The sequence below is a fragment of the Pseudarthrobacter woesei genome, from assembly GCF_055412745.1.
This window is the reverse complement of record NZ_JBVAYU010000003.1, coordinates 229,120-285,938: the sequence shown is the minus strand read 5'-3', so window position 1 is coordinate 285,938 and position 56,819 is coordinate 229,120. Positions and strand designations below refer to the sequence as shown.

The 56,819-nt window shown below is 67.8% G+C and carries 48 protein-coding genes, 2 tRNA genes and 1 pseudogene (2 of these 51 only partly in view); 23 read left to right on the top strand and 28 right to left on the bottom strand.

The window, feature by feature from the left end; translation table 11 throughout:
* The 7 genes from ACZYZE_RS06765 to ACZYZE_RS06735 all read right to left on the bottom strand — a co-directional run.
* Positions 1 to 46, bottom strand: the 5' end (the start) of a protein-coding gene (locus ACZYZE_RS06765; RefSeq protein ID WP_463906965.1) for an ABC transporter permease. The gene continues 2,744 nt to the left of window position 1, outside the view; 46 of the gene's 2,790 nt are visible here — the first part of the coding sequence; it begins with the start codon at positions 44 to 46; the stop codon falls past the left edge of the window.
* Positions 47 to 249: 203 nt separating this feature from the next.
* Positions 250 to 1,845 carry a phosphoglycerate dehydrogenase gene (serA, locus tag ACZYZE_RS06760; RefSeq protein ID WP_463906963.1) on the bottom strand — a complete coding sequence of 532 codons (1,596 nt, stop codon included), beginning with the start codon at positions 1,843 to 1,845 and terminating at the stop codon, positions 250 to 252.
* Positions 1,846 to 1,979: 134 nt separating this feature from the next.
* The gene (gene ilvC, locus ACZYZE_RS06755) at positions 1,980 to 3,005 is read right to left on the bottom strand and encodes a ketol-acid reductoisomerase (protein WP_459317526.1); all 1,026 of its coding nucleotides are present in this window, start codon (positions 3,003 to 3,005) and stop codon (positions 1,980 to 1,982) included.
* Positions 3,006 to 3,091: 86 nt separating this feature from the next.
* Entirely contained in the window at positions 3,092 to 3,607 is a 516-nt protein-coding gene (gene ilvN, locus ACZYZE_RS06750; RefSeq protein ID WP_459317525.1) for an acetolactate synthase small subunit, read from the bottom strand.
* 2 nt (positions 3,608 to 3,609) lie between these two features.
* Entirely contained in the window at positions 3,610 to 5,511 is a 1,902-nt protein-coding gene (locus tag ACZYZE_RS06745) for an acetolactate synthase large subunit (protein WP_459317524.1), read from the bottom strand.
* A gap of 398 nt (positions 5,512 to 5,909) precedes the next feature.
* Entirely contained in the window at positions 5,910 to 7,631 is a 1,722-nt protein-coding gene (gene ilvD, locus ACZYZE_RS06740; RefSeq protein ID WP_463906960.1) for a dihydroxy-acid dehydratase, read from the bottom strand.
* A 129-nt stretch (positions 7,632 to 7,760) separates the two neighbouring features.
* A complete protein-coding gene (locus tag ACZYZE_RS06735; protein WP_463906958.1) occupies positions 7,761 to 8,699 on the bottom strand; it encodes a LysR family transcriptional regulator in 939 nt (312 codons plus the stop codon).
* Positions 8,700 to 8,833: 134 nt separating this feature from the next.
* Between ACZYZE_RS06735 and ACZYZE_RS06730 the strand changes: the two genes are divergently transcribed.
* From ACZYZE_RS06730 to ACZYZE_RS06720, 3 genes are all read left to right on the top strand, one after another.
* Positions 8,834 to 9,805: a sunset domain-containing protein gene (locus tag ACZYZE_RS06730; RefSeq protein WP_463906956.1), complete on the top strand. Its 972-nt coding sequence runs from the start codon at positions 8,834 to 8,836 to the stop codon at positions 9,803 to 9,805.
* A gap of 54 nt (positions 9,806 to 9,859) precedes the next feature.
* A complete protein-coding gene (locus ACZYZE_RS06725) occupies positions 9,860 to 11,035 on the top strand; it encodes a PQQ-dependent sugar dehydrogenase (RefSeq protein ID WP_463906954.1) in 1,176 nt (391 codons plus the stop codon).
* 116 nt (positions 11,036 to 11,151) lie between these two features.
* Positions 11,152 to 11,227, top strand: a tRNA-Lys gene (locus tag ACZYZE_RS06720).
* Positions 11,228 to 11,561: 334 nt separating this feature from the next.
* Here the strand turns inward: ACZYZE_RS06720 and ACZYZE_RS06715 are convergent.
* Both ACZYZE_RS06715 and ACZYZE_RS06710 read right to left on the bottom strand, forming a co-directional pair.
* The gene (locus ACZYZE_RS06715) at positions 11,562 to 11,699 is read right to left on the bottom strand and encodes a hypothetical protein (RefSeq protein WP_463906952.1); all 138 of its coding nucleotides are present in this window, start codon (positions 11,697 to 11,699) and stop codon (positions 11,562 to 11,564) included.
* Between the two features lie 232 nt (positions 11,700 to 11,931).
* Entirely contained in the window at positions 11,932 to 12,414 is a 483-nt protein-coding gene (locus ACZYZE_RS06710) for a MarR family winged helix-turn-helix transcriptional regulator (protein WP_463907160.1), read from the bottom strand.
* Positions 12,415 to 12,571: 157 nt separating this feature from the next.
* Between ACZYZE_RS06710 and ACZYZE_RS06705 the strand changes: the two genes are divergently transcribed.
* The 9 genes from ACZYZE_RS06705 (at position 12,572) to ACZYZE_RS06665 (ending at position 25,317) form a co-directional block, all read left to right on the top strand.
* Positions 12,572 to 14,830, top strand: a complete 2,259-nt coding sequence (locus tag ACZYZE_RS06705) for a putative bifunctional diguanylate cyclase/phosphodiesterase (RefSeq protein ID WP_463906950.1) — start codon at positions 12,572 to 12,574, stop codon at positions 14,828 to 14,830.
* Between the two features lie 289 nt (positions 14,831 to 15,119).
* Positions 15,120 to 15,593 (top strand): thioredoxin-dependent thiol peroxidase, encoded by a 474-nt coding sequence (gene bcp / locus ACZYZE_RS06700; protein WP_463906948.1) that lies wholly within the window; start codon positions 15,120 to 15,122, stop codon positions 15,591 to 15,593.
* Between the two features lie 128 nt (positions 15,594 to 15,721).
* Positions 15,722 to 15,803: transfer RNA gene (locus tag ACZYZE_RS06695), tRNA-Leu, on the top strand.
* Positions 15,804 to 16,111: 308 nt separating this feature from the next.
* On the top strand, positions 16,112 to 16,786 hold the full coding sequence (locus ACZYZE_RS06690) for a fasciclin domain-containing protein (protein WP_459320217.1): 675 nt from the start codon (positions 16,112 to 16,114) through the stop codon (positions 16,784 to 16,786).
* Positions 16,787 to 17,054: 268 nt separating this feature from the next.
* Positions 17,055 to 18,713 carry an ABC transporter substrate-binding protein gene (locus ACZYZE_RS06685; RefSeq protein ID WP_459320218.1) on the top strand — a complete coding sequence of 553 codons (1,659 nt, stop codon included), beginning with the start codon at positions 17,055 to 17,057 and terminating at the stop codon, positions 18,711 to 18,713.
* 79 nt (positions 18,714 to 18,792) lie between these two features.
* A complete protein-coding gene (locus ACZYZE_RS06680) occupies positions 18,793 to 20,298 on the top strand; it encodes a malate:quinone oxidoreductase (RefSeq protein WP_463906946.1) in 1,506 nt (501 codons plus the stop codon).
* 69 nt (positions 20,299 to 20,367) lie between these two features.
* Positions 20,368 to 23,598 (top strand): efflux RND transporter permease subunit, encoded by a 3,231-nt coding sequence (locus ACZYZE_RS06675; RefSeq protein ID WP_463906944.1) that lies wholly within the window; start codon positions 20,368 to 20,370, stop codon positions 23,596 to 23,598.
* 127 nt (positions 23,599 to 23,725) lie between these two features.
* Complete coding sequence (locus tag ACZYZE_RS06670; protein ID WP_463906942.1) at positions 23,726 to 24,856, top strand: LLM class flavin-dependent oxidoreductase; 1,131 nt, start codon at positions 23,726 to 23,728, stop codon at positions 24,854 to 24,856.
* The gene (locus tag ACZYZE_RS06665; protein ID WP_459320228.1) at positions 24,856 to 25,317 is read left to right on the top strand and encodes a MarR family winged helix-turn-helix transcriptional regulator; all 462 of its coding nucleotides are present in this window, start codon (positions 24,856 to 24,858) and stop codon (positions 25,315 to 25,317) included. Before ACZYZE_RS06670 ends, ACZYZE_RS06665 begins: the two co-directional genes overlap by 1 nt.
* An 80-nt stretch (positions 25,318 to 25,397) precedes the next feature.
* On the opposite strand, the gene ACZYZE_RS06660 is transcribed toward ACZYZE_RS06665, so the two are convergent.
* A complete protein-coding gene (locus tag ACZYZE_RS06660; protein ID WP_463906940.1) occupies positions 25,398 to 26,204 on the bottom strand; it encodes a transglutaminase-like domain-containing protein in 807 nt (268 codons plus the stop codon).
* Positions 26,205 to 26,277: 73 nt separating this feature from the next.
* On the bottom strand, positions 26,278 to 27,108 hold the full coding sequence (locus ACZYZE_RS06655) for a hypothetical protein (RefSeq protein ID WP_459320223.1): 831 nt from the start codon (positions 27,106 to 27,108) through the stop codon (positions 26,278 to 26,280).
* Between the two features lie 399 nt (positions 27,109 to 27,507).
* Here ACZYZE_RS06655 and ACZYZE_RS06650 point away from each other — a divergent pair, with 399 nt between their 5' ends.
* From ACZYZE_RS06650 to ACZYZE_RS06640, 3 genes are read left to right on the top strand one after another with little or no spacing between them, the layout of a single operon-like run.
* Positions 27,508 to 28,161: a DUF1684 domain-containing protein gene (locus ACZYZE_RS06650; RefSeq protein ID WP_459320224.1), complete on the top strand. Its 654-nt coding sequence runs from the start codon at positions 27,508 to 27,510 to the stop codon at positions 28,159 to 28,161.
* A 31-nt stretch (positions 28,162 to 28,192) separates the two neighbouring features.
* Entirely contained in the window at positions 28,193 to 28,741 is a 549-nt protein-coding gene (locus tag ACZYZE_RS06645) for a DM13 domain-containing protein (RefSeq protein ID WP_459320225.1), read from the top strand.
* Positions 28,742 to 28,787: 46 nt separating this feature from the next.
* Entirely contained in the window at positions 28,788 to 29,288 is a 501-nt protein-coding gene (locus ACZYZE_RS06640) for a GtrA family protein (protein WP_463906937.1), read from the top strand.
* 66 nt (positions 29,289 to 29,354) lie between these two features.
* On the opposite strand, the gene ACZYZE_RS06635 is transcribed toward ACZYZE_RS06640, so the two are convergent.
* The 6 genes from ACZYZE_RS06635 to ACZYZE_RS06610 all read right to left on the bottom strand — a co-directional run bounded on the left by ACZYZE_RS06635 (position 29,355) and on the right by ACZYZE_RS06610 (position 35,950).
* Complete coding sequence (locus tag ACZYZE_RS06635) at positions 29,355 to 30,521, bottom strand: cysteine desulfurase family protein (protein ID WP_459318745.1); 1,167 nt, start codon at positions 30,519 to 30,521, stop codon at positions 29,355 to 29,357.
* Positions 30,518 to 31,528, bottom strand: coding sequence for a carboxylating nicotinate-nucleotide diphosphorylase (gene nadC, locus ACZYZE_RS06630; RefSeq protein WP_459318746.1), 1,011 nt, complete (start codon positions 31,526 to 31,528; stop codon positions 30,518 to 30,520). The genes ACZYZE_RS06635 and nadC overlap by 4 nt, the downstream gene beginning before the upstream one ends.
* Positions 31,525 to 33,261: an L-aspartate oxidase gene (gene nadB / locus ACZYZE_RS06625; RefSeq protein WP_463906935.1), complete on the bottom strand. Its 1,737-nt coding sequence runs from the start codon at positions 33,259 to 33,261 to the stop codon at positions 31,525 to 31,527. Before nadB ends, nadC begins: the two co-directional genes overlap by 4 nt.
* The gene (nadA, locus tag ACZYZE_RS06620) at positions 33,258 to 34,571 is read right to left on the bottom strand and encodes a quinolinate synthase NadA (protein ID WP_463906933.1); all 1,314 of its coding nucleotides are present in this window, start codon (positions 34,569 to 34,571) and stop codon (positions 33,258 to 33,260) included. Before nadA ends, nadB begins: the two co-directional genes overlap by 4 nt.
* Positions 34,568 to 35,284 (bottom strand): NUDIX hydrolase, encoded by a 717-nt coding sequence (locus ACZYZE_RS06615; protein ID WP_459318830.1) that lies wholly within the window; start codon positions 35,282 to 35,284, stop codon positions 34,568 to 34,570. The genes nadA and ACZYZE_RS06615 overlap by 4 nt, the downstream gene beginning before the upstream one ends.
* 192 nt (positions 35,285 to 35,476) lie before the next feature.
* On the bottom strand, positions 35,477 to 35,950 hold the full coding sequence (locus ACZYZE_RS06610; RefSeq protein WP_463906931.1) for an Lrp/AsnC family transcriptional regulator: 474 nt from the start codon (positions 35,948 to 35,950) through the stop codon (positions 35,477 to 35,479).
* 176 nt (positions 35,951 to 36,126) lie between these two features.
* On the opposite strand from ACZYZE_RS06610, the gene ACZYZE_RS06605 reads away from it, so the two are divergent.
* The 6 genes from ACZYZE_RS06605 (at position 36,127) to ACZYZE_RS06580 (ending at position 41,750) form a co-directional block, all read left to right on the top strand.
* Positions 36,127 to 37,521 carry an amino acid permease gene (locus tag ACZYZE_RS06605; protein ID WP_463906929.1) on the top strand — a complete coding sequence of 465 codons (1,395 nt, stop codon included), beginning with the start codon at positions 36,127 to 36,129 and terminating at the stop codon, positions 37,519 to 37,521.
* 138 nt (positions 37,522 to 37,659) lie between these two features.
* Positions 37,660 to 38,694: a thiamine pyrophosphate-dependent enzyme gene (locus tag ACZYZE_RS06600; RefSeq protein ID WP_459318751.1), complete on the top strand. Its 1,035-nt coding sequence runs from the start codon at positions 37,660 to 37,662 to the stop codon at positions 38,692 to 38,694.
* Positions 38,687 to 39,736, top strand: coding sequence for an alpha-ketoacid dehydrogenase subunit beta (locus tag ACZYZE_RS06595; protein ID WP_459318752.1), 1,050 nt, complete (start codon positions 38,687 to 38,689; stop codon positions 39,734 to 39,736). Before ACZYZE_RS06600 ends, ACZYZE_RS06595 begins: the two co-directional genes overlap by 8 nt.
* Entirely contained in the window at positions 39,729 to 40,058 is a 330-nt protein-coding gene (locus ACZYZE_RS06590) for a biotin/lipoyl-containing protein (protein ID WP_459318753.1), read from the top strand. The genes ACZYZE_RS06595 and ACZYZE_RS06590 overlap by 8 nt, the downstream gene beginning before the upstream one ends.
* 4 nt (positions 40,059 to 40,062) lie before the next feature.
* Complete coding sequence (locus tag ACZYZE_RS06585) at positions 40,063 to 40,890, top strand: alpha/beta fold hydrolase (protein ID WP_459318754.1); 828 nt, start codon at positions 40,063 to 40,065, stop codon at positions 40,888 to 40,890.
* Positions 40,891 to 41,099: 209 nt separating this feature from the next.
* Positions 41,100 to 41,750, top strand: a complete 651-nt coding sequence (locus ACZYZE_RS06580) for a phosphoribosyltransferase (protein WP_463906926.1) — start codon at positions 41,100 to 41,102, stop codon at positions 41,748 to 41,750.
* 125 nt (positions 41,751 to 41,875) lie between these two features.
* On the opposite strand, the gene ACZYZE_RS06575 is transcribed toward ACZYZE_RS06580, so the two are convergent.
* The 3 genes from ACZYZE_RS06575 to ACZYZE_RS06565 all read right to left on the bottom strand — a co-directional run bounded on the left by ACZYZE_RS06575 (position 41,876) and on the right by ACZYZE_RS06565 (position 45,541).
* Positions 41,876 to 43,231: an MFS transporter gene (locus ACZYZE_RS06575; protein WP_463906924.1), complete on the bottom strand. Its 1,356-nt coding sequence runs from the start codon at positions 43,229 to 43,231 to the stop codon at positions 41,876 to 41,878.
* Between the two features lie 256 nt (positions 43,232 to 43,487).
* On the bottom strand, positions 43,488 to 44,942 hold the full coding sequence (gene hpaB / locus ACZYZE_RS06570) for a 4-hydroxyphenylacetate 3-monooxygenase, oxygenase component (RefSeq protein WP_463906922.1): 1,455 nt from the start codon (positions 44,940 to 44,942) through the stop codon (positions 43,488 to 43,490).
* Positions 44,943 to 45,004: 62 nt separating this feature from the next.
* Positions 45,005 to 45,541 (bottom strand): flavin reductase family protein, encoded by a 537-nt coding sequence (locus ACZYZE_RS06565; protein ID WP_459318759.1) that lies wholly within the window; start codon positions 45,539 to 45,541, stop codon positions 45,005 to 45,007.
* Between the two features lie 179 nt (positions 45,542 to 45,720).
* On the opposite strand from ACZYZE_RS06565, the gene ACZYZE_RS06560 reads away from it, so the two are divergent.
* Complete coding sequence (locus tag ACZYZE_RS06560; protein ID WP_459318760.1) at positions 45,721 to 46,437, top strand: IclR family transcriptional regulator; 717 nt, start codon at positions 45,721 to 45,723, stop codon at positions 46,435 to 46,437.
* 99 nt (positions 46,438 to 46,536) lie between these two features.
* Here the strand turns inward: ACZYZE_RS06560 and ACZYZE_RS06555 are convergent, their stop codons facing one another.
* The 6 genes and pseudogenes from ACZYZE_RS06555 to ACZYZE_RS06530 form a co-directional block, all read right to left on the bottom strand.
* A complete protein-coding gene (locus ACZYZE_RS06555) occupies positions 46,537 to 47,907 on the bottom strand; it encodes an MFS transporter (RefSeq protein ID WP_463906920.1) in 1,371 nt (456 codons plus the stop codon).
* Positions 47,908 to 48,019: 112 nt separating this feature from the next.
* Positions 48,020 to 51,130: an AAA family ATPase gene (locus tag ACZYZE_RS06550; RefSeq protein ID WP_463906918.1), complete on the bottom strand. Its 3,111-nt coding sequence runs from the start codon at positions 51,128 to 51,130 to the stop codon at positions 48,020 to 48,022.
* On the bottom strand, positions 51,127 to 52,326 hold the full coding sequence (locus ACZYZE_RS06545; protein ID WP_463906916.1) for an exonuclease SbcCD subunit D: 1,200 nt from the start codon (positions 52,324 to 52,326) through the stop codon (positions 51,127 to 51,129). The genes ACZYZE_RS06550 and ACZYZE_RS06545 overlap by 4 nt, the downstream gene beginning before the upstream one ends.
* A gap of 146 nt (positions 52,327 to 52,472) precedes the next feature.
* A complete protein-coding gene (locus ACZYZE_RS06540; RefSeq protein ID WP_463906914.1) occupies positions 52,473 to 53,429 on the bottom strand; it encodes an MIP/aquaporin family protein in 957 nt (318 codons plus the stop codon).
* A gap of 72 nt (positions 53,430 to 53,501) precedes the next feature.
* Positions 53,502 to 53,951: a DUF202 domain-containing protein gene (locus ACZYZE_RS06535; protein WP_463906912.1), complete on the bottom strand. Its 450-nt coding sequence runs from the start codon at positions 53,949 to 53,951 to the stop codon at positions 53,502 to 53,504.
* Positions 53,952 to 53,957: 6 nt separating this feature from the next.
* Positions 53,958 to 54,017, bottom strand: a pseudogene (locus tag ACZYZE_RS06530) (hypothetical protein); the annotation flags it as partial.
* Positions 54,018 to 54,237: 220 nt separating this feature from the next.
* Here ACZYZE_RS06530 and ACZYZE_RS06525 point away from each other — a divergent pair.
* Positions 54,238 to 55,353 carry an ADP-ribosylglycohydrolase family protein gene (locus ACZYZE_RS06525; RefSeq protein WP_463906910.1) on the top strand — a complete coding sequence of 372 codons (1,116 nt, stop codon included), beginning with the start codon at positions 54,238 to 54,240 and terminating at the stop codon, positions 55,351 to 55,353.
* Positions 55,354 to 55,377: 24 nt separating this feature from the next.
* Here ACZYZE_RS06525 and ACZYZE_RS06520 read toward each other — a convergent pair whose 3' ends face one another.
* Positions 55,378 to 55,926, bottom strand: a complete 549-nt coding sequence (locus ACZYZE_RS06520; protein ID WP_463906909.1) for a DUF4395 domain-containing protein — start codon at positions 55,924 to 55,926, stop codon at positions 55,378 to 55,380.
* A 77-nt stretch (positions 55,927 to 56,003) separates the two neighbouring features.
* On the bottom strand, positions 56,004 to 56,819 hold the 3' portion of the coding sequence (locus ACZYZE_RS06515) for a 3'-5' exonuclease (protein WP_463906908.1). Its footprint extends 204 nt past the window's final position; the window shows 816 of its 1,020 coding nt (coding positions 205–1,020); the start codon falls outside the window, past its right edge; its stop codon occupies positions 56,004 to 56,006.

Genomic DNA, 56,819 nt, shown 5'->3' with positions numbered 1-56,819 from the left:
TCAGCAGCAGCACTCTGCTTCTGATGAACCTCTGGACGGCGTTCATTGGGCTCCTGAAAGCTGGATTGCGTGCGCACACCGCTGTTCATTCCATAGGAAGTGAAGGCGTCCCCTGCCGGGCGTGCAAAAGTAAAGGCCGGACTGCCGGCCAGATCCGAAATTCGGACCTAGCCATTGTACGCAGACCGGCCGCTGGTTCGCGGACGCCGGCGGCGGTCAGGCCGCCCGCCGGCATCCGCGTGGAGGACGCTAGTCCTCGAGATCGACCTCGCGTACCATGTCAGCGCCGATTCCGGCCTTGATGGCGTCGAGGACCTGTTGCGGAACCGAGCTGTCGATTGTCAGCAGGGCGAGCACCTGGCCGCCCTCAGTCTGGCGTGCCACCTGCATGCCGCCGATGTTGATGTTGTTCATGCCCAGGATGTGGCCGATGGTGCCGATCACGCCGGGCCGGTCCGAGTAGGCAACCACAACGAGGTGTTCGCTGATGGGGATCTCCACCTCGAAGCCGTTGATTCCCACGAGCTTCTGGACCTGCTTGGGTCCCGTCAGGGTCCCGGCCACCGAGATCTGGCTGCCGTCGCTGAGGGCACCGCGCAGGGTCAGGACGTTCCGGTAGGACTCCGTGTCCGGCGTCGTGATCAGGCGGACGTTGATGCCGCGCTGTTCGGCGATCACGGGGGCATTGACGTAGGAGACCTGCTCGGTCACGACGTCGGCGAAGATACCCTTGAGCGCCGCCAGCTCCAGCACCTTGACGTCGAGGGAGGAGATTTCGCCGGCCACCTCGACGTCGAACTGGGTGAGCGAGGCGTGGGTCATGGCGGTGAAGATGCGGCCCAGCTTCTCCATCAGCGGGATGCCCGGGCGGACGTCCGGGGCGATGATGCCGCCGGCGACGTTGACGGCGTCGGGGACGAGTTCGCCGGCCAGGGCCAGGCGGACGGACTTGGCGACAGAGACGCCGGCCTTTTCCTGTGCCTCGTCGGTGGAGGCGCCCAGGTGCGGGGTCACCACGACGTTGTCGAGCTTGAAGAACGGCAGGTCGGTGCTGGGTTCCGTGACGAAGACGTCGATTCCGGCGCCGGCGATCTCACCGGACTCCAGCGCCGCGTAGAGGGCTTCCTCGTCCACCAGGCCGCCGCGGGCGACATTGACGACGTACGCGGTGCTCTTCATCTTCTTGAAGGATTCCGCGCCGAGCATACCGACGGTCTCGGGGGTCTTGGGCATGTGGATGGTGATGAAGTCCGACTGCGCGAGCAGCTCGTCGAGGGTCACCAGCTGCACACCGAGCTGCGCGGCACGGGCCGAGGTGATGTAGGGGTCGTAGGCGAGGATCTTGGTGTCGAAGCCCTTCAGACGGGCCGCAACGAGGGCGCCGATCCGGCCGAGGCCGATGATGCCGATCTTCTTCTCGAACAGTTCGATGCCGGTGTACTTAGAGCGCTTCCACTCGCCGTCCTTGAGCGCCGCACTGGCCTGCGGGATGTGGCGGGCGAGGCTCAGGATGTGGCCCACCGTGAGTTCGGCGGCGGAGACGATGTTCGAGGTGGGCGCGTTGACCACCATCACGCCGGCCTGGGTGGCGGCTTTGATATCGACGTTGTCCAGGCCCACGCCGGCGCGGGCGATTACCTTGAGGTTCTTCGCGGCGGCAATTGCCTCGGCGTCCAGCCGGGTGGCGGAGCGGACCAGGATCGCGTCGACATCGGCGATCGCAGAGAGCAGCTGGGAACGGTCGGCGCCGTCGGTCTGCCGGATTTCAAAGTCCGGGCCGAGGGCCTCGATCGTGGCGGGCGAAAGTTCCTCAGCGAGGAGTACTACAGGTTTGGTGCTAGTCACCGGTGACCTCTTTAGCTCTCTTGTATAACAGGCGCGGATATTGGCGAAACGTCTGGTGCGTCAAGACGTCTGGTGCATAAACGCAGGGAAGCCGGACCCCAGGGTTGGTGTCCGGCTTCCCTGCCGGTCAGTGCCTAGCGGGCCACTGAGCCTTCGGTGTAGTCGTCTTCGTTTTTGATCCAGGAGAACAGTTTGCGAAGTTCGCGGCCGGTGGCCTCGATCGGGTGGTCCTCGCCCTTCTTGCGCAGTGCCGTGAACTCGGGGGCTCCGGCGTCCTGGTCGTCGATGAACCGCTTGGCGAAGGTGCCGTCCTGGATGTCCGCCAGGACAGCCTTCATGTTTTCCTTCACGTCCGGGGTGATGACCCGCGGGCCGGAGACGTAGTCGCCGTATTCCGCGGTGTCGGAGACGCTCCAGCGCTGCTTGGCGATGCCGCCTTCAACCATGAGGTCGACGATGAGCTTGAGCTCGTGAAGTACCTCGAAGTAGGCCACCTCGGGCTTGTAGCCGGCTTCGGTGAGGACCTCGAAGCCGTACTGGATCAGCTGCGAGGCGCCGCCGCACAGGACAGCCTGCTCGCCGAAGAGGTCGGTTTCGGTCTCTTCGGTGAAGGTGGTCTCGATGACGCCCGCGCGGGTGCCGCCGATGGCCTTGGCGTAGGACAGGGCCAGTTCCTTGGCTTTGCCGGACGGGTTCTGCTCGACGGCGATCAGGTCAGGCACGCCGCGGCCTGCCTCGAACTCGCGGCGGACGATGTGGCCCGGGCCCTTGGGGGCAACGAGGGCGACGTCGACGTCTGCGGGGGCCTTGATGTAGCCGTAGCGGATGTTGAAGCCGTGTCCGAAGAACAGGGCGTCGCCCGGCTGCAGGTTCGGGGCGATGTCCTCGGCGTAGACGTGGCGCTGGACCTGGTCCGGGGTGAGGACCATGATGAGGTCGGCTTCGGCAACGGCTTCGGCGACGTTCAGGACACGAAGGCCCTCGGCCTCGGCCTTGGCGCGGGACTTGGAGTCTGCCTTGAGGCCGACGCGGACGTCAACACCGGAATCGCGCAGGCTCAGGGCATGGGCGTGGCCCTGGGAGCCGTAACCGATGACGGCGACGGTGCGGCCCTGGATGATCGACAGGTCGGCGTCGTCGTCGTAAAACATTTCAGTCACTGGGGTGTCTCCTTTGAGTGGATTCTTGTGGTGCGTATCGGGAAAAACTGGTGGTGGTACCGGTGCTGCGTGCCTTACGCGGTGCCTTAAGCGCTGCGCAGGGCCCTGTCGCTCATGGAGCGGGATCCCCGCCCAACGGCCAGGGTGCCGGACTGCACGATTTCGCGGACGCCGAAAGGCTCCAGCACGGAGAGCAGCGCCGACAGCTTTTCGGGGTGGCCCGTGGCCTCAATGACCACCGATTCGGTGGAGACATCGACCACTGCAGCGCGGAACAGGTCTGCAGCCTGGGTAACCTGCAGCCGTGTTGCGGCATCCGCACGGACCTTGACCAGGATGTGGTCGCGCTGTACGGAAGATTCGGGGGTGAGCTCAACGATCTTGATCACGTTGACCAGCTTGTTCAGCTGCTTGGTGATCTGTTCGACCAGCTCACCGTCGGCGTCGACGACGACGGTCATCCGGGACATGCCCGGGACTTCCGTCGGGCCGACGGCCAGGGAGTGGATGTTGAAGGCGCGGCGGGCGAAGAGGCTGGCCACGCGGGTCAGCACACCGGGCTTGTCTTCGACCAGAACGGACAGTGTGTGGCGGGTGGTCATGTTCAGTCCTCTTCTTCCCAGTCCGGGGTCATGTTGCGGGCAACCTGGATCTGGTCGTTGCTGACTCCGGCGGGGACCATCGGCCACACCATGGAGTTCGGGCTGACGACGAAATCAATGACCACGGGCCGGTCGTTGATCGCCAGGGCTTTCTGGATGGTGGCGTCGATGTCCTCGTCGCGCTCACAGCGGAAGGCTGCGCAGCCGTAGGCGTCCGCGAGCTTGACGAAGTCCGGGATACGGACGGTGTCGTGCCCGGTGTTGAGGTCGGTGTGGGAGTAGCGGCCCTCGTAGAAGAGGGTCTGCCACTGGCGCACCATGCCGAGGGATGAGTTGTTGATGATGGCCACCTTGATGGGGATCTTGTTGATCGCGCAGGTGGCCAGTTCCTGGTTGGTCATCTGGAAGCAGCCGTCGCCGTCGATCGCCCAGACCACGCGGTCCGGTTCGCCCACCTTGGCGCCCATGGCCGCCGGTACGGCGTAGCCCATGGTGCCGGCCCCGCCGGAGTTCAGCCAGGCGTGCGGGCGTTCGTACTTGATGAACTGCGAGGCCCACATCTGGTGCTGTCCCACGCCGGCCACATACACGCCCTCGGGACCGGTGAGCGCTCCGATGCGCTCAATCACCCGTTGCGGGGCGCTGAGGCCGTCGTCCGGTTCGGTCCAGCCGAGCGGGTAGGTGTCCTTGAGGTTGTTCAGGAAAACCCACCAGTTGGTCAGGTCCGGGGTGCCGGAGGCCGCGAACTGCACACGGAGGGCCTCGCTCAGGTCCGGGATGATCTCCTTGACCGAGCCCACGATCGGGACGTCGGCCGTGCGGTTCTTGGAGATTTCCGCCGGGTCGATGTCCGCGTGGATGACCTTGGCGTTGGGGGCGAAGGACTTCAGGATGCCGGTCACCCGGTCATCGAAGCGCGCGCCGAGGGTGATCAGCAGGTCGGACTGCTGGAGTGCGGTCACGGCGGACACGGTGCCGTGCATGCCGGGCATACCGACGTGCTGCGGGTGCGAGTCCGGGAAAACGCCGCGGGCCATCAGGGTGGTGACCACGGGGGCGCCGGAGAGCTCGGCCAGCTCCAGCAGCTCCGCCGAGGCATGGGCTTTGACCACCCCGCCGCCCACGTAGAGCACGGGCTTGCTGGCAGCCGCGATGAGCCGGGCGGCTTCGCGCAGCTGCTTGTTGTGGCCGCGGAGCACGGGGTGGTAGCCGGGCAGGTCGATCTTGGGCGGCCAGGAGAAGGTCATCTGGCCCTGCTGGGCGTCCTTGGCGACGTCCACGAGCACGGGGCCGGGACGGCCGGTCGAGGCGAGGTGGAAGGCCTCGGCCATCACGTGCGGGATGTCGTTGGGGTCCGTGACCAGGAAGGAGTGCTTCGTGATCGGCATGGTGATGCCGACGATGTCCGCTTCCTGGAAGGCGTCGGTGCCGATGACGGCGCTGGCGACCTGTCCGGTGATGGCCACCATCGGCACGGAGTCCATGTGGGCATCCATGATGGCGGTGACGAGGTTGGTGGCACCGGGACCCGAGGTGGCGATGCAGACGCCAACCCGTCCGGTGACCATGGCGTAGCCTTGCGCGGCGTGGCCGGCTCCCTGTTCGTGACGGACCAGAATGTGGTTCATTCGGGAGGCCATCAAGGGGTCGTAGGTGGGCAGGATCGCGCCACCGGGCAAACCAAAAATATCGTCCACGCCGAGTTCTTCGAGCGAGCGGACGATTGCTTGTGAGCCGGTCATCGCGGTCGGGGGTACGACGTTGTTCGGCCCAAGGACAGGAGAGACAGCGGCAGCAGTGTCGACGCCGGCGTCAGCCGGACGTTCGACGCGTTCCGGAGCCTTGGGGGCACCAGCGGACTTCGTGGCCATCAGCGCTGGGCTGATCGGCGATCCTTTGCTCATCGGACTCTTCCTTTGTGGATCTGGTAATCATGGAACTGCAGGGGCGGATCTACGGTGATCTGGGAACTGCGGTCAATGCGTGGTGCCGGTGCTGCAGGTGGTGCGGGAAACAAAAAAACCCCTCAGCCTGACGGCTCTTCGAGGGGTTGCGCGTGACGGTTCGTTGCCGGTCGGGCTATTGAGCCACGCGCCTGGTAAGAACGACGCCGATGGTAACGAATGCGATCATGCGTTCAGTGTTCCCTCTGAGTGAGACGAGTGTCAACGAGCCCGGCCCTTGTCTCACTATCTGGACTTCATTGTCCACCTACTGGTCCTCTTCCCAACTGGCTCGCACGTGTGGCCGTTCTGACGGTCCTAAACGGCCCTGCTGCGAGTCAGTTGGGAGAGCTCGACCGCTACCCGCAATAAGCGCCCGTGGAGGCGCTGTGGACGAGCTTGGCGTACTTGGCGAGGACACCCTTGGTGAACTTGGCCGGGATCGGCTCCCAGCCGACCTTGCGGGCGTCGAGCTCCGCGTCGTCCACGAGCAGGTCGAAGGTGCGGGCCGCAATATCCACGCGGATCTTGTCGCCGTCCTTGACGAAGGCGATGGGGCCGCCGTCTGCCGCTTCCGGGGCGACGTGGCCGATGCAGAGGCCGGTGGTTCCGCCGGAGAAGCGGCCGTCCGTCAGCAGCAGGACATCCTTGCCGAGACCCGCGCCCTTGATGGCACCGGTGATGGCGAGCATTTCGCGCATGCCCGGTCCGCCCTTGGGTCCTTCATAGCGGATGACGACGACGTCGCCGGCCGTGATCTGGCCCTTGTTGAGTGCGTCCAGGGCGCCCTGTTCACGCTCGAAAACGCGGGCGGATCCTTCAAAAACGTCGGCGTCGAAGCCGGCACTCTTCACAACGGCGCCTTCGGGGGCCATCGAACCGTGCAGGATGGTGATGCCGCCGGTCTTGTGGATCGGGTTGTCCATGGCGCGGAGCACCTTGCCGTCGGGATCCGGCGGGTTGATCGCGGCGAGGTTCTCGGCCACCGTTTTGCCCGTCACGGTGAGGCAGTCGCCGTGGATCAGGCCGGCGTCGAGCAGGGCCTTCATGATGACCGGCACGCCGCCGATCTTGTCGACGTCGGTCATGACGTAGCGGCCGAACGGCTTGAGGTCGCCCAGGTGCGGGATCTTGTCGCCGATGCGGTTGAAGTCCTCGAGGTTCAGATCGACTTCCGCTTCCCGGGCGATAGCGAGCAGGTGCAGCACGGCGTTGGTGGAGCCGCCGAAGGCCATAGTGACGGCGATGGCGTTCTCGAAGGCCTTCTTGGTCAGGATGTCGCGGGCCGTGATGCCGAGCCGGAGCAGGTTGACCACGGCCTCGCCGGACTTGTGCGCAAAGACGTCGCGGCGGCGGTCCGCGGAGGGCGGGGCGGCGGAGCCGGGCAGGGACATGCCCAGCGCCTCGCCGATGCACGCCATGGTGTTGGCGGTGTACATCCCGCCGCAGGCGCCTTCGCCCGGGCAGATGGCCCTTTCAATGCGGTCCAGGTCCCCGCGGCTCATCTTGCCGGCGGCGCAGGCGCCCACGGCTTCGAAAGCGTCGATCAGGGTGACTTCCTTTTCGGAGCCGTCCTCAAGCTTGACCCAGCCCGGCATGATCGAGCCGGCGTAGAGGAAGACCGAAGCCAGGTCCAGCCGGGCGGCTGCCATCAGCATGCCGGGCAGGGACTTGTCGCAGCCGGCCAGCAGCACCGAGCCGTCGATCCGCTCGGCCTGCATCACGGTTTCCACCGAGTCGGCGATGACTTCGCGCGACACCAGGGAGAAGTGCATGCCCTCGTGGCCCATGGAGATGCCGTCGGAGACGGAGATGGTACCGAACTGCATAGGGAAGCCGCCGGCGGCGAAGACGCCTTCCTTGGCGCCCTGGGCGAGCCGGTTCAGGGAAAGGTTGCAGGGAGTGATTTCGTTCCAGGAGCTCGCCACGCCAATCTGCGGTTTGGCGAAGTCGTCGTCGCCCATGCCGACCGCCCGGAGCATCCCGCGCGACGGTGCGGCGTGGATTCCATCGGTGACCACCCGGCTGCGGGGTTTGATGTCCGGTTTGGTGCCTGTTGCTGTTTGGGTGTCCTCACTCATGGCTCAAAGTCTAGGGCGCCGCCGCCAAGGGGAACGACCCGGAACGGACCATTAAGCGTAATAGCAGGAATATTTCGATCAAATAGTGGACTCTCGTCTCACCTCATGGAAGGGGCCGCTTGTACCGGCTCAGTTCAGGTGGGCGGCGTCACGCAGTTCCGGAGCCTCGGACACCGCCTGTGCCTCGGCTTTGAGCAGGCCCAGCACCTGTTGGATGGTGGTCCGGGCCGCGACGTCGGGGCGGGCCAGTGCCACGATGCTGCGGCGGGCTTTAACCCCTGCAAGCGGCCGGAGGACGAAGCCCCTCCCCTGGTTCTTCAGCGCAGTGTAGCGGGGCAGCAGGCTGAGACCGTGACCGGCGCTGACCAGGGCCTCAAGGACCCGGAGATCCGGGTAGAGCTGCGCGCGCACGGCACGGGAATCGGCCTGCACCTCGATCTGGCGGAGCACCGTGTCGAAGGGGAAGCCGTCCGGCACGCCCATCCAGGGGAATCCGATGACGTCTTCCGCGTAGAGGGTGGCCTTGCCGGCGAGCGCATGCCCCTCCGGGATCGCGACGTCGAGGGGCTCGTCCAGCAGCGGAACCACCGTGAGGCCCAGCCGGGCGAAGACTTCGGGACCGTCGACGCTATGCGCCAGGACAATGTCGTAGTCGGCGGTGAGGCCGGCGAATCCGGCAACGTTCGGGTCCTCGAAGTGCGCCTCGAAGCGTAGTCCGTCAATGGCCTTGACGCGGTGCAGAAGCCCCGGCAGGAACATCTCGGCGGCACTGGGGAAGAAAGCCGCCTTGACCTGCGTCTGCCAGCCGAGCCGGTAGGTGTCGATGGTGGCCTCCGCCCTCGCCATGGCGGTGGCCACCTCGGCCGCGGCTCCGGCCATCGCGAGTCCCGCCTCCGTGAGCCGGACTCCCCTGCCGGACTTCTCCACCAGGACCACCCCCAGTTCCTCCTGGAGCGTCTTGAGTTGCTGCGAGACGGCGGAGGGCGTCACGTTCATCGCCTCGGCGGTGGCGCCGACAGTGCCGCGATCGGCCAGTTCCCGGAGAATCCGCAGTCTCTTCAAATCCATGCACCGAGGCTACAGTGTTGACCTCCGGTGCCGGGCAGCCGGTGCTGGACAGCCGGCTCGGCGCGGACGTACCGTCAAGGCAACGGCAACCTTGCCTAGATGGAACCCCGCCTTGTGGACAGAAAGGCTCTGCTATGGACTGGATCATTTGGCTCATCGTCATCGTGGTGATTGTCGCCGTCGTCTGGTGGCTGCTGAACCGCAACAACTCCCGTGGCAAATCAGGATCCGCCGGCACCGGGACCGCTCCGACCCACGATTCCACCCATCCGCACCCGCACGACGCTGTCCACGGCGCCAGCCACCGCGGCGCCCTGTCCGGCGGAGGATCCGCGGCTTCCGCGTCGGCAGCCGGCCTGGCCCGGATGCCAAAGGCTGGGGGCTTCAGCCAGGCCGAACCCGATGTGGAACCGGAACCCGAGCCCGATCCGATTGCCACCGCTGAGGATGCCGCGGCCGCAGAGGCTCACGCGGCGGCACGCGCCGCGGCGCGCGCTCAGTCGGGCGCTCAGCAGGGCGCTCCGTCGGGTACTGCGGCGGGCGCTGCGGCGGGCGCTGAAGCGGCCCCGGCCGCGGAAGGCCCTGAATGGGAAACCCAGTGGTCCGAGACGCCGCCTGCGGCAACGCATACGGTCCCCCTCCAGGAGCCCGGCCTCGGCACCCCCGGCGACCACGGCGACCACGTCATGGAGGCCCCCGCGGCCGGTGCGGCGGCAGGCGGGCCAGCGCCGGCGGCCATCCCGGTGCATCACCCCGAATACACCGCGCCCCACTCCCCCACGCTCCCCGGTGCGGAGTCGGCCGCGGCCGAGGCCGAGACAGCGCAGACGGCGGCGTCCTCCGCAGCCTCCGAAACCGCTGCGAGCCACTCGCCCGAACCGGCAGGCCATCTCGCCGTGGACCAGCCTTACGGCGAGGGATCGGCGTCACCGGCGGCCGACGGCAGCGGCCCCGAAGGGTTCGCCGTCAAAGGCAACGCCTCGTCGATGATCTACCACGATGAAACCAGCACCGCGTTCGAGGAAACAACCGCCGAAGTCTGGTTCCTGTCCCCGGCCCATGCCGAAGCCGCCGGCTTCCGGCCACCCCGCCGGTCACGGCAGTAGTCGACGGCACGGCTGAGGGCCGCAGGGAAGAGCCCCACCGCGGTGGGAGACCGGATGGCGACGAGGACGGGGCGCAGCCATTCAGGCGCGCCCCGAGCTGCGGCGCGGGCCGGAGTCCGGGCCCCACTGATAGCTGCTGTAACGATTCTGCTGGCGGCCTGCACGGGCAGCAGCACTCTGCCGGCAAGCAACAGCGCCCCGGCGGCCAGCAGCCCGGCATCGGATGTCCCGCAGGGTGCAGCCAGGCTGACGGTGGCCGGCCGGATCGACGCGCAATTGCAGGTGCCGTGGTCGACCGTCTTCCTGCCCGACGGCACCGCCGTCATTTCCGAACGCGACAGTGCCCGGCTCAGGTCGATCGGCAGCGGACCGGGCAGTGGGGGTTCGGTAGGCGGCGGGCGGGCCGGCATCGTCGGCCAGGTGCCCGACGTCGTGCCCGGCGGCGAAGGCGGACTGCTGGGGCTGGCTCTCTCGCCCGATTTCGCGTCAGATCGGTACCTGTACGCCTATTTCACGGCGGCCGGTGACAACAGAGTGGCCCGTATGCGCCTCGAGGAAGACGGCGGGCAGCTGCGGCTGGGACCGGCGGAGGTCATCTTTGCTGGAATCCCGAAGGCCTCCACGCACAACGGCGGACGGATCCGGTTCGGGCCGGACGGGTACCTGTATGTCGGCACCGGCGATTCGCAGCGCCGCGAGCAGCCCCAGAACACGAATGCCCTTGGCGGCAAGATCCTCCGCCTCACGCCCGGGGGCCGTCCCGCTCCGGGAAATCCGTTCGGTGACAACCCGGTGTACAGCCTCGGCCACCGCAACGTCCAGGGGCTCGCGTGGGACAGTGCCGGCCGGCTGTGGGCCAGCGAATTCGGTCCCGAGGTCAATGACGAGCTGAACCTGATAGTGCCGGGCGGCAACTACGGCTGGCCGGAGGTGACCGGCGCCCCGCACCGCACCGGTTTCCTTGACGCGAAGCTCGTGTGGCCGTCGACGGCGGAGTCCTCCCCAAGCGGACTCGAAATAGTCGGCGATACGGCATATCTCGGCGCCCTCCGCGGCCAGCGGGTCTGGGCTGTCCCTCTCGGCGGGGAATTTGCCGGTACTGCTATGAGCTATTTCACACAGCAGTACGGCAGGATTCGGAACGTCTCGTTGGCCCCGGATGGCCGTCTCTGGGTGCTCAGCAACAACCAAAACCCTGATTTTGTAATGGTTTTGGACCTCCCCGGATAGGTACCCCAGCCCACACCCGGCCCGATTTCACACGATGTCGAAATTCGTGTAGAGTTTCATGTCGTTGCGGAGAACAAAGAGGGAAACAAAAAGCCCCGGCGAACGAAACAACAGATGCACCTCTAGCTCAATTGGCAGAGCAATTGACTCTTAATCAATGGGTTCCGGGTTCGAGTCCCGGGGGGTGCACCACAAGGGAAAACCCCGTCCTGTTAGGCTGAAAAGCTTGGCAGGGCGGGGTTTTTTGTCGTGACGTGAACCCCGAAACTATTCTGCTGCGGATGCCGCCACCGCTTCGGGTGTGTCCGGGTGTGGGTCGCAGTCGCCACAGAACACATTTTCAACAATGTCACCGCAACACTGACAGCGGTGATCCAAGGCCGCGGATTCGACGATGTAGGTAGTCATAGCCACATGTTCCCCCGACGGCTGCGCGTCCGCACACAGTAGCTGCTACCTGTTTCCAGCGCAGGACTACTTGCCGGTCTGCTGGCCGGGGGCGCAATGCCCGCGACGGGCCAAGGTCTCAGAACGCGCGCCGGACCGCAGCCGGCTGGAAGTGGATCGGCAGCGGCAGCTGGAGCGGGCGGGTGCCGACGGGTTCGTCGAGCAGTTCGTTAATCGAGGTCTGCCCTTTCAGTTCCGCCGGCGGGTTCGCGTCCATTGCTTGAGCCTATGCGCCGCCGGTGGCCGGGCAGGTGAGGGACACGGGAACGCGAAGGACCGCCGGTGCGGAAGGGCTCCGGAACGGCAAGCGCTCCGGGGTCCGGGGTCCGGGGTCCGGGGTCCGCATGATGGTGGCCCCCGCGCGGCAGCCGCCGTCGGACTAACCCCGCCGGAACCACCCCACAAGAGCCGTGGCCGGGGCAGGGAAGCACGATGGGTGTGGTGGTCCGCTAGTTCAGGTTGTTCACCTCGACGGCCAGGCCGGGCTCGGCGGCCGTGACAATGGCCTTGACCTCGGGAGAGGAAATGCGGGTGGCCAGTTCGGTGACAACGGCCTGGAGTTCCTGCCGCAGCACGTCGGGGTCGATTGACGCCGCGGCGAGGACGGAGCGCTCCATGTCGGCCGCTTCGGCCACGGCCTGCCGGCCACGGTCGGTCAGGGACACCACGTGGCTGCGGCGGTCGGAGGTGCTGCGCTGCCGTGAGATGTGGCCATGCGTTTCCAGACGGCTCAGCGTCTTCCCCATGGTCTGCGCCTGAACCCGAACCAACTGGGCCAGCTGGGCCTGCGTCATGGGTCCGTTAACTGAGAGCACTTCCATGGCGATGACCCCGGCATGGGTCAGGCCAATGGCCCCCAGCTTCTCGTTCCAGGAGTGTTCAACAAGGCGGGCTGCCGTGGACAATAGGCGCCCGGTGGGCCAGCGATCCATATCAGGCATACCAACGAGTATAGCGAGCGCAAGATTCGTCGCCCGCACCGTGGCTCATTGGGTCCGGGTATTCCCCACCCGCCGAATTGGGCCCGTGGCCCGCCGGGATGCCGCGGAACGGAGCTGGTACGCTGACCCCCGGACCTCGGAGGCATCTGTGAAACGAAATGTAAACGGGCAGCCTGCCCCGGCGGTTTTCGGCACTATCGGCCTGCCGGTCGTGGCGATGGCGGTGGCACTTTTCACGTATTTCCTGGCCCGGCTGCTGCACGGCGAGGGGTACGTCGCCGTCGTCGACGGCTGGATGGCCATGGTCACGGAGTGGGTCACGGTGGCGGTCTGCTGGCTGGCCCTGCGACGCTCCGCTGCCGTCCCGGGCGAGCTGGTCCTGGCCGCGGTTGCGGTGACGGCGACGGCCTTCGGCGATACCTATTACTCGCTGGCCCAGGATGAGACAGGTACCGTGCCCTCGCCTTCTCCGGCCGACATCGGTTACATGCTCTTTTATGCCTTGATGCTCCTGGCCCTGGTCATCATTGTGGGCAGAAGGCTGCGAAAGGCTGCGCTGCCCGTCTTCCTGGACAGCGCCGTGGCCGTCTGCGGCTCCGCTGCCGTACTGGCAGTCCTCCTCGAACCCGTCCTGGAATCCTCCGCCGATACGCCGTTTTCGGCCGGTACCGTCATCATCGTCGCCTACCCGCTTTTCGACCTGCTGCTCATTGCCGTGATTGCGGCCATCATCGCGTCGCAGCGCGAATCCGACAAGCACTGGGCCTATCTCGTCGCCGGGATGCTTGTTTTCACCGCCGCGGATGTCGTGTTTGCGCTCGGTGAGGAATCGGGCGCCTACTCCGTCGGGTCGAACCTTGACCTGGTGTGGGCCGCAGGGTTGGCGCTGATTGCCGTGTGGCTGGATCGGGCGTCGCGTCCGGGGAGCCCGGGACGGGGCCAGGGCAGTGCACATCAGGCGCTGATTGTGCCGGGCCTCGCGACGGCGGCAGCCCTGGGGGTTCTACTCCTGGGCAGCCAGCAGCATGTGCCGCCGTACGCGCTCGCGCTGGCCAGCATCACCTTGGTCCTTGCCGCCGTTCCGCTGGCATTCCGCCACCGTCTGCTGCGCAGGTTGACCCGCACGGATGATTTGACCGGATTGCTGAACCGGCGGGCGTTCAACGAGGACTGCAGGCAACGCATTGCTGCCGCCGGGAACCGGAGAGGCGCACTGCTGCTCCTCGATCTGGACCGTTTCAAGGAAATTAACGACAGCCTGGGCCACGAGGCCGGCGACCGCTTGCTGATCCAGGTGGGGGCCCGGTTGTCGCATTCGCTCCGCTCCGGGGACCTGCTTGCCCGGCTCGGTGGCGATGAATTCGCGGTACTCCTGGGCGACAGCGACGGTGACGAAGCGACGGCCGTCGCCCACAAGATCCGGGATGCCCTGGCGGAATCGTTCACGGCGGGAGGCATTGCCCTGCGTACCAGCGTCAGCATCGGCGTCGCGCTTTTCCCTGCGCATGGGAACGACGTCAACTCGTTGCTGCGCAAGGCCGACATGGCGATGTACCGTGCCAAGACGGCCCGGAGCGGACACCACATTTATCATCAGGACGACGACCAGCAGGGCGAGTTGCGGCTGCGGACGATTCAGGAGCTGCGGACCGCGCTGGCCGCGGATCAGCTGATTTTGCACTATCAGCCCCAGGTTGACCTTGCCACGGATGAGATCCACGGCGTCGAGGCCCTGGTCCGTTGGGACCACCCCACCCGCGGAGTCCTCGCACCGGAAGATTTCCTTCGCCTGGCCGAGGAATGCGGTCTTATGCATGACCTCACCCTCGTGGTGCTGGAAAAAGCGCTGGACCAGGCAGCCCGGTGGCATTCGAAGCACGGGTCCCTGACCGTCTCGGTGAACATCTCCGCCAGTTCCCTGGTGGACATCGGGCTGCCGCGGAGGATCGGTTCAATGCTGCGCGAGCGCAGGCTGCCGGCAAGTGCCCTGGTCCTGGAAATCACCGAGGACTTCCTCATGGCGGACCGTGACCGGGCGCGGGAAATCCTGATCCAGCTCAGGGAGAACGGTGTGCAGATCGCCGTGGATGATTTCGGGACCGGCTACAGCTCTCTCGCGTACCTTCGTGAGCTGCCGATCGACGAGCTCAAGCTTGACCGGTCCTTTGTGCTGCCGATGGACTCCGATCCCCGGGCCTCGGCGCTTGTTGCCTCCACGATCGCCCTGGCGCACAGTCTCGGATTGCGGATTGTGGCGGAAGGTGTGGAGAGCCGGGAAACGCAGGAAGAGCTGACAAAACTCGGCTGCAACAACGCACAGGGACACTTTGTCTCGCGGCCCGTCAGTGCCGCGGAGCTGGACGGCTGGCTTGCAGCCCGCCAGCTGGAACCCGTCCGGCACGTCTAGGAAACTTCGATGCGGAGCCGGCCGTGGGACCGCGGCCGTCTATCCGGGTGCCACTGGGTGTTATTCGTCGGTCGGTGACGCGTATCGTTGGGACCGCACGGCGCCGACGCGGCGAAGCGGCGAAGCGGCGCAGCGGCGCAGCGGCGCAGCGGCGAAGGATCATCACCGCTGACGGTTCCCCCATGACCAGGCTGCCCGGGCCGGCCGGCTGCAGCATCGGAGTCGACTGCGCCAGCGAAAGCCCACGCTGGCAAGCCGATCCAGCCTCAATCACCGTAAGGATATTATCTTGCCCGAACGACTCATTCCCGGTGCCCCGGCGCCGGACTTCACGCTGAAGAACTCTGACGGGAAGGACGTCTCGCTGACGGATTTCCGCGGCCGCAGCACGGTGGTCTACTTCTATCCGGCAGCCTCCACCCCGGGGTGCACCAAGCAGGCCTGCGACTTCCGCGATTCCCTCGCATCCCTGCAGCAAGCAGGCTACGACGTACTGGGCATCTCCCCCGACCCCGTGGACAAGCTCGCCAGGTTCGCGGCCGCGGAAGGCCTGGCTTTCCCGCTGCTCTCCGACGAGGACCATACCGTCGCCGGGTCCTACGGGGCCTGGGGCGAGAAGAAGAACTACGGCCGGACCTATGAAGGACTCATCCGTTCCACCGTCGTCATCGATCCTGACGGCAAGGTCGCCGTTGCCCAGTACAACGTCCGGGCCACCGGGCATGTCGCGAAGCTCCGCCGCGACCTCAAGCTGGACGCCTAGCCGGAGACCCGGCGCCGCCGTCGGGATGTCCCGGCCGCGACGCCGCCGCCTGGAGGCACTGCGAAATGTACAATGGAGCCTGGCATCCGCCGTCGACGGTCCTTTGACCTGATAGACGGCGACGCCGCGCGCGAGTGGTGAAATTGGCAGACACGCAGGATTTAGGTTCCTGTGCCTTCGGGCGTGGGGGTTCAAATCCCCCCTTGCGCACAAAGAACCCCGGTCTTCGGACCGGGGTTCTTTTCTTATTTAGCCGGGCTCAGCCGGACTGGCCCGGTTTTGCCGGCCTGCGCACCCGGAGCCGTTGCCGCGGCGCCGGATGCGTCCCAAAACCGGGCCAGTCCGGCCGCGGTTGCCCGGCCCAAAAAAATTCTCAAGCCGCACCCATCCGTTTCCCCGCACCCGGCGAATACCCATTGAGACACCAGCCAAGGGCCGGTGCCCCACCAAGTCGGAAATGGGCCAGAGCGGCAACGATCGCCGCAGGCAACGATCGGCACAACTAAGGAGAAACCGAAATGCAGACCATCAAGCGCAACACCCTCGCCGTTGCAGGTATCGCCGCTGCAGCAATGCTCAGCCTCACTGCCTGTGGCGGATCCAGCACAACCGCCTCCAGTTCCTCGGCTCCGGCGTCCACCCCGTCGGCCTCCAGCATGGCGCCGTCGCCGTCCACGAGCTCCTCGGCTGCCATGGATCCGGCAGCCAACCTCGTCGGTGCGGGTTGCGCCGGATACGCCGCGAAGGTGCCCAGCGGTGCCGGTTCCGTCTCCGGAATGGCCCTCGACCCGGTAGCCGTGGCCGCCTCGAACAACCCGATCCTCACCACCCTGACGGCGGCCGTGTCCGGCAAACTCAACCCCAAGGTGAACCTGGTGGACACCCTGAACGGCAGCGAATTCACGGTCTTCGCACCGACCGATGACGCGTTCGCCAAGATCGACGCCGCCACGATCGAAACGCTGAAGACGGACGATGCCCTGCTCAGCAAGATCCTGACCTACCACGTGGTTCCCGGCCAGATCAGCCCGGACAAGATCGTTGGCACGCACAAGACCGTCCAGGGCGGTTCCGTGACGGTCACCGGCACGAAGGAGGCCCTCAAGGTTGACGACGCCGGCGTGGTCTGCGGCGGCGTAAAGACGGCCAACGCCACTGTTTACATGGTGGACTCCGTCCTGATGCCCAAGTAAGCAGCACCAAGCACTCCTGCTCCGGTCTCAGCCTGACTCCCTGGACCGATTAGGAGAGGAGAAGGCCCGCACCCCGGTGCGGGCCTTCTCTTTGCCCGGGCGTTCCCACCGGCGGCGGGCGGGCCAACAGCCGCCGGCCGGGCCGGTCAACTAGACTGGGGCTGTTCCGCAGCCGGCGGTCCGCCCAGTTCCCAGAGGTGATTCCTGAGTGCCCAGCAGTACAGTACCCAGCAGTAGCGTGCGCCCCAGCACACTGCGACGCAGTACCATGCACCGCCTTGCATCCGGCCTCGGTGCCGTCCTCCTGATGCTTCCGCTCGCCTCGTGCACCGGATCACCCGCTCCCGCCCCCAGCTCTGCCACTGCTTCGGCCAGTGCTTCCGACGACGGCCCCAGCGCAGTCTTCACGTTCGGCACCGCCTCGCAGCCCCTCGGCCTCGATCCGGCCCTCGTCTCTGACATCGAGTCCTACCGGATCACCCGGCAGGTCCTCGAGGGGCTTGTCGGTGTGGACCAGACCACCGGACAGCCGACGCCGTTGCTCGCCACGGAGTGGAAATCCAGCGACGACGGCCGCAGCTACGATTTCAAGCTCCGCGAGAAGGTGACGTTCCACGACGGAGCGCCCTTTGATGCCGAGTCCGTCTGCAGCAATTTCAACCGCTGGTTCAACTTCCCGGAAGCGCTGCGGAAACAGGCCGCCGGCACCACCTTCAAGGGCGTCTTCAAAGCCCACGCCGATCAGGCGTCCCTCTCCATCTACAAGGGCTGCACCGCCGTTGCCCCGGACAACGTGAAGATCGAGCTCACCCAGCCCTTCACCGGATTCCTGCAGGCCCTGACACTCCCCGCCTTCGCGCTGTCCTCGCCCCAGGCCCTGGCGGCCCAGAACGCGGACGTACTCAACCAGAGCCGCGACGGGCAGCCCGTGTCGGGCTACGGCCTGCACCCGGTGGGAACCGGCCCCTATGTCTTCAGCTCCTGGGACAAGAGCAACGTCACGCTTGCCAGCAACAAAAACTATTGGGGGGACAAGGGCCGGATCGGGACGATCAACTTCGTCACCTACGACCACACCCAGACCCGGATGCAGGCCCTGCTCGACGGCAAGATCGACGCCTATGACGCCGTCACCGTGGGGAACTTCGACCAGCTGGTCAAACGCGGCAAGCAGATCATTCAGCGGGACCCGTTCTCCGTGATGTACCTCGGCATGAACCAGGAGGTCCCCATCCTGCAAAACCTCAAAGTCCGCCAGGCCATCGAAATGGCACTCGACAAGGACACCCTGATCCGCCGGTTCTTCATCGACAACACGGCCCAGGCCTCCCAGTTTGTCCCGCCGAAGCTCAGCGGCTTCAACAACAACGCCCCGTCCCTGGGCCACAACCCGGCCAAAGCCAAGGAATTGCTCACCGAGGCCGGCTACAAGGGCGAGGAACTGAAGTTCTATTACCCGCTCAACGTCACCCGGCCCTACCTCCCGACGCCGGAGAAGGTATATGCGGAGATCAGCAAGCAGTTGACCGCCGTCGGGCTGAACATCAAGCCGGTACCTGTTGACTGGTCCGAAGGCTACCTGCAGAAGGTCACGTCCTCCGGCGACCATGGCCTTCACCTGCTGGGCTGGAACGGGTCCTATTCGGATCAGGACAACTTCGTCGGCCCGCTCTTCGGGGAGAACACCGGGGAATTCGGGTACCAGGACCCGCAGGTCTTCTCCAAGATCGCCCGGGCCCGCGGGCTGCCGGACGGCAAGGAGCGCACGGAGCAGTACCAGACCATCAACGCCCAGATCGCTGCCACGGTGCCCGCCGTGCCTATCGCGTTCCCGATTTCCGCGCTGGCCCTCTCCGACCGTGTGCTGAAGTACCCGGCGTCGCCCGTCCTGAACGAAGTTTTCACGAAGATTGAACTAAAGCCTTGACGGACTGACCCAATTTCAGTTAGAAGGCACTGCGGGGATATTCTGTGACAGCCAGACCCGCTGCTATCGGAGACTGATTGTGACTTTCATTTCCAAGACCCAACATGCCGACGTCGTCCTGATTGGCGGCGGCATCATGAGCGCCACCCTCGGCGCTTTCCTCAAGCAGCTCGAACCGAACTGGACTATTTCCCTGTTCGAAAAGCTGGATGAGCCCGGTCTGGAAAGCTCCGGCCCCTGGAACAACGCCGGCACCGGACACGCCGCCCTGTGTGAGCTCAACTACTCCCCCGCCGCCAAAGACGGCTCGGTGGATCCTGCCAAGGCACTCATCATCAACGAGCAGTACCAGCTGTCCCGCCAGTTCTGGTCCCACCTGGTCACGAACGGGATGATTGGCTCCCCCAAGGGCTTCATCAACACCGTCCCGCACATGAGCTTCGTCATCGGCGAAGACAATGTCAGGTTCCTGCGCACCCGCTACGAGGCGCTCAAGCCGAACCCGCTGTTCCGTTCCATGGAATATTCCGAGGACCACGCGCAAATCGCCAAGTGGGCCCCGCTGATCGTCGAGGGCCGCGACCCGAACCAGCGCATCGCCGCCACCCGCGCCGCGGAAGGGACCGACGTCGACTTCGGCGCCCTGACCCGCGAGCTGACCACCTACCTCGGCGACAACGGGGTGGAGGTCAACTACGGCCACAACGTCGCCGGCATCAAGCGCGCGTCCGACGGCGGCTGGGACCTCTCGCTCAAGCACCCCAAGTCCGGCGAGCACGGCTCGATCCACGCGAAGTTCGTTTTCGTGGGGGCCGGCGGCGGCGCCCTCCACCTGCTGCAGGCCTCGGGCATTCCGGAAAGCAAAGGCTTCGGCGGCTTCCCGGTCTCCGGCCAGTTCTTCCGCTGCACGGATGAGACGCTCGCGGCCCAGCACAGCGCCAAAGTCTACGGCCAGGCATCCGTCGGCGCCCCGCCCATGTCCGTCCCGCACCTGGACACCCGCTACGTCAACGGCAAGCGTTCCCTGCTGTTCGGCCCGTACGCCGGCTTCTCCACGAACTTCCTGAAGAACGGCTCCTACCTGGACCTGCCGCTGTCCATCCGGCCCTCCAACATCATCCCGATGCTGGCCGTGGGCAAGGACAACATGGACCTCACCGCGTACCTGATCAAGGAAGTCGCGAAGCGGCACGGCGCCAAGGTCGAGGCCCTGCGTGAGTACTACCCGGCCGCAAAAGACGGCGACTGGGAACTCATCACCGCCGGCCAGCGTGTACAGATCATCAAGAAGGATCCGAAGAAAGGCGGCGTGCTGCAGTTCGGCACGGAAGTCATCGCCGTCCGCGACGGTTCCATCGGCGCCCTGCTGGGTGCGTCCCCGGGCGCGTCAACGGCGGTGCCGATTATGATCGAGCTGCTGCAGAAGTCCTTCCCGAAGCAGTTCAAAGGCTGGCAGAGCAGGTTCAAGGAGATGATGCCCGGCTATGGCGTCAAGCTCAACGAGAATCCGGACCTCGCCGCCCAGCTCGAAGCCGACACGGCCAAGGCGCTGCAGCTGGAACAGGTCAGCGCCCCGCGCAGCTGACACCCGCTCCGGGTTGCGGGCGCTTCACCTCTTTGACGTCCGTCCCTCGACCCACCAGGAGACCATGAGATGTTCCGGCTCGCAACGCTTTCGCTGGCAAACCGGGCCCTGATCGCGCTGGTCACCGTGTTCGCGTCCGTCTTCGGCGTGATCACGATGTCCTCGCTGAAGCAGGAGCTCATCCCGTCCATCGAGTTCCCGCAGATCACGGTCATCACCTCGATGCCCGGCGCCTCGCCGGAAGTCGTGGACAAGCAGGTCAGCGCCCCGCTCGAGACGGCGCTCAACGGCGTCGAAGGCCTGGAGTCGACGTCGTCCACCTCGCGCAACGGCGTCTCGCAGATCTCCATGGTGTTCACCTACGGCTCGAACCTGGACCGTGCCCGGAACCAGATCGACCGCGCCATCTCCAACGCCAAGCGGGCCCTGCCGGCCGATGTCCAGCCGCAGGCGATCGCCGGCAGCATCAGCGACTTCCCGATCGTCTTCCTCGCGGTCTCCGCGGACAAGCCGCTCAGCGAGCTGAACGCTGATCTGGCCCGGCTCAGCGTGCCGCGGCTGCAGAAGCTCGACGGCGTCCGCGGCGCCGATGTGACCGGCGGCGCCACCCAGCACATCAGGATCCTGCCGCGCCCCGAGGCGATGGCGGCGTCCGGCGCGAGCATCCAGTCCATCAGCAATGCGCTGAAGAACAACGGCGCCCTGATTCCCGCCGGCACCATCGAGGAACAGGGCAAGACCCTCTCGCTGCAGATCGGCAGCCCGGTGGCTTCCCTCGACGCGATCAGGGCCCTCCCGCTGGGAGGCGCCCGCGACGCCGCCACAATCGGCAGCGTCGCGGAGGTGAGCATCGCCGAGGATGCCCGCACCTCGATCACCCGGACCAACGGCAAGGAAACCCTGGCCCTGTCCGTCACGAAAAAGCCCGAGGGCGACACCGTCGCCATTTCCCACGCGGTGAAGGACTCCATCCCCCAGCTCGAGGCCGAACTCGGCTCCAACGCAAAGTTCACCCCGATCTTTGATCAGGCGCCGTTCATCGAGAAGTCCATCAAGGACCTCACCACCGAGGGTCTGCTGGGCCTGGGCTTCGCCGTCGCTGTGATCCTGGTCTTCCTGATGTCCGTGCGCGCCACGCTGGTGACGGCCGTGTCCATCCCGCTGTCCCTGCTGATCACGTTCATCGGGCTTTCGGCCACCGGCTACTCGCTGAACATCCTGACCCTTGGGGCGCTCACCATCGCGATCGGCCGTGTTGTGGACGACTCGATCGTGGTGATCGAGAACATCAAGCGCCACCTGAGCTACGGCGAGCAGAAGATCACCGCGATCCTGACATCCATCCGCGAGGTCGCCGGCGCCATCACCGCATCGACCCTGACCACCGTGGCCGTGTTCCTGCCGATCGCCTTTGTGGCCGGCCTGGCAGGCGAACTGTTCCGGCCGTTCGCGATGACAGTCACCATCGCGCTGCTGTCCTCGCTGCTGGTATCGCTGACCATCGTGCCGGTGCTGGCGTACTGGTTCCTGCGGAATCCCGCCGACAAGGCCGGCGCATCGGAATCCTCCGCCCGGGAGATCGCGGCGAAGGCCCACGAGGCCGAGCAGCGCACCGTGCTGCAGCGCGGCTACATGCCGATCCTGACCAAGACCCAGAAGCACCCGGTGGTGACCCTGATCGCTGCCGTCCTGGTCCTCGGCGGCACCGCCGCCATGTCCCCGCTGCTGGCCACGGATCTGCTGGGCAGCTCGGGCGAAAACAGCATGACCGTCCGGCAGGGCCTCCCCGCCGGCACCAGCCTGGCCGAGGCCGGCGCCGCCGCCATCAAGGTCGAGGAGGTGCTGCGGGAGATCGACGGCGTCAGGGACGTCCAGGTCACCACCGGCAATGCCCGGACCGGCTTCTCCGCGCTGTTGTCCGCCGGTGCCTCGAACTCGTCCTTCACCGTGGTGACGGAGGAGAAAGCCAACCAGGGCAAACTTAAGGAAACCGTCCGCCAGGAGCTCGCCAGGATTCCTGATTCCGGCAAGATCACCGTGGGCTCTCAGCAGGGCGGCTTCGGCACAACGTCGACGGTGGACATCACCCTTAAGGCGGCCACCACCGCGGACCTCCGGACCGCGAGCGATGCCATGGTCACGGCCATGGACGGCGTCCCCGGCTCCTCCGAGGTGGCCACCAACCTGGCCGCCAGCCAGCCGGTGGTGCAGGTCAAGGTGGACCGGGCCAAGGCCGTCGCCGCAGGCCTGAACGAGGAACAGGTGGCCGGTGTGCTGGCAGCCACGATCAGCCCCATCCCGGCCGGAAGCGTGCGCCTCGACACCAACGACTTCCCGGTCCGGATCGGCGAAGGCACCCGCTTCACCAGCATCGGCGCTGTCAGGGACATACCGCTCCCGACGGCTCGTGGCCCCGTGACGCTGGGCAGCATCGCCTCCGTGGAGCAGGTGGACGTGCCCGTCTCGATCACCGCGAGCAACGGCCAGCGGACCGCGCGCGTCTCCGTCACGCCGTCGGGCGCCAACCTCGGCGCGGTGAGCACGGAAGTACAGGCGCGGCTCAAGACCGTCCAGCTGCCGCCGGGTGTCACGGCTGAGATCGGCGGCGCGACGACGCAGCAGGCCGAATCCTTCGCCCAGCTCGGCCTGGCCCTGCTGGCAGCCATCGCGATCGTGTACGTGATCATGGTCGCGGCGTTCAAGTCGCTCATCCAGCCGCTGATTCTGCTCGTCTCCGTACCGTTCGCGGCCACCGGCGCCATCGGGCTGCTGCTGGTGACCGGTGTGCCGCTGGGACTGCCCTCGCTGATCGGCATGCTGATGCTGGTGGGCATTGTGGTGACCAATGCGATTGTGCTGATCGACCTCATCAACCAGTACCGCCGGCCGGCGAACGGCGAGCCCGGGATGAGCGTGGCGGACGCGATCACACACGGCGCCCGCCAGCGCCTGCGGCCGATCCTCATGACAGCCCTGGCCACCGTGTTCGCGCTGACGCCGATGGCCCTGGGCCTGACCGGCGGAGGAGGCTTCATCTCGCAGCCCCTGGCGATCGTGGTGATCGGCGGCCTGATCTCCTCCACGGCGCTGACCCTGGTCCTGGTGCCGGTGCTGTACCGGCTCGTGGAGGGACGGCGCGAAAGGAAGGCGCTGGCGAAGGCGGACGCCGCGCCGCCGGCACCGGAATCGGCCTCCCGCGGCCGGCGGGCCAAGCCCACCCCGCCCGACGCTGCGGCCGCCTCGGCCGCCGCAGCCGAACACGCCGGCGAGCCGGACGAGGCCCCGGCCCTCCGCAACTAGCCAGCCCCTCCACCACAGGGAATATTCGCCAGTGGGTGGCGTTGTACCGGTCGATAGATGCAAATGCATGTATATCGGTTATACTGGAACCAGCTCCGGGATCCCTCCGGCCACGGAAAGGCACATCATGCAGATCGGCGTATTCAGCGTCAGCGATATCACCACCGACCCCACCACGGGCCGCACTCCCACGGAGCACGAACGCATCAAGGCGTCCGTGGCGATCGCCAAAAAGGTCGAGGAAATAGGCATGGATGTTTATGCCATCGGCGAGCACCACAACCGTCCGTTCTTCTCCTCCTCCCCCACCACCACACTCGCCTACATCGCCGCCCAGACCGAGCGCATCATCCTGTCCACGACGACGACGCTGATCACCACCAATGACCCGGTGAAGATCGCTGAGGACTTCGCGATGCTGCAGCACCTGGCCGACGGCCGCGTTGACCTGGTCCTGGGGCGCGGCAACACCGCCCCGGTCTACCCGTGGTTCGGCAAGAACATCCAGGACGGGATCGAACTCGCGATAGAGAACTACTCCCTGCTGCGCCGCCTCTGGGACGAGGACACCGTGAACTGGTCCGGCAAGTTCCGCACCCCGCTGCAGAATTTCACCTCCACCCCGCGCCCGCTCGACGGCGTCGCACCCTTCGTGTGGCACGGCTCCATCCGCACCCCGCAGATCGCCGAAGTGGCCGCCTACTACGGCGACGGTTTCTTCGCGAACAACATCTTCTGGCCCAAGGAGCACTACCAGCAGCTGATCAGCCTCTACCGCGAACGCTACGAGCACTATGGCCACGGCACGGCGGACCAGGCGATCGTGGGCCTCGGCGGCCAGTTCTTCATGCGGCGGAACTCGCAGGACGCCGTCAAGGAGTTCCGCCCCTACTTCGACAACGCCCCGGTCTACGGCCACGGCCCCTCACTCGAGGACTTCACCTCGCAGACCCCGCTGACCGTTGGCAGCCCGCAGGAAGTCATCGAAAAGACCCTGAGCTTCCGGGAGTACTTCGGCGACTACCAGCGCCAGCTGTTCCTGATCGACCACGCCGGGCTGCCGCTGAAAACGGTCCTCGAGCAGCTGGACCTGTTCGGCGAAGAGGTCCTGCCGGTGCTTCGCAAGGAATACGCCGCACTCACCCCGGCCCATGTTCCGGAGCCGCCGACGCACGCCGGACGGGTGGCCGCCTCACTGGCTGCAGCCGGTCAGTCCGCCGGCACCACCACCAGCCCCGCCGGCACCACGAGCTCATGATGTCCGCCAAAACCACCGGGTCACCCGTACGTCTGGCCGCGGAAACCTGGGAATCCCTGTTCCGCGCCCAGGTGGCGGTGATGCGCAGACTGCAGGCGGCTCCCGCGTTCAAGGCCCTGCCGCTCAATGAATACGACGTGCTCTTTACGCTCTCCCGGTGTCCGTCCGGGTGGCTCCGACAGAACGAGCTCAACGATCACATCCTGCTCAGCCAGTCCAGCCTGAGCCGTCTTGTGGAACGGCTGGAAAAGCGCGGACTCGTGGAGCGGAAGCCCGTTCCCGAGGACGGCCGCGGGGTGCAGATCAAGCTCACCGAGGACGGCTGGGAGCTGCAGAGGCAGATCGGCCGGGAGCACGTCCGCGACATCGCGACCCTGGTTGGCCCGGCCCTTACGGCCGCCGAACAGCAGGAACTGCTGCGCCTGACGGAGAAGCTGCGGGCATCGGTGACAGCACGCTAGGTTTGTCCCGGGCGACGCCGACCCTGGCGAACGCCGACCCCGCGAACTGTGCCCCTGGCGACCGGCGTGCCTGGCGACCGCTAGCGGAGGGCGACGAGCTTCGACGGATCCTCGTCCGGCAGTTCGCCGTTGACGATCGCGGTGACCCTGAGTTCCGTCAGCGACAGGCTCCCGCCCACCGTGGACAGGAACGCGGTATCCGAGGAATCGCGGCCGGCGGTGATCCGCAGCATGCTTTCGCGCGGCGCCAGGCCGGTCGGGTCGATCACATGCCATGCCCCGTTGATGTATGCCTCGGCCACCGCATGGAAGTCCATCGGACTCAGCCCGGGGGCGTACACCGCGGCCAGCCGGGCCGGTACGTTTTTGGAGCGCAGGAGTGAGATCGCCAGATGGGCGAAGTCCCGGCAGACCCCGCGGCGGTGCAGGAGGGTCTCGACCGCGCCGTCGGTCCCCCGCGAGGATCCGCCGATATAGCGCAGTTCGCTGAAGACCCAGTTGCGGACGGCGTGCAGGAGTTCCGCGCCCTGGAGGCCGCCGAATTCCGCGTAGGCGGTGGGCAGGAGCCGGTCGGACTCGGCGTAACGGCTGGGACGCACATAGCGGATGAGTTCCATCAGCCCCGCTTCTTCTTCCAGCGCGAAGCCCGTGACGGTGGCGGTGTACTCCACGAGGACCTCGGCGGGTTCCGCGAACTCCATGTAGTGGAATCGGCCGCCGTGGTGGTCCGATAGCTCTGTCAGCGGGACGGCCCCGCCGCCGGACGTCACGGAGAGCGACTCCTCGAAGCTGTCGTAGCCGGCGTTGCGTGCCACCGAAACCGCCAGGGCGACCTTGGTGTCCGCCACGGTGCTGAAGGCCAGGCGGGCGGCTGCGGTGCGTTCCATGTATCTCCGGGGTGTGAGGTAACGGCGGGTGTCGTCGTCGCTCCCGGCCACGGCGTGTGCGGGCGGGGCGGGACTAGTTTTTGATCTTCAGAGACATTAGCATCCGCTGGACGTTGGCGAATTCCGAGCCCTCGTTGACGTATTTCGCCGCTTGGTCCAGGGTGTCGAAGGACTTCGCCGGGGCCACTTTCTGGTCGGGGGCGAGCGGTTTCAGGACCGTCACGTCACCGAAGGAGTAGTCGCCGGTGCCCCCGGGCCCGCGAACCATGTTCTGCAGCGCACAGGATTTTCCGCCGGCACCGCCCACGATGTTGGTGACGCCGTAGGACCCGAAGTACTTGTAGCCCTGGATCACCCGGAATACGACATGCGGGTCAATAGTCCCGTCGCCGTCCCGGTGCGGCAACTCCACCGGGACGCTGCTCACGACGACGTACGGTTTGGCGGCGTCATCCGGACAGGCCGGGGCGGGCTGCGGCGCCAAACCGGTCTGCAGGGTGGCAAGGTAACCGCCCTTGGCGTCCTTGACCTCGATCTTGAGCGCGCCCGGCATGGTTCCCGGTTCGGGCGTCACGGACTGGGCAATCCACTCCTGCGGGAGCTCGAAGCTGACGTTCTTCGCCGGATCGGCAAAGACTTTCCAGGCCGACGCCGTCGAGCCGGGTGTCGGCGAACCGGAGGCCGTGGCATCGGGCGAGGCGCCCGGCGCGGCGCTGCCCGCGGACGGGTCCGCCGCCGTCGTGCTGCCGCCTGAGGTGCCGCTCGGGCTGGAGCCAGCCGTCCAGGCCGGCGTCCCTTTGCCCTCAGTGCTGCAGCCGGAAAGCGCGGCGGCGGTGACCGCCAGCGCCACGGCGATCCGGACCCCGCGGGCCTTGGTTCCCCGAAATGTCTGCGTCCCAGTCATGGTGCCAGCGTAGCCCTGACCCGGCCCGCTTAGAGTTTCCGGATCAGCGTTTCGTAGAAGCTGACGCCGCCGGGCGTCTCCTCGTTGTTGCCGGCCGTTGTCATCGAGGGTGCCGCGGCCCCACGCGCAGGTCCCGTCGTCGTGGCCGGAGAAAGACGGCCGTGGACAGCCGGGGCAACGCGGCGATGAACGCCTCAAACTCGCCGGTCTCCGCCTCGCCGGGAGCCCGGCTCGACACGGTGCGGTCCCGCACGAGTTCGGCGAGCGAGGCGGCGGCGCGGCTGAGGGTCCCTGCGGCGGTGGTGTTCCGCGTGCGCGAAAGCTTACGTCCGGGCGGGGTGTTCGAGGGGGCAATCGGCGGGAGAAAATGCCGCGGAGAAAGCGGGATACGCTGGGGACATGGCGGATCACGAATTTGGGGAAAGTGTGGCGGACATCTCCGCAGTCGACATCGCGGACTGGCGGCTCCGGACCTTTGCACTCTATGCCACCGTGCGGAAGCTCGCCACGGAGGACCCGGCCGAGGCCCACTCCTATTGGCGCCACGAACGGGACCGGATGTTCGGTACCCACCCCGCCTCGCCGCTCACGGCCGCCGCGAAGTCGCGCTTCGACGGACTCAAGACGGCGGACTACGATCCGATCTACCGCTTCCACATCCCGCTGACCAGCGAGGGTGCCGGACGGGAAATGAATGTGGAGACGGGGACCGACGGCCTGGTCCGCTTCGTCCGGCTCGGCACCCTGGACCTGCCGGAGCTGGGCCAGCTCGCCGTCTGGAAACTCAACGGCTACGGCGGTGGCATCTTCGTGCCCTTCCGTGACGCGACGGCCGGGCAGCCCGGCGGGAGCTATGGCGCCGGCCGCTACCTGCTGGACACCATCAAGGGCGCCTACCACGGAGCCCACGGCACCGGCCCGGAGGCCGAGTTCGTGGTGGACTTCAACTTCGCCTACAACCCCTCCTGTGCCTACAACGAAGCCTGGGCCTGTCCCCTCCCCGGACCGTCCAACCGGCTCGCCGTGGAGATCCCGGTCGGCGAACTGTACTGACCCCGCACCCGGGCGGGCGTAGTCTCGGACTATGGAAACTCGACGACGACGACGCCTCCTGACTGCGTTCGCGGTGCTGGCGGCCGTTGCGGTCGTCGTTGGGGCGGCACTCTTCCAACCCTGGCGGCTCTTCACCAGCAGCACCCTCGACGAGCCGCTGCCGGCTGCGGCTACCGCCCCGGCGTCGCCGGCCGTGTCGGGCACGCCGGCCGCCCCCCACCCGTCGCTTCCTGCCCCGCTGCCCCATGAGCTGGGACGGGGGTCCTTCCAGTCCCAGGAACACCCGACCAGCGGCACGGCGCTGCTGCTGCAACTCCCGGACGGGTCACGGGTACTTCGGCTGGAAGACATGGCCAGCAGCGACGGACCGGACATCAAGATCTGGCTGAGTGATTTGGACGCCGGCGGCGACTGGTTCAAGTACCGCTCCGGCCGATATCTGGATCTTGGCACCATCAAGGCCACCCACGGCAACCAGAACTACCAGATTCCCCCTGAAGTGGACCTGACCGGGTTCAGGACGGTGGTCCTTTGGTGCGACCGGTTCAGCGTGGCATTCGGCTCCGCCGGCCTCACCTGACGGGTCCGCTGCCGGAAAACGGGCCCCGGTGTGACAGGCTTGAGCGATGGAATCCGCTGCGCCCGCCACCGAGCTCGGGCAGCCGTCATCTCCCGCAGAGACCCCCCTCAGAGAGAAGCACCGCCGCCACCCCGGAATCCTCCGGTATCCGGCGGTCCGGCAACTGATCCGGTTCACCGGCGTCGGCATCGTCTGCACGGTAACTTCCCTGGCGCTCTACGCCTTCCTCCGCCCGTACCTCGGCTCGCAGCCGGCCAACGCGGCAGCCCTCATCCTCACCTCGGTGATGAACACGGCGCTGAACCGGCGGCTGACGTTCAAAATCACCGAACGGCACCGGATGAAACGCGACCACCTCAACGGGCTGATCGTGATCCTGGTGGCACTGGTCATTACCGGCGGAAGCCTGGCGGTGCTGCACTGGGTCAACCCCGATGCCACCGTGACCGACGAGCTCTGGACCACAACGCTTGCCGGCTTCGTGGCCACCGCAGTGCGCTTCACCCTGCTGAGGCACTGGATCTTCCGGCGCGCCCGGCACCGCTGACCCCGCCTGCCCATCTGACCCGCAGCAGGGGCCGTTCTGGGCGCTCAGAACGGCCCCTGCTGCGAGCTAGTTGGGGCGAGTCGTTGGGCCGAGGGCCTGGACACTGCCGACGGCGATGCGCACGGCGGCCGCCGCCTCCTGGAGTTCGGCTGCCGTAATCGCTGAATCGAAGCTGAACCGCACCGCCGTCTGCGCGACGTCGGCATCGATCCCCATCGCGCGCAGCACCGGGGACGGCTGGTCCGAACCGGCAGCGCAGGCGGAGCCGCTGGAGCAGATGACGCCCTGGCGTTCGAGTTCCAGCAGCACGGACTCGCCGCTGGTTCCTGGGAAGCAGAACGACGCCACGGAGGGAAGCCGCCCGGACGGGTGGCCGGTGAGAACCGCGCCGGGAACACCGGCCAGCACTGTCCGGATGAAGTCATCGCGCAGTGCGGCAATCCGCGCCGCAGGCTCCTGGGACCCCCTGGCCAGGGTAAGCGCCGTCGCGAGCGCCACGGCGCCGGCAACGTTTTCGGTGCCCGAGCGGCGGCCCCGCTCCTGCCCTCCGCCATGGATCACGGGCTCCAGCCGGGTCCGGCCGCGCACGAAGAGCGCCCCGTTCCCCTTCGGCGCGCCCAGCTTGTGGCCGGAGAGGCTCAGCGCATCCACGCCGAGGGCGGCGGTGTCGAGCGGCAGCCAGCCGGCGGCCTGGACGGCGTCGGTATGGAACGGGATGCCCTGCGCGCGGGCCAGCGCGGCGAGCCGGGCAATCGGCTGCACCGTGCCCACCTCGTTGTTGGCGTACATGATGCTGACCAAGGCAGTCTCGGGCCGGAGGACCGCGGCGAGGGCCGCCTCGGTGACGCGGCCGTAGGGGTCCACCGGCACCACGTCGACGGCGAAGCCGTGCACCCGTTCGAGGTACCGGGCGGATTCCTCCACGGCGGGATGTTCGACGGCGCTGATCACCACCCGTTCCCGCCGCGGGTCAGCGGCGCGGTGGGCCAGGGCAATGCCCTTGACGGCCAGGTTGTCCGCTTCCGTGCCTCCGGAGGTGAAGATGACCTCTCCAGGGCGGCAGCCCAGCGCCTTGGCTGTCGCGGCCCGCGCCCCGGCGAGCGCTGTGGCGGCGGCGTCACCGAGGGAATGGTGGCTCGAGGGGTTGCCGAACTCCCCCGTGAGGTAGGGCCACATGGCCTCAAGCACCTCACGGCGGACCGGCGTCGTGGCCGCGGCATCGAGGAAAATCATGGCGTTCGTCGGCCTGCCGACGGTCCGGTGCCGGGGTCACGGCCGGCGTCGGTGCCGGGTTCAGGGTCGAGCTCAATGTCGAGGCCGAGGTCCAGGGCCGCGACGCTGTGGGTGAGCCCGCCGATCGAGATGACGTCCACCCCGGTCGCGGCGATGCCGGCAACCGTGGCCAGGCTGACGTTGCCGCTGGCCTCGACCCGGGCACGGCCGTCGACCAGTGCCACCCCGGCGGCGAGCTCCGCCAGGGAAAAGTTGTCCAGCATGATGGTGTCCACCCCGGCGGCGAGCACAGGTTCGATCTGCTCCATGCTGTCCACCTCCACCTCGAAGTGCGTGGTGTGCCCCAGCCGCGCCTTGGCTTCCCGCAGCACGGCCGTGAGCTTCGACGCATCTCCCCCGGTGAGGACGGCCAGGTGGTTGTCCTTGGCCAGTACGGCGTCGGACAGGCTGAAGCGGTGGTTTGTGCCGCCGCCGCAGCGGACGGCGTAGCGTTCGAGCACACGCAGCCCCGGCGTCGTCTTCCGGGTATCGGTGATCCGCGCCCCGGTTCCGTCAACCAGCGCGACGAACTCCGCCGTCTTCGTGGCGATGGCGCTCATCCGCTGGACCAGGTTCAGTGCCACGCGTTCGGCCAGCAGCACCGCGCGGGCGTTCCCGGTGACCCTCGCGAGCGGCGTTCCGGCGGCAAAGGCCGTGCCGTCCGCAACGAGGAGAACGACGGCGGCGCCGGGGTCCGTGAGCTTCATTGCGGCAGCGAACACCTCGCCGCCGCTGAGGACGCCAGGCACGCGGGCGGCCAGGACCGCCGTCGCCCGGGCGTCGGCGGGGATGAGCACCTGTGACGTGATATCCCCGTACGGTGCGTCCTCCAGCAGGGCCGCCCGCAGGACGGCGTCGACGGCGGCTGCGGGCAGCGTCCCGGCGAGCGCCGTCGACGTTGACGGCGTGGTTGAACGCTCCGCGATAGCGTGCACCGCGGTGGTTGCAGCGGCAGCGGGTGCTGTCATGAGGAGATCCTTTGCTTGGAACGGGATGCGGCGGTGTGCCGGTGGCCTGATCTGCCTGCCGGCGAGGCCGAGCGGGAAGGGGCAGCGAGAACCGCGGGGCGTGCGTCGTCGGCATCGGCGCGGTAGTGGGCGCCGACGGAACCGGTCCGCTGCCGTGCCGCTGCCACGAGCAACCGGGCGGCAAGCAGCAGGTTCCGCTCCTCGTGGGCGGACTGCTCGAGGGGGGTCGTGGGATGCGCGGCCGGGGTGGCTGCAGCCCACTCGTCGAGCTGGGCCGCGGCGGCGTCGAGTTCGGCGCCGGTGCGCAACACACCGGCGGCGCCGGTCATCAGGCGACGCAGGGCGGCCAGGCTGAAGGGAGTGGTTGCCACCCGAGGGAAGCGGAACTCGGGCAGTTCGGGCCGCGGACCGGCGGCGGACCCCGCAGGGGCCGAATCGGCGGCGTCCTGCCTGGCGAGGGGGGCACGCAGGAAAGCTTCGACCGCACGCCGGCCGAAAACCAGCCCTTCCAGCAGCGAATTGCTGGCCAGCCGGTTGGCTCCCTGCACCCCCGTGCACGCCACTTCGCCGGCGGCGTACAGCCCCGGGACGGAGGTGCGCCCCCAGAGGTCGGTGGACACGCCGCCCATCCAGTAGTGGGCCGCCGGAGACACCGGAAGCGGTTCCGCGGTCCAGTCGTAGCCCGCGGCGCGGGTGGCCGCACTGATGGTGGGGAACCGCCGGACCAGGAACCCCGGACCGCGGGCGGCCTCGATCCCCCGGGCGTCCAGGTACACCGGGCTGTCCGCGGCCGCCCCCGTGACGGCCAGGTGCAGCGCGATGCTGCGGGAGACGACGTCGCGCGGGGCCAGTTCCGCGTCGGGATGGTAGTCCGGCATAAAGCGGTAACCGGCGGCGTCCAGCAGGACTGCCCCCTCGCCGCGGACCGCCTCGGAAATGAGCAGCGCCGGCGGCCCGCCCGAAACCTCGGCCGCGGCCAGCGTGGTGGGGTGGAACTGGAAGAATTCGAGGTCCCGCACCGCCGCCCCGGCGCGCCAGGCCAGGGCGAGGCCGTCGGCTGTGGCAATGGAGGGGTTGCTGGTCCGGGCGAAGAGCCTGCCGGCGCCGCCTGTGGCGAGCAGCACCGCATCGGCGGCCAGCCGCCTGGATTGTCCGTTGGCGAGGTAGGCGACGCCGGTCACGCGGGAGGCGCCCGCCGTCGGGCTCCCGGCGCCGGTCAGGAGTTCGGTCACGAAGGCGCCCGTCTCGACCCGGAGCCTGCCCTGCACGGCGCGCTCGAGGACGGCGGCGACGAGGGCGCGGGTGATCCGGGCGCCGGTCGCGTCGCCGCCGGCGTGCAGGATGCGGGCGGCCGAGTGCGCGGCCTCAAGCCCCAGCGCGGGGCCGCCGTCGGGCTCTGCGTCGAAGTGCACGCCGAACCGGCGGAGCCCGGCGATGTCCCGGACGGCCCCGGCGCACAGGATCCGCACGGCCTCGGGGTCGTTGAGCCCCGCGCCGGCGGCGAGGGTGTCGGCGATGTGGGCCGCGACGGAATCGCCCGGGGCCGCCTCCCCCGGCGCGAGGACGGCCGAGACGCCGCCCTGGGCGTAGAAAGTGTTGCTTTGTTCGAGGGTCCCCTTGCTCAGGAGCACCACCTCGCAGGCCGGCCCGCCGTCCAGGACGGCGTCCGTGGCGAGCAGCGCAGCGTACAGCCCGGCGATCCCGCTGCCCACCACCACCAGTCGCCTGGTCACGGCCGCGCCGCCAGCATACGCTCCAGGGCGATCCGTGCCGGGGCCGCGACGGCGTCCTCCACCGTGATGCGGTTGACCACTTCGCCCCGGACCAGCGCTTCCAGGACCCAGGCGAGGTAGCCGGGGTGGATGCGGTACATCGTGGAGCAGGGGCAGATCACCGGGTCCAGGCAGAAGATGGTGTGCTGCGGGTATTCCGCGGCCAGCCGGTTAACCATGTTGATCTCGGTGCCGATCGCAAACGTGGTGGGTTCGGTGGCGGCGGCGATGGCCTTCCTGATGAAGTCGGTGGACCCGGCGGCATCGGCGGCGTCCACCACCTCCATGGGGCATTCGGGGTGCACAATCACCTGCACGCCCGGGAACCCGGCGCGGGCCTTCTGGATCTGGCCCACATTGAAGCGCTTGTGCACCGAGCAGAAGCCGTGCCAGAGGATCACGCGGGAATCGAGCAGCGCCTGTTCCTCGTTGCCGCCGAGGTCCTTGCGCGGGTTCCACATGGGCATCTGCTCCAGCGGCACGCCCATGGCCTTGGCGGTGTTGCGGCCCAAGTGCTGGTCAGGGAAGAACAGCACACGCTGGCCGCGCTCGAACGCCCACTCCAGCACCGTGGCGGCGTTGGAGGACGTGCAGACGATGCCGCCGTGTTCCCCGCAGAAGCCCTTCAGGGCTGCGGAGGAGTTCATGTAGGTGACCGGGATGACCGGAACCCGGCCGTCGGCGTCGGGCTCGGTGCCGAACAGTTCCTCCAGCTGTTCCCAGCACTCGGTCACGGAGTCGATGTCCGCCATGTCCGCCATGGAGCACCCCGCGGCGAGGTTGGGCAGGATCACGGCCTGGTCCGGCCGGGACAGGATGTCCGCGGTCTCTGCCATGAAGTGCACGCCGCAGAAGATGATGGCCTCGGCGTCGGGCCGGGTCAGCGCGGCATTCGCCAGCTGGAAGGAGTCGCCCACGAAGTCGGCGTATTCGATCACTTCGTCGCGCTGGTAGAAGTGCCCCAGAACGACGGCGCGGTCCCCCAGCGCCGCTTTGGCGGCACGGATCCGGGCGTCGAGTTCGGCGTCGCCGGCGATCTTGTATTCCTCGGGCAGCTGGCCCTGCCGGGGAGTGGACGCCGGGGCTGCGTCGCCCACGGAGGCGCCGGGGCCGTAGGCGGGCACACCCGCGAGGGCCTCGGCGAGGTCGTAGTCCCAGGGCCCGCGGGCGAGCGCCGGGCTGCAGGTGGAGGATGTTGCCCTGCCCTTGGCGCTGTTGCTGGTGGCCTGTTCGCGCGTGATCAGCTGGATGGCCGTGTTAACGCTGCTCATGGTGTGCTCCTGTTGTCTGGGTCAAGGCCTGGGCGGCCGGTAAAGCGGTAGAGCCGGGGCGGGCGGTGTTTGCCGCCCTGCAGGTACTGGCCGGTTTCTTCGATCTCCGGAGTGGCTTTGACCTGCCGGCGGAAGTTGGCCGGGTCCAGTTCGCGGTCCAGGACGGCCTCGTAGACCTCCCGGACCTGGGCCAGGGTGAAGTACTCGCCGAGCAGGTGGTACGCGATGGACCCGTAGGCCATCTTGTTGCGCAGCCGCCAGAGCGCGTAGTCGATGATGGCGTTGTGGTCGAAGGCGAGCTCGCCGAGGCGGTCCGCCCGGAACCAGCGGACGTTCTCCGACTCGTCTGCGAGCGCGGCCTCGGTCGGCTGGACCAGCGCCCAGTACACGATCGACACGACGCGCTGGGTCGGTGAGCGGTGCAGCCCGCCGAAGGCGTAGAGCTGTTCGAGGTAGCTGGGGGCCAGCCCGGTGGTTTCCTGCAGGTTCCGGGAGGCGGCGTCCGGCAGGGATTCGGAGTGGGTCAGCGGGCCGCCGGGTAGTGCCCACAGCCCCTTGAATGGTTCGCGGATCCGGCGCACCAGCGGGATCCACAGGGTGGGGCGCCCCGACCGCTCGCTGGGGCGGAGCGCGAAGATCACGGTGGAGATAGCCAACGACGGCGGCGCCAGCTGGCGTTCGGCGACGTTGGCGGCTGTTGTGTAAACGGTGATCCACCCCGCATTCTCAGGATCCTGACCGGTCCTCTTGGGACTGTCCTGACGCTCCGGTCCAACCACCGGATTAGTTATAGTCAATTTGACTAGAACTAATTCTACGACGTCACCGGCCGGGTGCAAAATGTTTCAGCGCACCCTTCGGGGCTTCCGCCGGGGCGCGGGGGCCGGGCGCGGGGGCCGCCCTGCTCACCTTCCCCCGGCGGCGGCTTCCAGCAGCGGCAGGGTACGGCCCTGGAAGTGCGTGTTGAGCACGATCACGGAGGAGGACCTCAGCACTGTCCTCGTGGCGATCATCGCATCCAGCACCCGCTGCAGGTCCGGGTTGGAGCGGGCCGCAATGCGCGCCATCAGGTCCGAACTGCCGGAGACGGTATGGATCTCGATCAGTTCCGGGATCTCCGCGAGGGCCTCGACCACCGCGTCGTGCCCCAGGTCCTGGTTGATCGTCAGGGAACAGAATGCCACCACCGGAAAGCCGAAGTGGCCAGGATCCGGTTGCGGCACCCACGAGCCTATGACGCCACTGCCCTGCATCCGGTCCAGCCGTGACTGCACGGTGGCGCGGGCAACCTTGAGCACACGGGAGGCTTCCAACACCGAGGCCCGGGGTGAATCCGTGAAGAATCGGACAATCTTCGCGTCCAGGGAATCAACGTCCATCGAATATTCCTCCCACACGAGCATTCGCACGACAAACCGTTGCAGAAACCTCGTTTCTGGCCAACAAACTGTCACCATGCTCTCACGGCTGGCGCACGGAGACCGTGCCCGCTCGCGGTAAATTCAATAGGTCCCATAAGGACCCACAGATCCAAACCACACAAAGGTTCGCCAGCATGACAATGAAGTCCACCGCGGAGCGCCCCGGCCTGAAACTTGGCCACAGCATGAAGCCACGCCAACTCACCATGATGGGACTCGGCAGCGCCATCGGCGCCGGCCTGTTCCTGGGATCGGGAGCCGGAGTCCAGGCCGCCGGACCTGCCGTCCTGATTTCCTACCTGGTCGCGGGAACCCTGATCATCCTCGTGATGTGGGCCCTCGGCGAGATGGCAGCCGCCAACCCCAACAGCGGTGCGTTCTCCGTTTACGCCGCAAAGGCCATGGGCAGGACCGCGGGAGCCACCGTGGGCTGGCTCTGGTGGCTGCAGCTCGTCGTCGTCATCGCCGCAGAAGCCCTTGGCGCGGCCGGACTGCTTTCCACGGTGTGGCCGGTCATCCCGGTCTGGGCCCTGGCCCTGATCTTTATGGTCCTGTTCACGGCCATCAACCTCGCCGGGGTGAAGAACTTCGGTGAGTTCGAGTTCTGGTTCGCCATTCTCAAGGTTGCCGCCATCCTGCTGTTCCTGGGAATCGGCACCGCCCTGCTGCTGGGCTGGCTGCCGGACGTCCCCTCCCCGGGACTGGGCAACATCACCTCCGACTTCGCCCCGGATGGCCTCGGCGGAATCGCCAGCGCGCTCTTCGTCGTGATCTTCGCCTTCGGCGGCACCGAGATTGTCAGCGTGGCCGCCGCCGAGACTGAGAACCCCCAGCACAGCGTGGGCCAGGCGATCCGCACGGTCGTGTGGCGGATCCTTGTCTTCTACATCGGCTCCGTCTTCGTCATCGCCGCGGTCCTGCCGTACACCTCGGAAGCGCTGAAGTCCCCGTTCGCCGGCGTCCTTGACCTGGCCGGCATCCCCGGTGCCGGTGCCGCCATCACCCTGGTGGCCGTCGTCGCTCTCCTCTCGGCCCTGAATGCGAATCTGTACGGCGCCTCCCGGATGGTCTTCTCGCTGTCCGAACGCGGCGAGGCCCCCCGGTTCCTGTCGAAGATCAACAAGGCACGGGTGCCGATGGTCGCCGTCGGCGTCTCGGTGGCGTTCGGCTTCCTGGCCGCCGTGCTGGAACTGCTCTTCCCGGAGCAGATCCTCCCGGCACTGTTCCAGTTGGTCGGTTCGACCTGCCTGATCGTCTGGGGCTCCGCCCTCGTGTCCCAGCTGATCCTCCGCCGCCGGGCAGACCGTGATGGCACCGCCCTGCCACTGCGGATGAGGGGCTTCCCGGGCCTGACGATTTTCGGGCTTGTACTCCTCGCCCTGATCTTCGCCGTCGGCTTCAGCAGCCCGGACAGCAGCAGGCAGCTCTTCAGCACCATCGCCCTGGTCGCCGGGATCGCCGCGGCCTGCTGGATCGGCGCCCGGCTCACCCGCAGCCGCCACACCGAGCCCGCCGACACCGGGAAGTAACCGAACCAAGCCACACGATCTGACCAGACTGCACAAATTGCAAAGCCCGGCGCGAGTCCGGCTGGCACTCTTGTGCAGTCTGGTCAGTGATTTAACGGCGGATTGCACAGATCCGGGCGGGTGACTAGGGTCACAGTCATGGACACACTTCCCGCGGCTTCCGGCGGCGCCGCCGAACCGCTCACCCCCGCCCAGCTCCGCGAGCTCTATTCGCTGATGGTGGCCGTCCGCCATCTCGACACCTCGGCCATTTCGTGGCAGCGGCAGGGCATCATCCCCGGCTACGCCCCCGAGCTCGGCCAGGAAGCGGCCCAGGTGGGCAGCGGCTACGCCGTGGACACCACCCGCGACTTCGTCTTCCCCACCTACCGCGAAATGGGCGTCGCCCGCACCATGGGCGTTGACATGGTGGCCTACATGTCCACCCACAAGGCCACCTGGCACGGCGGCCTCTACGACCCGCAGGTATCCCGGCTCGCCCCGATCCAGGCCGTGGTGGCCGGCTCCGTGCTGCACGCCGTCGGCTGGGCCCACGGCCAGACGCTGGATCGACAGGACGGCGTCGCGATGACGTACTTCGGCGACGGCGCCTCCTCCCAGGGCGACGTCCACGAGGCGCTGAACTTCGCCGCCGTGATGAAAGCCCCCGTGGTGTTCTTCGTCCAGAACAACGGCTGGGCGATCTCCGTCCCCACCGAGCGCCAGGTGGCCGGCGGCTCCGTCGCCGCCCGCGCCGCCGGCTACGGCATGCCCGCACTGCAGATCGACGGCGACGACGTCGTCGCCGTCGTCGAGGCCACCCGGCGCGCCTTTGCGCACGCCCGGGCAGGCAACGGCCCCGTGCTCATCGAGGCCATGACGTACCGCCGCGGACCGCACTCGACCTCCGATGACCCGGGACGCTACCGCTCCCTCGACGAGGAGCGCGACGGCGCCGGCGTAGACCCGCTGGAACGCTTCCGGCAGCGGCTGCTCGCCGACGGCATCGCGGACGAGGCGTTCTTCGCCGAAGCCCTGGCCGCGGCCAAGGCCGAGGAGGAGCAGATCCGCACCGGCATCCAGGCGCTCGGATCCCGCCCCGGCACCGAAATGTTTGACCTGGTCTTCCAGGAAACCACCCCGGCCCTGCAGGCCCAGGCCGCCACCTGGCGCGAGGAGTCAGAACATGTCTAACTCGATTCTCGAAGGCGCAACCGGCACCGCTGGCGCCCCCGCCGCAACCACCACGGTGATGTCCATGCAGCAGGCCCTTAACCGGGCCCTCGACGAGGTGCTGGCGGAGAACCCCAGAGCCGTCATCTTCGGCGAGGACTGCGGCCGGCTCGGCGGGGTCTTCCGCATCACCGACGGACTGCAGGCCAAGCACGGCGAGCAGCGCGTCTTCGACACCCCGCTCGCGGAATCCGGCATCCTCGGCATGTCCGTGGGCCTGGCGATGGCCGGCTTCCACCCGATCCCCGAAGTCCAGTTCGACGGCTTCGCCTACCCGGCCATCAACCAGATCGTCTGCCAGATCGCCCGGATGAACTACCGCAGCCGCGGCACCCTGCCGATGCCGATCACGCTCCGGGTTCCCAGCTTCGGCGGCATCCGCGCGCCCGAACACCACGGCGAAAGCCTCGAGGCGCTCTTCGCGCACGTGCCCGGGCTCAAGGTGGTCTCGCCCTCGAACCCGCATGAGGCCTACCACCTGCTCAAGTACGCCGCCACGCGCCCGGACCCGGTGATCTTTATGGAGCCGAAGTCCCGCTACTGGCAGAAGGGCGAGGTCGACGTCGCCAGGCACGATGCAGGCAGCGGCTCCCCCACCGGCGCCAAGGTCATGCGCGGGGGCCGCCACCTCACGCTCGTCGCCTGGGGCGCCATGGTGGCCCGCTGCCTGCAGGTGGCCGAACTCGCCGCCGAGGACGGGATCGACATCGAAGTCCTGGACCTGCGCTGGCTCAAGCCCATCGATGCCGAGGCGCTGGCCGCCTCCGTGCGCAAGACGCGCCGCGCCGTCGTCGTCCATGAGGCGCCGCTGACTTCCGGGCTGGGCGCCGAAGTGGCCCAGCTGATCACCCAGGCATGCTTCGACACGCTCAAGGCGCCGGTGGAACGCGTCACCGGCTTCGACGTCCCGTACCCTTCGGGGGATCTGGAAGACGAATACATCCCGAACATTGACCGGATTCTCTTTGGCATCCAGCGAGTATTGGAGTACAAACGTGGCTGAAATTTCCTTCCCGCTCCCGGACCTCGGCGAGGGCCTGATCGAGGCCACCGTGCTGGAATGGCTTGTGGCCCCGGGCGACCAGGTGGAGCGGAACCAGCCCCTCGTCGAGGTGGAAACCACCAAATCCGCCGTTGAATTGCCCAGCCCGCAGGCAGGTAAGGTGGTGCGTATCCACGGCGGGCCCGGGGACACGATCAATGTCGGCGAGCCCCTGATTGTGTTTGAGGTGCCGGACAATACCGCCGGCATCGTGGGCACGGTACCGAAGGAAGAGGCACCGAAGCGCCGGGTCCGCCTGAGCGCCGTACTTGACGAGGACTGACACTATGAGCGGCAGACACACCGGCGAACAGCATTCCCACACCGTCGAGGGCACCGACCCGCAGCTGTACGTCGCGGTGCACGAACCGCAGGACGACGCCGGGCTGCGCCCCGTGCTGCTGCTGCACGGCTTCTCCTCCTCTTCCAAGCTGAACTGGGAGGACACCGGCTGGCTCACCGCCCTGCTCGAGGCCGGCCGCCGCGTGATCACGGTGGACCTGCCCGGCCACGGCCGCAGCGGCGCCCCCGAGGACCTGGACTCCTACGCGCCGAGCCGGATCCGCGCGGATCTGCTCCAGATAGCGTTCGACGCCGGTGTCCGGCCCGTGCGCGAAGGGGACCCCGCCAGCGGGCTGGACCTGATCGGCTACTCGCTCGGCTCGCGGCTCGCGTGGGAGTTCGGGGCGACCCAGCATGAGCTGGTCCACCGGCTGGTCCTGGGCGGGCCGAACGTGGCGGATCCGCTGGCCGATTTCGACCTTGTCGCGGCCCAGCGCTACCTCGCCGACGGCACCCCGATTGCGGACGAATCGACGGCCGGGCTGCTGAAGATGGCCCAGCTGCTGCCCACCAATAACATCTTCTCCCTGCTGTCCCTCGTGGAAGCGGTCAAGAGCGAGCCGTTCGACCCCGCCGAGGCTGTGCCGCACATGCCGATGCTCCTGGTGGCCGGCGAGAAGGACGACCGCGCAGCGTCGATGCCGGCACTCGCCGCCCTGGGCGCAAAGGCCGGCGCCATGGTGGAGCAGCTGGTCCTGCCGGGCCGGAACCACACCAACGCCATCACCAGCCGCGCCTTCAAACAGGGGGCCGTCAGCTTCCTCGGCGTCTGACCCGCCGCCGTCTAGTTGCAACGCGGGGTCACTTACGGCCCATCCGACCGACGTAAATGGGCCGTAAATGACCCCGCGTTGGTTCCGGCAGAACGGATAGATGGAACTGCCCGCCGGACAAATCCCGGCACTTCTCTCGCGCGGGTACCGCGCCGGACGTAGGCTGGCCGCAGCAGAGTGGCCGGAACCGGAAGAGGAACGCCGTGGGCATGCGCTTCACAGACCGCGAAGAGGCTGGCCGGCTGTTGGCCGCCGCCCTCCCCCAGTTCCGGGACCGGCCGGACACCCTGGTGGTGGGTCTGGCCCGCGGCGGCGTGCCGGTGGCGGCCGCCGCCGCAAAAGCGCTCCGGCTCCCTTTTGATGCGCTCCCGGTCCGCAAGCTGGGGATTCCAGGCCACGAGGAAACGGCCTTCGGCGCCCTTGCCTGGTCGAACGGCCGGGTGGTGCGTGTGCTCAACCGCACCCTGGTGGCGGGGCTCCTGGAAATTGGCGTCCGGCAGTCCTCGCTGGACCAGGTGGAAGGTACCGAGCGGGCCGAGCTGGAACGCCGCGCGGCCGCGTATCCGGGACCCAGGCCGGCACTCAGGGGCAGAACCGCCATCCTGGTCGACGACGGGCTGGCCACGGGAGCAACTATGCGGGCCGGCGTGGAGGCGGTGCGGGCGGCCGGCGCCGCAACCGTCGTCGTCGGGGTCCCCGTCGCCTCGCTGGAAGCGCTGACGTCGCTGGAGAACCTGGCCGACGCCGTCTTCTTCCTGCACCTCCCCGGCCAGTTCCGCGCCGTCGGCAGCTACTACCGGACCTTCGCGCAGGTGACGGACGACGACGTCGTCCGGCTGCTGGGTGCCCGCCTCGCCTGAGCAGCAACGCGGGGTCAGATACGGCCCGTGCGGCGGCGTCGGATGGGCGCGAAGTGACCCCGCGTTGCCTTAACGACGGAGGGGCACGGACCTTTCGGCCGCGCCCCTCCGTGTGTGCCTGGTTCTTAGTGCTTTGCCGTTACAGCCGGCGCGTGGTGGACGACGCCGAGCGGGCGGCCCTTCGTTTCCCCGGCCAGCAGGACGCCGACCGCGGAGATGACACAAAGGATCATGATGTAGATACCGATGGAACCGGTCCACCCGGTACCCTGCAGCAGGGCCTCCGCGATGGTCGCCGCGAACGCGCCGCCGAGGATGGCACCGAAGGCGTAACCGATCGAGATGCCCGAGTAGCGCACATTCGCCGGGAACATCTCGGCATACATTGCGGACATCGGGCCATAGGACAGGCCCAGGCCGATGGTCAGGACGAAGAGCGCGACGCCGTAGAGCACGATGTTCTTGGTATCAATGAGCGCGAACATCGGGATCATCCATGCGAAGACGATGCCGTAGCCGATCAGGAAGGTCTTGACCCGGCCGATCTTGTCCGACAGCCAGCCGCCCACCAGGGTGAAGATCAGCCACCCGAAGGATGCCAGCGTGGTGGCCAGCAGGATCTGCGGGGTGGGCATCTTCAGGGACTTGGTGGCGTAGGAGATGAAGAACGCGATCAGCAGGTAGCCGGCAGCGTTGTTGCCGATGAAGATCATCGTCGAGAAGAGGACGGCCTTCTTGTGCTTCCGGAAGAGCTCTCCGAGCGGCGCCTTGCTTTCTTCCTTGCGCTCCTGCATTTCCTTGAAGACAGGGCTCTCGGCGACCGCGCGGCGGATCAGGTAGCCGACGACGATCAGCACGATCGAGAGCAGGAACGGCACACGCCAGCCCCAGGACGCGAAGTCTTCCTTGGACATGGACGTGTTGAGGAAGTACAGCAGGCCGGTGGCGAGGATCATGCCCACCGGAACACCGATCTGCGGGTAGGCCCCGAACAGGCCGCGCTTGCTCTTGGGAGCGTGCTCGACTGCCATCAGGGCGGCGCCGCCCCATTCACCGCCGGCGGAGAAGCCCTGGATGACACGGAGCAGGATCAGCAGGATCGGAGCCCAGACGCCGATCTGGGCGTAGGTCGGCAGCATACCGATCAGGGCCGTGGCGGCACCCATCATGATGAGCGTGAAGACCAGCATGGCCTTGCGGCCGAGGCGGTCACCGAGGTGGCCGGCGACGACGGCGCCGAGCGGGCGGAACAGGAAGCTGATGCCGATGAGGGCGAAGGACAGGATCTGCGCCAGGCCCGGATTCGAATTCTGCAGCGGGGTGAGGAACAGCGGCGACAGCAGCGTTGCTGTCAGCTGCGCGAAGATGAAGAAGTCGTACCACTCGATGGTGGTCCCGACCAGCGTCCCGGCGAGGACCTTGCGTTCCTCATGCTTGCTGCTGGGGCCCGCCTCTGAATCGACGGATGAAGTTGCGGTCATTGAAACTCCGTAGCTGGGGGCAGACGAACTGCCCGGGGTGGGTGCCTCGTGATTTACTGATCGAACGGTCAGTTAGTTGGTAAGAAGTACACTACTACGAAAATGTGATAAGGCGCACATATTTCTTGAAATTGCCTCGCCACGCCCGAAAAATGACGGAAATGTAAGGGCCGGGAACAGTCTTCCGTTACCCGCCGGCGGGGACCCCGGCTCCTGCGGCGGCGCCCGCGCCCCGCGGTAGACAGGACGCCCCGGGTCAGTCCTCGCGGGTCAGCAACTCACGGACGCGGGCCCGGAGGGGCTCACGGTCGTAGCTGTTGACCAGGGCACCAGCCATCCGGACCGGGTCACCGAAGAAGAAGTACTCGTAGAGTGACTGCCGGCCGGAGAAACCGGAAACCGAGGCGTCGAAGGCCAGCTTGAACAGGCGGACTCGCTCGGGTCCGGTGAGGCTTTTGCCCTGCAGGTACAACTCGATGTCCTCCCGGGCCTCGCTGTTGACGTCCGCCTCGCCCGGCAGCGCCATCAGGCCGGAGGCGCAGAACTTGCGGATGATCTGCGGGAAGCGCTGGGCGATCTTGGGGTACCAGTTGCGGGCCGCATTCAGCGTGGACCACTTCGGCAGCATCACCCCGGCCTCGTTCAGCTGGGCGTCGACCTCCGACGCGCGGATCAGCGCCCTGCCGATTTCGACGTCGACAATCAGCTCCGCGATATCCTCCTGGATGTGCTGGAAGCCGTCGATACCGATGGAATCGGCCAGCTCGGAGGCCAGGCCCAGGAAGAACTCGCTCTTGGCGATGGTGCGGGTGACCACCTGGTGCGTCATAAGCGCGCCGGCGCCGGTCTCGGAGTAGAAGCCGTTGCAGAGCTGGGGGTTGCCGAGCATAAAGATGCGCTCGTTGGGGACAAAGACGTTATCGAAGATCGCGACGGCGTCCATCTCCTCATAGCGGGAGGCCAGCGGCTCGTCGTGGGTGCTGCCGCCGTTGTACAGCGAGGTGCGGCAGAGGTAACGCAGTCCCGCTGCATCGTTCGGGATGGCAAAGGCATAGGAGTACGGGGCGTCCTCCGGGGTGCCGCGGAGCACCGTGGAGGGGAAGACCAGCAGCTCGTCCGCGATCGGGGCGATGGTGGCAAGCATACGCGCGCCGCGGATGACGATGCCGTCCTCGCGCTCCTCAACGATCCGGGCCGAAAGCTGGCCGCCGAGCTGTTCAGAACCGGAAACCGAGCGGTTGACCTGCGGCGGGATCAGGGTGTGGGTGGCGAGGACATCGTTTTCACGGGCCCACTCGTAGTACGTGCGGATGTTTTCGCCGAACTTGGGGTCAGCCTGCGAGAACCACTTTTCGGCCGTGCCCAGGGCGGTGAGTGAGGAGTTCATGTAGTCGCCGGAGCGGCCAAGGAACCCGTTGGAGGACTCGGCCCAGGTGGAGATGGCCCGGCGGCGGCGCTCCAGGTCCTCGACGGTCTTCGGCACCATGAAGGAGGCGTTCACCAGGTCGCCGGTGGTGGGCGAGGTGTAGGTCAGGGCTTCCTGGTATTCCGGATCGTGCTGCATGTCGAAGAGTCTGGCGTACGAGCGTGCCACATTGCGGAATGCGGGGTGCTCGGCGATCTTCTCGCTGATTACTTCACCGTCGATCACCACGTGCGGGGTCATTGCGTTGAGTTTGTCCAGGTACTGCTGTCCGGTGCGGATACCCATAGTTGTTTCTCCAGTCGTCGTTGAGCCGAGTCGTCAGGGCCGAGGCGTTGTACTGCGGAGGGTCAGAGCAGGTCTTCCACGCCCAGCTGGCTTTCCGGGATGGTGGTGAATGTGCTGTTGGCGAAGGCCAGGGCATCGCCGTTGCGGTAGTTGAAGTCCGCCACCTCGCCGATGTAGAGGGTGTGGTCGCCGCCGTCGTACGCCGCCCAGGGCGTGCATTCGAAGTAGGCGAGCACATTCGAGAGCCGGGGCGCCGTTTCACCTTCGACCCAGAGCGGTTCCGGGCCGGGGCGGCCGGCGAAGTGCATCGCCAGCTGCCGCTGCTCGGCACCGAGGATGTTGACCGTGAAAGGCCGGCCGGCGAGTTCGTCGTGGGCCTTGGTGGCGCGGGCGATGCTTACCAGCACTAGGGGCGGGTCCATGGACACCGAGGTAAAGGAATTGACAGTGATGCCGTGGCGTTTGGTGACCCCGTCAAAGGTCACAATCGCCACGCCGGTCGCGAAACGTCCCAGGCTGCCGCGGAAATGATTTGCGCGGGGCGCGGAGGTTCGGCCCGTAACAACCGGAATCGGATCCGTGCGGGGCTTGGCAATCATCGTTGATCCCTTGAATTTGGTGGTGGGTGCCGTTGCGCGGACGCTGGTTTGATCGAATAGCTTGTTCTATAATCGAACAAACAGTTCCCATATAGAACGTTAGCGCACCGCTGGCCGCGCCACAAGGGTCTATCGGCCCCGCGTCCGACCCGGCGTTGTCCCGGACCTAGGATGGACAAATGACCCCGAACGCCGCCAGCGCCCAGGCATCCCCCTCCCAGACGCTGTCCCGCGGCATCCGCGCACTGGAAATCCTCGCCGAGGCCCAGCAGCCGCTGACCATTGCCGAACTCGCCGATGCCATGGGGGTCCACCGCTCCGTGGCCTACCGGATCCTTCGCACCCTCGAGGACCATTCGCTGCTGGTGCGCGATGACAGCGGGCGGGTCCAGCCGGGCCCCGGCCTCGCCGTACTGGCCCGCGCAGTGGCCCGGAACCTGCAGACAGCAGCCCTGCCCGAGCTGACGCAGCTCGCGAACACCCTGACCATGAGCGCCTTCGTGGCGGTCTGGGACCACAAGGACTGCGTCACCCTGGTCACCGTGGATCCGCGGCATACCGGCGCCACGGTCGTCCAGCATCCGGGATCCCGGCACCCGATCAGCGCCGGCGCCCCCGGTATCGCCATCCAGTCGGCCCACTCCGAACTGGAGTGGCACGCGCTCGCCCCCGGAATCCCGTATCGGCCCGAGGCCGCAGAGGCCCGACACCGCGGCTACGCGGCCAGCCATGACGAAGTTATCGCGGGCGTCTCCTCACTGGCCGTTCCGGTCCGGGTTCCGGGCGGACGTCCGGCCGCCCTCGCCGTCGTCTATATCCGTGCCGCCCAGGACCCCATCGAGGTGGCGGCCGCGCTGAGGGCGAGCGCCGGGCGCATCGAGAGCCAGCTGGGCTGAATCGCGCGGAAGCGTCCCGCCGCCGCCCGTTCCCCAACCAACTAGCAGCAGGGGCCGTTCTCAGCGCTCAAAACGGCCCCTGCTGCTAGTCAGATGGGGCTAGCAGGCGGCCGTCGTCGACTTCGTCCGGTGGAGGACGACGGCGGCTGCCGCGCCCAGCAGGAACAGCGCGGCGGCAGCGCACACGGGAACGATGAAGGCCACGGAATAGCCGCTGTTCTGAGCGAGCTGTCCGGCGGTCGAAGAGCCCAGCGCGGTGCCGCCGACGATGCCACTGGCCAGCGCCGTCATGACCGTGCCGAGTTTGCCGGCCGGCGCGACGAGGCCGCCGATGGCGAATACCGTGACCATCAGCGGACCCACCGGCAGGCCCAGGACCAGGAGCACCAGGATCATGGGCAGTGCCGTCGAAGGCAGCAGCAACAGCAACGAGAGCCCCGCCATCAGCGCCGCGCAGGCCAGCCAGCGGGCGTTCACCGAAAACCGCTGCGGCCAGTAGGCAACCGAGAGCGCCGCCGCGGCCGAGCTCAAGCCCATCACCGCATACAGCAGTCCGGCCAGTTCGGACGTCGCAAAGCTGGCCGAGAAGGAACTCAGGGAGGTCTGGGTCGAGCCGAAGAACGTTCCCATGCAGACCATGGCCAGCACCGGAAGGCCGACGGCGGCGAAGGCGCCGAGACGCTGCCCGGCGGACATAGCCTTCCGGCGCTCCTTCTCGGCTGCGGAACCGGCCGCGGTCCGTGCGGGTGTGCGGACGACCGATTGGTGGGTGGGGTGAACGGCGAAGGCGGGGACGAGGGTGATGGTCAGCGCGGCTGCGAGGGCCAGCGGCAGCCAGGGCGCAATCAGGCTGGCGAGGATGCCCACGAGCGCCGGGCCCAGCACGAAGGTCAGTTCGTCGGCGGTGCTTTCGTAGGACAGGGCCGTGTCGAGGTCCGCGCTGTTGGCATCGCGTCCGCCCCGGGAGGTAAGCGCCATCCAGCGGACCCGGGCCAGCGGGCCGACCTGCGGGCAGCTCGCACCTGCCACGAACGCGGCGGCAAGGACGGGGACGGCTGTGGCCAAGTCCTGACCGCCCGGGATCAGGTAGGCGGCGAGGATCAGGGCGACGACGGCAACCGTGTTGAAGATCGCGGCAAAAACCAGCACCGGGCGCTGGCCCAGCCGGTCCGCCAACGCGCCGAGAACGGGGGCGCCGAGCGCTGAACCGATGCCGACCGCCCCGGCCGACAGACCGCCGACCGCGTAGGAACCGGTGACGGCCGTGACCAGGGTGAGCGCACCAACGGTCAGCATGGCGAGGGGAAGCCTGGCGAAGAGTCCCAGCGGGATGAAAGTCCTGCCGGCCAGCAGCGGGAGCCGGGCGAAGCGGCCGCCGGTGCTGGGTGAGGGACCAGGCTCAGGGGAAAGGGGCGCGGAGAGTTCGGGCGCCGTGGATGTTGGCGCAACGGAAGACGTTGAGAGGTTCATGATTCCGGGTTCGTTCGATGGTGCGCATCGTCCCTCCTCCCGATGCGCGCGACCCGGTAACGGTCCAATTGTAGCCGCAATCCTGGCACCTTGCCCGGGATCGGCTGCAGCGTCAGGCCCCGGCGTCGTCGGAAATGTGGAGCGTGGAACCGTGGCGTTCCTTGACCACCTGGAGCTGGGTGCTGATGCGCTGCTTCATTTCCGCCACGTGACTCACCAGCCCGACCACCCGGCCGCCGTCGCGGAGTCCTTCGAGGGCGTCCATGACCTGTTCCAGGGCCTGTTCATCGAGGCTTCCGAAGCCCTCGTCCACGAAAAGGGTCTCGATATCCACGCCGCCGGATTCCTGCTGAACGACGTCCGCGAGTCCGAGGGCCAGCGCCAGGGATGCCATAAAGGACTCGCCGCCGGAGAGCGTCGCAGTATCGCGGCGCTGGCCGGTCCACTGGTCCACGACCTCCAGGCCGAGTCCGGATTTTTGCCCCCGTGCTGCCTTGGCGTCGGTGTGCTGCAGGGTGTACCGGCCATCGCTCATGCCGATCAGCCGCTCCGAGGCGGCGACGGCCACCTGTTCGAGCCGGGCCGCGAGTACATAGCTGTTCAGGCTCATTCGGTAGTTGTTGTCTCCGGCGCCGCGGGCGGCGTCGGCGACGGCATTCAGCAGTGCCGCCCGTTCCCTGGGCTCCCGGCCGGCAGCGGCACGTTCCGCAAAATCGCCCGCGATCCGGCCCAGCGTCCGCACTGATTTCTCCGCGAGGCCCGCAGCGAGACCGGTCTGCCGTGCGGCAAGCTCCGATGCAGCTGCGCCGGCGCGGAGCTGCTCCAGGACCCCGTCCTCGAGGGCGGCCCCGGATTCCTGTTCATGGGCAGCGAGGGCCAGCTCCTCACTGGCGAAGAGTTCCTGGATCCGGGCGGCCTCGTCCTGGCCGGACCGGATGGCGGTTTCCATGCCGGCGGCCTCGCCGGCCGTGAGCAGCACGGCCTGGGCCGCCGCCGCGGAGTTGAACCCGGACGCCGGCAGTGCCAGCCCCAGCTGATTCCGGGCATCCGTGGTGCGGGACTCGGCCAGTTCCAGCCTGGTCCGTGCCGCCTCGGCCCGTTCCAGGACGGCGGTGGTTCCGTTGAGGGCGGCGATCCGTTCCCCCAGGCTGGCATGCCATGCGCGCAGTTTCCCGAGGGCCAACTCCAGGGCGTCCGCCTGTTCCTGGACTTCCGCGATGGTGGATTCCGTCTGGGCGATCCCGGACGCGGCAGCCGACTGGGCCAGCTCGGCGGCGGTGATTTCCTCGTCGAGCTCCGCCTGCCGGGCGCGGCTCGCGGCAAGTTCCTGGGCAGCGAGGCCGGCGCATGCCGCGCGTTCCGCTGCCAATTCCGCCTCAACGCGGGCGTCCCCGGGCGCGGTGCTGCCACCCTGGGCCGCCAGCACGGCAAGCTCCTGCTGGGCGTCTGCAAGTTCGCGCTCAAGCGCGGCCAGAGCCATCTCTGATTCCTCGTATGCGTGCTGCGCTGTCTGCTCCGCTTCGGCGACGGCCAGGGCGGACGCAGCCGCCGGGGCGGGGGCCGGGTGTTCGGGGCTGCCGCACACTGGGCATGGGAGGCCCGACTGCAGCTGGGACGCGAGCTCGGCGGCGGCGTTGGCGAGCCGTTGCTCGCGGAGATCAAGCCAGCGCTGGCGCCGGTCCTGGTGTTCGTCCCGGGCGAGGCTGTGGCGCTCCGCGACAGCGCCGCACACAATTCCCGCCGCCATATATCGCCCGACCATGGCCACGAGTTCCGCGGCGGCGCCGGCTTCCTTATTGCGGACCTGGACTTCGGCCGCAAGTTCCTCCAGCGGACGCAGGCCGCCGAGCAGTGCCTCGGATTCAGCCCTCAGTAATTCCAGAGCCGCTACCCCCGTGCGGCGTCCCGCGGACAGCTTCTCCAGCGTCCCGCGGAGCCGGGCCGCACGGGCCAGCAGTCCGGCAAGCCTGGCCTCTTCCGGCAGCCGTTCCTCCAGCACCGCCCGGACGGACCGCAATCCGCCCAGCGCGGCCCGCAAGGCAGCACCATCGGCGAGTCCACCGGCCGGCCCGCCGTCGGGAGCGCCGTCGCGGGTGCCGCCCGTGAGGGAATCCGCGGGATTGTCCGGGGAACCGCCCCGGAGCGCCATGAGCTCGGCGTCAGTGAGCGCCGCGGCGCGCAGTTCCTCCGCCGCACCGGTCAGGGCCAGGGTTGCCAGCTCCTCGGCCGCTTCGGCGCTTGCCATCGCCTGCAGTTGTCCGCCGAGCACTTCCGCCTTGCGGTGCAGGCCCAGCCTGTCGATCTTGCCCGCCAGCACGGGCCCGGCGGCCTCCGCCTCGGCCCGGCGTTTTTCGGCTGCGGCGAGTTTGGCCTGGCGGGCGGCCCGGGCCGTGGCGGCGTCGAGTTGGGCCGTGTGTTCGGCGCGCAGACGTTCGGCCTCCGCAGCGGCAGCCTGGCGCCCGGCCGCGGCGGAGGCGGCGGCTGCCCCGAGCCAGGCCAGGAGCGAGCCGGCATCGGCGCGGTCCGGGGCCTCGGCGGCGTCGAGCTCAAGGGCCGCCGTTTCGGCTTCGGCCTGGGCAAGCAGCAGCTCCAGCTGGCTGTTGAGGCCGGCAACCTCGGTGCCTGCGGCTTTCGCTTTCCGTGCGAGTTCCTGTTCGACGGCCTCGAAGCGCTGGGTGCCGAACAGGCTTTGGAGCAGTTCCAGGCGGTCCGTGGGCTTGGACCGAAGGAAGGCGGCGAAGTCGCCCTGCGGCAACATCACGACCCGGGTGAACTGTTCCCGCTTCATGCCCAGGATGTCCGCGATCTCGGCGCCGGCCTCATCATTGCGCCCCGACTTCTCGGTCCATTCCCCGTTGACGCGCTCGCGCAGCAGCGTGTTGGCCTGCTGCACGGTGAACCCGTTCTTGCCCCGGGCGCTCGGCTTGTCCCAGGCGGGAGAACGGGAGACTTCGAAGTGCCGGCCGCGGGCGGAGAACTCGCAGGTGACCCGGGGCTCGGCGGCGGCCCCGGCATGGTCGCTGCGCAGCCGCTTGCCGTCCTGCCGGGCGCCGGGCACCGAGCCGTAGAGCGCGAAGCAGATGGCGTCCAGGACGCTCGTCTTGCCGGCTCCCGTGGGGCCGTTCAGCAGGAACAGCCCGTGGGCGCTCAGGCGGTCGAAGTCAATGTGTTCGGTGCCGGCGAAGGGGCCGAAGGCGGAGATTTCGAGGCGGTGGATCCTCACAGGGATACTCCTTCCAGCCGCACGGCTTCGAGGGCTTCTGCAAGTACGGCGGATTCGGCGTGGTCCGCACTGCGGCCGCGGACGTGTTCCAGGAAACCGCAGCAGAGGGACAGGTCGTCGTCGGCCTCAGCCAGCCGGCTGCTGTAGCTGATTTTGGCGCCAGCGGCGGCGCCTTCGGGGTCGAAGCCGAGGACGAGGGTGTCGGGGAAGCGCGAGCGGAGCTTGTCCATGGCCTGCGCCGGACGCTGGGCATCGGTCAGGGTGATCTGGCAGTAGGCGCCTTCGGCCCAGGCGAATTCCCCGGCGGAGAGCAGCTCATCCAGCTTGCCGCGCAGCACGGCGAGCGCGCGGGGCGCCTCCCAGAGCACCTCGCTGATCTCGCCGATGCCGGCGGCGTCCACCTCGATGAGCCAGCTGCCCTTCTTGTGCTTCGCCTCCGAAAAGGAGTACGCGAGGGGAGACCCGGAGTAGCGCACGGTGGGCGAGAGCTCCTGGCGGCCATGCAGATGGCCCAGCGCCGTGTAGCCGAAGCCGTCGAAGAGATCCAGCGGAACGGCGCCGACGCCGCCGATGCTCAGGTCCCGTTCGCTGTCCGAGCTGATTCCGCCGCTGGCAAAGGTGTGCGCCAGGACCACGGAATGAACGGTCCGCGACTGGGCGCGGGCGGCAAGATCGGCCCGGATCCGTGCGGTGGCGGCGCGGGTGACCTCGAAGTGGCTGGCGGTCTCGACACCCAGCTGCCCGGCGACGAGCCGCGGCTCCAGCCAGGGGATGCCGTAGATGGCCAGTGCCGGGCCGGTGTCCGGATCCGCGTTTTCCTCAGCGCCAGGCCCGCCGTCGAGCGGGAATATCACCGGCTGGTCCAGCTCCGCCAGCCGCGTGCGCAGGTGGACTCCCCCGCGTTCCAGCAGCCGGGACGCGAAGCCGAGCCGGATGGCCGAATCGTGGTTGCCGCTGGTCAGCACCACCTGCGCGCCGGCGCCGGTCAGTCGCACAAGGGCGTCGTCGAGCAGGCCGACGACGTCGACTCCGGGCATGGCACGGTCATAGACGTCGCCGGCGATGAGGACGACGTCGACCGCCTCATCGCGAACGAAGGTGACGAGCTGGTCTACGAAGCCGCGCTGGGCATCAAGCATGCCGACGCCCTGGAATGACCGGCCCAAATGCCAGTCCGAAGTGTGCAATAACCGCATGCTCCTACGGTATCGGCTGGCAGCGACACTATTGCCCCACCGCTCCGGAACAGCAACGCGGGGTCACTTCCGGCCCGTCCCGCCGCGTCGGATGGGCCGGAAGTGACCCCGCGTTGTGGTTTTGCGGGCCCGACGCGGTACGCGGACTACTCGCCGCGTTTGTCGAAGAAGTCCCGGGCATCGTCGTCCCCGCCCTTCTGGCGGACTGCGGGTGCAGGCGTCGCGGCGTCGGCCGCCGGATCAAGCGCCGGCTCGGCGTAGGTCTCCGTTTCCGGCTCCGTCTCCGGTCCAAGCGCCGGCTCCGGTTCAAGCGCCGGCGCCGGCGCCGCAACGATGCCGGGAGTCGACAGCGCAAAGCCCCGGAAGACCAGCCCGGCCAACGCCGCGCCGACCAGCGGAGCGACCCAGAAGAGCCACAGCTGGCCAAGTGCATCCGGGCTGCTGAAGACTGCGGAGGCCGTGGCGCGGGCCGGGTTAAGGGGGGTGTTGCCGATCGACTGACCGAGCTGCAGCAGCACGGCCATGGTCAGGCCGACGGCGAACGGGGCCGCCGCCCTGGAAGGGTTCCGGGCCGAGGCCGTGCCGAGGTAGACGGCCACCAGGAGGGCGGCCCCGAGGATCTCCACGAGGAGCACCCCTGACAGGGGGACCTGGATGATGGAGTTCTCGCCGAAGCCGGCGGTAACCGTGTCAAAGGCGGTCCGGGTGTCGCTGATCTTGGGAACGGTGCGCAGGATGCCGAACAGCGTGACCGCTCCGAGCAGCGCACCGGCAAGCTGGGCCCCGACGTAGGCCGCGGCGTCCGCCGGCCGGATGCGGCCGGCGATGGCATGGCCCACCGTGACGGCAGGGTTGAAGTGTCCGCCGGAGAGGTAGCCGAAGGCCAGCATGGCCGCCGTGAGCGCCAGTCCCGCGGCCAGCGAGGCGGACAGCGGGTTCGACTGCGGGATGGTGAACAGCGGAACACCCAGGCCGGCCACCACCACAAAGAATGTGCCGAAGGCCTCGGCGGACAGCCGGGCCGGAAGTCCGGGCCGCGTCGAATCGGCAGTGCTGAGGCCGGGCCGGGCAGGCGGCTCGAGGGTGGACGCGCGCGTGATCATGGTCAGGTATTCCTTTGCTTGGGGTCAGCGAGCAGTCTGCCAGCGGAGTCTGGACGTTGTCTGGACCTGGGCCTAGGATCCCGGCGCAATCGCGGCGACGGCGCTGGCTCCGAGCACGATGACACCGGCGGCGGCCCAGCGCATGAGGGAGGCGAGAGGTGCGTAGGAGGACTGCCGTAGTTGCCGTAACCGGGCCAGGACACAGAGGCACAGAGGCACAGAGGCACAGAGGCACAGCACCACGGTGGCGACCATCGCCGTCAGGGCACAGACGCCCAGGAAGTCCGTGGTACCGGCTCCTGCCCGCCTGACCGGGCTCGGGGCGGGGGCGGACTGCGATCCCGCGACCGCCCAGCTGCGCCAAATCAGCAGATCGGCCGCGAAGAGGGCCAGCAGCGTCCGGCCCCAGGACAGCGAAGTCCGCTCAGGCTGCAGCCCGGGGTCCCGAATGGCCGCGGCGCTCACCGCTACCAGGAGCAGCACGGCCAGGACGGCGCCGATGAACGCCAGGGCAACGCACATGGCGATCCGGAGCGGGGCGGGAGCGATATCCGGGGCCAGCTGGTCGATCGCAAGGGCGCCGACGATCAGGGCCAGCGACGTCCTGGTCCAGGCCAGGAATGTCGTTTCGTTGGCAGGTGAGAACCGGTAGTCGGGGGTGGAGCCGGTCTTCCGCCACGCTGGTTCGCGCAGTGCTTACCGTGCCGTTCCTGTGCGCCGTGCCGGGCGCGGCGCGCGGCCTTTTGGGCCAGCCACCGAGGGGACTCGTTGCCGGCACCGACATGGGGTCGGGGTAAAGTTTTAAGTCATGAGCAACGAGCCCGTCACCACCCCCGCAGCAAGTTCAACCCCGTCGCACGAGTCGCGTATCCACGGCTGTCTGTTGGGCGGCGCCCTCGGTGATTCGCTGGGGTACGCCGTCGAATTCGACGACATCTCCACCATCCGTACGAAGTTCGGTCCGGACGGGCTGCAGGACTTTTCCGCGCTCGACGGCGGAAGCCACTTCTCCGATGACACCCAGCTCACGCTGTACACCGTGGACGGGCTGCTGGAGGCGCTGGAGTGGGCGAACTCGGGCGTGGGCGCGGACACCAATGCGTGCCTGTGGCTCGCCTACCTGCGCTGGCTCGGCACCCAGGGCGTCCCGGTTCCGGACGCGGCGCCTTTCCAGCCTCCCCGCTGGATCGATTCGCACAACGTCCTCAGGCACCGCCGCGCCCCCGGGAACGCGTGCCTGAGCGGCCTGGCGACCGGTGAGATGGGAACGTTCTACCGGCCGGTCAACCCGGATTCCAAGGGCTGCGGCACCGTGATGCGCTCGGCGCCCTTTGGCCTGATCCCCTACATCGCGGCCGGGGCCGTCTACAAGCTCAGTGCCGACGCAGCCTCGCTGACTCACGGGCACCCCGCGGCCCGGCAGAGCGCCGGCGTCTTCAGCCTCGTCATCCACGCCCTGACGGCCGGACAAGGCCTGCGGGAAGCCGCCGAATTCGCGCTGGGACAACTCGGCGCAGGCCACCTGCGCAAGGGCGAACTGCCGGATCCTGATCTCATGGCACGGCTCGAAGCGGCGTTGCGCCTGGGCGGCGCCGGAGCGCCGCTGGAACCGGAGGAACTGGTCCGGGAGCTCGGCGCGGGCTGGGTGGCGGAGGAGGCTCTCGCCGTCGCGCTTTATGCCGTACTGGTCACGGAACCGGATACGACGGCGGCTGCCGGGCATCCGGAGGCCCACTTCCGGGCGGCGATCAGCCTCGCGGTGAACCACAGCGGGGACAGCGATTCCACGGCATCGATTGCCGGGAACATCCTGGGCACGTTCTACGGCGAGGACTGCCTGCCGGCCGGCTGGCTTGAGGCGCTGGAAGCCCCGGAGGTCATCCGGGGCATGGCATCGCAGCTGGCGGCTGTTACCGGCGCCTGATGCCCTTGCGGTGGCCGGCGGCGGTTAAGCGCGCCGGAGCGGGATGTTGTTGCAGGCCTCGCACACGTCGTCGGGGATGAAACCCCGGCGCTGCAGGATGCCGAAGATGGCGCAGCCCAGGCAGAAGCCGGCAAATGATTCGAGGGACGCGGCCACAATCAGGACCGCGAGCAGGATCCAGGCAGCCGGTGCGAGGCCGGCGGCCAGCAGGATGGCCGCCGCGGTGGACATGGCGGCACCGATTCCCTGGGCAAAGCGCTTCGGCGGCCCGGGAACGAGCCGGGTCTTCCCCAGCAGCGGCGTCAGCACCTTGACCGAGAGTATCCCGAAAGGCGAGATCCGCGGGCCGAACAGCAGCCGCAGCCAGAACCCGACGGCGATCACGGCCAGGCCCCAGCCGAAGCCGGTCAGCAGCGTCACCAGAGAGAGCAGCACCACAAGTCCGGCGGTGATCCGGGCGGCGTACTCGTTCACCGGGTTGGGGAACGCGAAGACTTGCCCCCAGTCGATCCCGGCCTGCGGGGCAGGCGCTGGCGCCCGCGGCGCGGAGAGTGCATCCGTCGGTGTGCTCATCATCCAAGGCTACGAGCAGACCCGCGCCGGCGAAATGATTGTTGCGCCGTATGACCCAAGGGCCGTAAGCGGGGTCCTCAGGCGATCGCGGCGGGGGCCACATGGCCGCCCACCATCTGCAGGAATTCACCCTCCGAGATGACCTCGATACGCTGGCCGCGCTCATGCAGATCCAGGACGCGCCGGGCCTTGCCGGTAAGCCGTCCGGAGCGCAGGTCCGCGGCAACGAACCCGTCCCCCACCACGAGGACGGTGGTGCGGGCCGTGACCCGGCTTTCGGGCCTGGCCCCCAGCTCGGCGGAGCGGATCTTCGCCTCCGGCCGGGGCATCACCAGCTCCCCGGTGAACACTACGGTCTGGCCGAACAGCGGGTGCCCCGGTTCTGCCAGGGCGTTCGGCAACGGGTTGGCACCCTCTTCCGGCCAGCCCGGCTGGAACGCGCGGACCGGGGCGGCAGCGTCCGCTCCCGCGGCCAGCGCACCGATGGCCGAATGGCTGGCCTTGGACAGGGGATCATGCAGCGGATCGAAGGCCGGCTGGCGGGACACATTCAGTCCCAGCGACAAGTAGAGTTCGGCGATGCTGCCGGCACCGTTGCGGGCGGCTATGTCGATCAGGATCCCGGCGCACGCCCGGGCGTCCTCTGCCGCGTCGTGGTGATTCACCAGCGGCACGCCGGCCTCCTCGGCCGCATACGGCAGCGAGTTGGACACAAGCGAGTAGCAGCGGCGCGAGAGCATCACCGTGCAGACGTAGTCGTAGGCAGGGCCGGCCAGGCCTGACACTTCCAGTCCGGAGCGGATCACGCCGAGGTCGAAGGCGGCGTTATGGGCCGCCAGCACATCGTCGCCGATGAAGGCGCCGATCTCCGGGAAGATTTCACCGAAGCGGGG

What these genes read in the sequence shown, in the direction of transcription:
- ACZYZE_RS06520 (WP_463906909.1), bottom strand. Translation starts at nt 55,926, where the DNA reads ATGAGCACACCGACGGATGCACTCTCCGCGCCGCGGGCGCCAGCGCCT.
- ACZYZE_RS06730 (WP_463906956.1), top strand. Translation starts at nt 8,834, where the DNA reads ATGGACTGGATCATTTGGCTCATCGTCATCGTGGTGATTGTCGCCGTC.
- ACZYZE_RS06525 (WP_463906910.1), top strand. Translation starts at nt 54,238, where the DNA reads ATGAGCAACGAGCCCGTCACCACCCCCGCAGCAAGTTCAACCCCGTCG.
- ACZYZE_RS06655 (WP_459320223.1), bottom strand. Translation starts at nt 27,108, where the DNA reads ATGACTGGGACGCAGACATTTCGGGGAACCAAGGCCCGCGGGGTCCGG.
- ACZYZE_RS06640 (WP_463906937.1), top strand. Translation starts at nt 28,788, where the DNA reads ATGGAATCCGCTGCGCCCGCCACCGAGCTCGGGCAGCCGTCATCTCCC.
- ACZYZE_RS06560 (WP_459318760.1), top strand. Translation starts at nt 45,721, where the DNA reads ATGACCCCGAACGCCGCCAGCGCCCAGGCATCCCCCTCCCAGACGCTG.
- ACZYZE_RS06600 (WP_459318751.1), top strand. Translation starts at nt 37,660, where the DNA reads ATGGACACACTTCCCGCGGCTTCCGGCGGCGCCGCCGAACCGCTCACC.
- hpaB (WP_463906922.1), bottom strand. Translation starts at nt 44,942, where the DNA reads ATGGGTATCCGCACCGGACAGCAGTACCTGGACAAACTCAACGCAATG.
- nadA (WP_463906933.1), bottom strand. Translation starts at nt 34,571, where the DNA reads ATGAGCAGCGTTAACACGGCCATCCAGCTGATCACGCGCGAACAGGCC.
- ACZYZE_RS06535 (WP_463906912.1), bottom strand. Translation starts at nt 53,951, where the DNA reads ATGTGCGTTGCCCTGGCGTTCATCGGCGCCGTCCTGGCCGTGCTGCTC.
- ACZYZE_RS06725 (WP_463906954.1), top strand. Translation starts at nt 9,860, where the DNA reads ATGGCGACGAGGACGGGGCGCAGCCATTCAGGCGCGCCCCGAGCTGCG.
- ACZYZE_RS06670 (WP_463906942.1), top strand. Translation starts at nt 23,726, where the DNA reads ATGCAGATCGGCGTATTCAGCGTCAGCGATATCACCACCGACCCCACC.
- ilvN (WP_459317525.1), bottom strand. Translation starts at nt 3,607, where the DNA reads ATGACCACCCGCCACACACTGTCCGTTCTGGTCGAAGACAAGCCCGGT.
- ACZYZE_RS06645 (WP_459320225.1), top strand. Translation starts at nt 28,193, where the DNA reads ATGGAAACTCGACGACGACGACGCCTCCTGACTGCGTTCGCGGTGCTG.
- ACZYZE_RS06710 (WP_463907160.1), bottom strand. Translation starts at nt 12,414, where the DNA reads ATGGATCGCTGGCCCACCGGGCGCCTATTGTCCACGGCAGCCCGCCTT.
- ACZYZE_RS06635 (WP_459318745.1), bottom strand. Translation starts at nt 30,521, where the DNA reads ATGATTTTCCTCGATGCCGCGGCCACGACGCCGGTCCGCCGTGAGGTG.
- ACZYZE_RS06675 (WP_463906944.1), top strand. Translation starts at nt 20,368, where the DNA reads ATGTTCCGGCTCGCAACGCTTTCGCTGGCAAACCGGGCCCTGATCGCG.
- ACZYZE_RS06665 (WP_459320228.1), top strand. Translation starts at nt 24,856, where the DNA reads ATGTCCGCCAAAACCACCGGGTCACCCGTACGTCTGGCCGCGGAAACC.
- ACZYZE_RS06735 (WP_463906958.1), bottom strand. Translation starts at nt 8,699, where the DNA reads ATGGATTTGAAGAGACTGCGGATTCTCCGGGAACTGGCCGATCGCGGC.
- ACZYZE_RS06545 (WP_463906916.1), bottom strand. Translation starts at nt 52,326, where the DNA reads ATGCGGTTATTGCACACTTCGGACTGGCATTTGGGCCGGTCATTCCAG.
- ACZYZE_RS06605 (WP_463906929.1), top strand. Translation starts at nt 36,127, where the DNA reads ATGACAATGAAGTCCACCGCGGAGCGCCCCGGCCTGAAACTTGGCCAC.
- ACZYZE_RS06580 (WP_463906926.1), top strand. Translation starts at nt 41,100, where the DNA reads ATGCGCTTCACAGACCGCGAAGAGGCTGGCCGGCTGTTGGCCGCCGCC.
- ACZYZE_RS06595 (WP_459318752.1), top strand. Translation starts at nt 38,687, where the DNA reads ATGTCTAACTCGATTCTCGAAGGCGCAACCGGCACCGCTGGCGCCCCC.
- ilvD (WP_463906960.1), bottom strand. Translation starts at nt 7,631, where the DNA reads ATGAGTGAGGACACCCAAACAGCAACAGGCACCAAACCGGACATCAAA.
- ACZYZE_RS06610 (WP_463906931.1), bottom strand. Translation starts at nt 35,950, where the DNA reads ATGGACGTTGATTCCCTGGACGCGAAGATTGTCCGATTCTTCACGGAT.
- ACZYZE_RS06715 (WP_463906952.1), bottom strand. Translation starts at nt 11,699, where the DNA reads ATGGACGCGAACCCGCCGGCGGAACTGAAAGGGCAGACCTCGATTAAC.
- ACZYZE_RS06565 (WP_459318759.1), bottom strand. Translation starts at nt 45,541, where the DNA reads ATGATTGCCAAGCCCCGCACGGATCCGATTCCGGTTGTTACGGGCCGA.
- ACZYZE_RS06685 (WP_459320218.1), top strand. Translation starts at nt 17,055, where the DNA reads ATGCACCGCCTTGCATCCGGCCTCGGTGCCGTCCTCCTGATGCTTCCG.
- ACZYZE_RS06660 (WP_463906940.1), bottom strand. Translation starts at nt 26,204, where the DNA reads ATGGAACGCACCGCAGCCGCCCGCCTGGCCTTCAGCACCGTGGCGGAC.
- ACZYZE_RS06555 (WP_463906920.1), bottom strand. Translation starts at nt 47,907, where the DNA reads ATGAACCTCTCAACGTCTTCCGTTGCGCCAACATCCACGGCGCCCGAA.
- ACZYZE_RS06650 (WP_459320224.1), top strand. Translation starts at nt 27,508, where the DNA reads ATGGCGGATCACGAATTTGGGGAAAGTGTGGCGGACATCTCCGCAGTC.
- ACZYZE_RS06575 (WP_463906924.1), bottom strand. Translation starts at nt 43,231, where the DNA reads ATGACCGCAACTTCATCCGTCGATTCAGAGGCGGGCCCCAGCAGCAAG.
- ACZYZE_RS06690 (WP_459320217.1), top strand. Translation starts at nt 16,112, where the DNA reads ATGCAGACCATCAAGCGCAACACCCTCGCCGTTGCAGGTATCGCCGCT.
- nadC (WP_459318746.1), bottom strand. Translation starts at nt 31,528, where the DNA reads ATGACAGCACCCGCTGCCGCTGCAACCACCGCGGTGCACGCTATCGCG.
- ACZYZE_RS06540 (WP_463906914.1), bottom strand. Translation starts at nt 53,429, where the DNA reads ATGATCACGCGCGCGTCCACCCTCGAGCCGCCTGCCCGGCCCGGCCTC.
- ACZYZE_RS06585 (WP_459318754.1), top strand. Translation starts at nt 40,063, where the DNA reads ATGAGCGGCAGACACACCGGCGAACAGCATTCCCACACCGTCGAGGGC.
- ACZYZE_RS06745 (WP_459317524.1), bottom strand. Translation starts at nt 5,511, where the DNA reads ATGAGCAAAGGATCGCCGATCAGCCCAGCGCTGATGGCCACGAAGTCC.